The following is a 57671-nucleotide window of genomic DNA, read 5'->3' as shown; positions in this document are numbered from 1 at the left end:
GACTGTTTGAGCAGTCGGGCGGCCTGAGACTTACCGTTGTGAGTAAAAAACGCTATACTCGTGCCGCTTCGTCCCCTTAGTTAAATGGATATAACGAGCCCCTCCTAAGGGCTAGTTGCAGGTTCGATTCCTGCAGGGGACACCATGAATTCTTAGGCATCCAGTCAAAATTCTATCATTTACCAGTCAGTTCATCCCTTGGCCAGGCGGTAAAACGGCACATTCCTCACTGTTGCAGTAAGATTGTCGGACACCATTGTCTGCTTTGTCGCTATCCGCATCCCTGCTTTTCTCAGCCTCAACACATCAGCGGCAATACGCTGGCTGCCAAACCAGAAAAGCCCGTCCAGCGCAGTGACATCAAGGCCCAATTCCAGTGCCAGCTTCAGACGTTCACGCGGCGCTTTTACTGTTTTAGCAATCTGCTGATATGGCGCTTCGCTTGAACCTGCAGGACTAATGCGCCGGATACGATGTGACAGGCGGTACTGAAATTCATCCGGGATCCCGCCGAGACTCGCTTTCAGGCTGTAAACACATCCAAAGCGTTTGCCGTTAAAGATGACGTTTTTCTGACTAAGCTGCAGCTCTTCACGCACGCTGGCAATCAGTTGTGGAGTACGGAGTAATAACAGGCGGAAAGGCAGCTCAAAGCTGGTCACATAGTCCACATTCAATAAAGCAATACGAAGACGTTCTTGGGGCCCCGCCTTCATTTCCCGGCATTCAGCAATAACATCAGCCCACTGGCCGGTAAGACGGGAACACTCTGTCGCCTCAGTAAAACTGTATTTTTCAGCCTGATAATCAATACGCTCAGTCACACTGAATTCCCTTCTGGCCAGATCTCGGTATTGGTTGCTCACTTTACCAGCGACGACATCCCTGTGTCAGAAATCTTTTTCTAACCCACTGAAAGTACCTGACCAATGCTCCTTCCTATCCTCACCATGAGGATACGATAACTAACCGACCCGGTATGTTTTCCGGGTCGGTTAAACGGCGCCACGTCAGACAACAAAACGGTTAACCAGATCCTTCATGGTTGCCGACAGATTGTCCAGCCTCTGGCTGTCGCTCGCCGCCTGAGATACCAACGCCGCATTTTGCTGTGTAACCTGCTCCATCGGTCGCAATGCCAGGTTTATCTGGGTTACCCCTTGTGACTGCTCCGTCGCCACACGAGCGATATCCGCAATATATTGCTTCATACTGGTGGTATTATCCGCCGCGGCTTCCAGCGCGGTAGCAGATGCAGTAACCCGCTCAACACCCTCACTAATTTTGACCATATTCTGCGCGACCAACTCACGGATTTGGTTAGCCTCTTTGGCGCAACGCTGCGAAAGATTTCTCACTTCACTGGCTACGACAGCAAACCCCCTGCCCATCTCTCCTGCCCGAGCAGCTTCCACTGCCGCATTCAGCGCCAGTAAGTTAGTCTGAAACGAAATATCATCAATCGAGGTCACAATATTCGAGATTTTCTCACTGGAAGCGCGAATATCCCCCATGCTCTGGTTCGCCGCACTGGCAACGTTACTGGCCTGTCGGACCTCTTTTTCCAGTCTGATTGTCAGATGCTCCGCTTCGCGGGCATTATCCGCCGTTTGCGTAATCGCAGTTGATAGCTGCTCCATGCTGGCCACAGCTTCTACTATTGATGCAGCCTGTTCATCTGTACGTTGAGCCAGATCCTGATTTCCCGCCGTAATACTGCTACTGGCATCGGACAAAACCACGGAGCCTTGCTTAATCTCCTGTACGATATGCTGAATACTTTCCAGCATCGTGTTATAGGCACGATTAAGTGAGGAAAGCTCATCTTTGCCCGGGGTCGCCAGACGTTGAGTCAGATCGCCATTCATACCCGCAATCTTGCGTAGCGTGTCACTAAACTGACGGTGCATATTAATTGCGATGGCCCCAGCGAACGTCAATGATGCCAGGAGCGCTAACAGGCTAACAGCCATATATATTTGCCAGTTTTTTCGTGCATCCTGCGCGAGTTTTTCTGCATTCACCAACAGACGATTCGCCGTCACATTTTCTATCTGCCGCATCACTTCAATACGCTGGGTTTGTACTTTAAACCAGGTAGTAGGATCGACACCAAATCCACCGTTGGCGGCATGGCTAAACGCGGTTTCACGAAATGCGAGGGCTTTTGACGCTTCTGCTGACTGTAAGCGGCTTTTCAACATGGCTGCCTGTTCCGGTGAACTCAGGCGTAACGATTCTGCCAACCAAACGTTCTGTTTACTGACGACATCACTGAGCTGATGTAACTGTCCATCGGCGAAATGGCCGGAGGAAAAGATATTTGACAGCAGAGCTCGTTCAATACCCGCCTGTTCTTTTAAATTCAGCAGGTTGTAGTAGGCGGCGAATGCGTTTGCCATCTCGCCAGAATCCGTCAACTGCCCCAATCTACCCACAAAATTCAGCACATCAGCAATGACGTTGGTATAAAACTTAACAACATCTGAAGCCGGAAGCCCTAATTGCGTGACGTTCTCCCGTATAGTGGAGAGAGAAAGAATGTTTTTCTTAAACGTGGCGACAGAGGTGGCGACATCCCCTTCCGGTAATACAGTATCGGACAGTGACCGCACAAATACCTCGATCTCGCGATCGGTCAAAGCCCGCTGTGCATTTAACTCATCTTTGAACGTCTTCCCTGCAGCCCCCAGAAACCCGACACTCATACCGCGTTCTTTTTGCAATTCATGCACTACATTTCCGGCACTGTGTGCGAGCGCTGTCAGTTGGGCAATATTCTCCATCTGCCGTTCTGTCTCAATGCGCGTTAATATTCCTGAACCAGCAAACCAACATAACGCCAGTAATAATGGTTGTAGCGCAATTATTAACTTCATTTTCATCGGCATTCGATAAACCCACCACATGCCACTTCCCTCCATTATCCATATTTTCACTATGGTTATCGGCGTAAAGAAGCGGCTCTTTAAATTTGAACAATGGGCAACTGTTTGTTTTTTAGATTAAATTTTTGCCAGCATAACTCTATTTAATTACTTCAATTAGAATAAAACTCTAAATAATTAACACATGCGAATCTATACTCCATTTCATTAACTTATTTGGAATATTATTTTTTATTAAAGAATCAGGTAATCATCAACTGATTCAGAAAGGGAGAGAGATACAGGACAGTGACAGCAGCCCGAGATAACAGCCATGGCGCGGCCGTCATTCTGGCGTCCCGCCGAACGTTAAGGTTATAATCCTTGCAACGATTTTTTGGATTAGAAGCGACAATGACAAAACTTACCCTACAAGAACAGATGCTTAAAGCAGGTCTGGTCAGCAGCAAAAAAATGGCGAAAGTGCAGAGAACGGCGAAAAAATCGCGCGTTCAGGCTCGTGAAGCCAGAGAAGCGGTTGAAGAAAATAAAAAAGCACAGGTCGAGCGTGATAAGCTGCTCAGCGAACAGCAGAAGCAGGCCGCATTGTTTAAAGAATACAAAGCGCAGATCAAGCAACTGATTGAAATGAACAAAATCACCATTTCCCGTGGCGATATTGGTTACAACTTTACTGACAATAACCTGATCAAAAAAGTTTATGTTGATAAGGTAACCCAGTCTCAGTTGATCAAGGGCCGTCTGGCCATTGCCCGCCTGACGGCTGAAAGCAGCAGCGAGAGCGAATACGCCATTATCCCGGCTGTTGTCGCCGACAAGATTGCCCAGCGCGATGCAAGCTATATTGTTCTAAATTGCGAACTGAGCCAGGAAGCGAAGGACGAAGACGATCCGTATGCTGATTTTGTCATTCCTGACGATTTGATGTGGTAAGAAAAACACCCCGATAATCACCCAGAGTTTCGTCGCGTATTTCGGTGAACGCTAGTGCCACCACCGAAATACCGTCACCCGCTCTTCTTCCCCACATGCCATCTGCTAAAACTTATAGTGTTCCTTGCTCAGTCCGTATTTTCTCATGCGCAAATACAGTTTCTTACGCGGAATTTGTAAATACTCCGCCACTTCATTAATGCGTCCCTGATGAATATTGAGCGCTTCGGTAATGATCTGTCGCTCGTACTCGTCGACCCGACGATCGAGCGGTGTCGGTTCGGGCAAATACAGTTGCGGATTCGCGGTTTCAGCCAGTGGCAGTAGCCCAACAGCAAAAAGCTCGGCGGCATTGGCCAGTTCCCGGACATTGCTTAACCACACGCGACGCCGCATGCCTTTCAGTAAATCCACTTCAACTTCAGGCACCGGATGGTTCAGACGCAGACAGGCTTTGTGCAGATAATGACGAAACAGCGGCTCAATATCATCCGGGCGCTGAGACAACGGCTGGCAACCAATTTGCGTCATCGCGAAACAGTAATATAGTTCAGCCACAATCTGGTTGGTTGCCGCCAGTTCCACCAACGAAGTGGCGCCAATGCCAATTAAGCGAAACGGACGCCGCTCCTGACTTTGCAAATGCACCAGCTGGTGCTGCTGTTCGCGCGTCAGGCACTCAATATGGCTCAGGACCAGCGTTCCCCCTTGCGCTTGGGCAATAAGGTCATTGAGTTGCCCCGCATTCTCTAACGTCAACTCCCCACGAATAAACGGTCCTTCAGCGCTGCGCCCAAGCTGATGCAAATAACGGGCACCGGTCATACGTCCGGTTCCCGGCTCGCCATAAAACCAGACGGCAATATCCGTTTCAGCCAGTTGCCGTAAGCGCTGGCGGTACTGATTAACCCAGTCACTGTAGCCGACCAGTTCAACCTGGAGCTTTTGCTGGCAATAGTGACGACGTGCAATCACAGATTTTCTCTGCCGCAACGCGTCCTCTACCAACACCAGCAGTTTGCCAGGATCAACCGGTTTTTGCAGAAAATCCCACGCACCTTTCTTCACCGCGTCCACCGCCATAGGGACATCGCCATGTCCGGTGATCAACAGGATCGGAAGCTGATTGTCATCCTGATGAAACAACGTCATCAGGTCAATTCCATTACAGCCAGGCATACACACGTCGCTCAGGACAATCCCTGGCCAGTCGGCCTGCAACCAATTTCGGGCATCAAAAGGGTTACTGCATGCGAATACATGATATCCCTCCTGTTCAAGCAACAAGGTGTAAGCGTCAAGAACATCGGCATCATCATCAATAAGCAGAACAGAATATTCATCACTCAACATCGTTTACATCCGTCAGATTAAATTGCAGAACGACGCAGGCATTGCGCCCCGGGGTCGACGCCAGGCGCAGTTCGCCGTTCATTTGCATCATTAACGATACACAAATCGATAAGCCAATACCGAGGCCAACATCCTTACTGGTGGTAAACGGTTTTAACAGTGATGGTAATAATGCCCCAGGCCAGCCGGGACCGTTATCGCTGATAAATACGCACAACCGGCTGCCTTCGGTCTGCCAGTGAACCTCTATTTTCGCCGCAACCGGACAGGCATCCAGCGCATTTGCCAGGACGTTTACCAGCACCTGCTGAATACGCACTTCATCACCAGCCACCCACACGCCCCGGTCTGGCAGCGTCAGCGAACCCTGCTGTGGCTTGTGTCGCATGGCCAACAGTTCCCAGGCAGCGTTGAACGTTTGTCGTAGATCGACCGGATGCAGAGGCGTGCCAGGCTCGGCCCGGCGCGCAAACTGACGCAGTGAACGGATAATGGCATCGATGCGAGTAATCAGCCCCTCCGCTTTGGTTAATGTGCTTCTGGCCTGAGCGGGTTGTCCCTGTTCGATTACCCTCCCCGCCGTAAACAGGTACATCGACAGCGCATTCAGCGGTTGATTAATCTCGTGCGCCAGCGTGGTCATAGTCTGGCCGACCACAGCCAGTTTTGCCGTCTGGATCAGCTCATCCTGCGTTGCGCGAAGATCGGATTCAATCTCCTTGCGCTCGATCACTTCCTGTTCCAGCTGATTTTTTTGCGCGCTCAATTGCCCCAGAGTATGGCGCAGCAAGCCTGCGATACGCCCCAGTTCATCGCGTCCATACACCGGGATAGAGGCATCCGTTCTGCCAAGACCAATTTGCACCACGGCCTGGTTGAGCGCAGTAAAACGCTTCACCAGACGCGAGCGAATGAAGTAGTGGTTAAGCCCCCAGGCGAGAAGTAGCGCCAGCAACGTCGCCAGCAGGATAAGCCCACCGCTGACGCGAACAATTTGTTCCAGCCGCTGGTTAAACGTCTGCATTTGCTGATGGCTACTCCCCAGTTGCGCTTCCAGCAGTGTTCGAAAGCGCCCAAGCGTGGCCTCTCTGGCATGGCTGGCATCAACCAGCGCTTTTTGCGCTGCGACATAATCGCGCATCGTATCGGGCATTTTATTTTTCATCATCCCGATTTCCAGCAGCTCATCGATAGTTTGTCGCAGTGTGATAGTGCTGGGCCAGTCATCGAGGGTACGGATATTTTCATCCGCCGTTTTCTTCAGATTTTCCAGGTAGCGGATGTGATTCTCCACCAACATGCCATCGTCGCTACCCGATTTCAGTTCATTGAGCCTGTCGCGTAAATCATCAACGATCTGGTTTTCAATTCTTGCCAGGGTGTAGACCTGCTGCTGCTCGTTTTGCACCTCTCGGGCACGTTTGAGATACAGCGCCGCATCTCCATTTTTGGCCTCGATTTGATCCAGCAACGTCCCCTGCTGCCAGGTAAAATCCTGCACCAGTGAATTCAGCTCAGTAGTAAAATCATCATGTAGCCAATCAATGCGCGCGGAAAGTTCGCTCACTTTTTCGCGTACAAGGAACATGTTGTAGAGCACCCGGTCCAGTTCCGCCATCAGCGCCCGGCTGTCCTGCAAAATCACCGCCAGTTGCTGCTGCTCTGCTGATTGCAACCCCCTGCTCAGCACTTCGATTTTATCCAGATGCGAGATTATCTGATTGCGCAGTTGCAGCCTTACCGTCGTATTGGGAGCCAGCAGGAATTCATTTAGCTGGTCCACAACCAGGTTAAGATTTCCTTCAATCAAGAAAGCGGAATGCACGCGCGGGAAGTAATCATCAAGCGAATAGCGTATCTGCGAGCTCTGCTCATGCCAGGAGTACAAACTGACGCAGCTTACGCTCAACGTCAGTAATGCGCCCGTTAGAAAGGCTCCCCGCAGGCTGCTGCTGATGCTGAGTTGGCGAAGGCGTTGCAGTATCGATCCACCTTTCATTTTAATTCTTCCAGTTTTGATATCGCCTGACGCTGATTTTTAAGAAACCAGAGCTGCCACTCCATCATCTGCTGTTCGGCAACGCTTTTATTATCAAACTGCGCAAGCCAGGCTTCATCTTCACTACTTTTGGCATCTATCGGAACGCTGGTCAGTAAGGCTCTGATTTCGGGTAGCGGGCGTTTCAGGCGCGCTTCCGCACTGTATAGCGCCCGCCATGCATCCTTCAGTTGCGCAAGACGAAAACTGATGGCGGTATCAAACATCCGCTGCACTAACTGTTGCCGCTTAAGGATCAGTCGATAATTAAGCGGAGGCTGGTTCATTAAAATAGCCTGCTGAGCAGCGCGGGGATTATCAGATGCGAGCTGCGTTACCGGATATTTTCCCGTATTCGCATCAGCAAGGATCCGCTGTCCCTCAGGGCTTAACAAATAGCGGATAAAACGACGCGCTTCATTGGGGTGCTGGCTGTTCTTGAGAACAGCCACATAGGTTGGCGATACCGCCGAGCGTGGAAAATAGGTAAAAGCCAGGTGAGGATCGTTAAGCAACAGGTTGGCATAGTTATCAATGACCGGCCCCGCCACGCCCAGGCCACTCTTAATTTTGTCGGCTACGCCAAAACTGCGTGATGAAATCGTCACCAGATTTCCAGCACTCGCCAGCAGCGTCGCCCACCCCGCTTCCCACCCTTTTTGCTGTAGCAATGACTCAACCATCAGATGGTTGGTATCCGAACGCGATGGGCTACTCATCAACAGCGCGTTCTGATATTTGGGCAGCGTTAAGTCCCCCCAGTCGGCAGGAGGCGACAGATGTCGTGCCGCCAGCGCAGAACGATTAATCAACAGACCAAAACCAGATATCGCCACTGCCACGGAGGTCGAACGGATAGAGTCTGGCACCAGCCGCTGGCTTTCCGGCAACGCATTGTCGAAGGGCGCCAGCTTCTGATGTTCCTGCAGATGCTGCAACAGCATAGGGGATGAGGTCAAAATCAGATCAACATTTTCCGCATTCGCGGTATCCAGCAGTTGCTCCAACGAACTGCTGGTCCGGTTTAACGTGCGAATCATCACCGACCCCGGTTCAGTCTGCCAACGCTGAATAATCCAGGCCGTTGCCCCCGGTGAAAAGGTTGTCGCCATTACCAGCTCTTTACCCTGAGCCAGGCAACTCACCGACAATGACATAAAACAGAGCGAGATCGCCCAACAACGCCCCCGGCCCAAAAGTCTGTTTGTGATCCTGTTCATAAATACCAACATGTGCAAAAAATAATATTGAGACAAAACTTACCCGTTTATCACCGACTGGGGGAAGAATAAGGTTATTCGTAGAATAACCAAACGGAAAGTGACGACATCGGTGAAGAATACCCGAAAACGCAGTCTGAATTTGTTAATATCCGCACACGCTAATGATAAAAGCGGCCGTAAAAGAATAGAATTGAAAAGCCATTATTTAAAAAGAGTCAAAATCAGCCACGCAATCCACAAATTGTGTCAATAGTGACTCATTTCATCAACTTGAGTTTCTCTGCCGTCTATTTCACTCTTCACTACGAAAAATCCTGATATTCACATCAATATAAATTTAGGTGATGATATGTTATCCATATTTAAGGCAGGGCCTTCAGCAAATAAAGTCCCGGCGGAGAAAGTCCAGGAAACTTATGGCCGATACCGCATTCAGGCATTACTCAGTGTATTTCTTGGCTATCTCGCATACTATATTGTGCGCAATAACTTCACGCTCTCAACACCGTACCTGAAAGAACATCTGGATCTCAGTGCCACGCAAATTGGTCTACTCAGCAGTTGTATGCTTATTGCCTATGGGATCAGTAAAGGCATTATGAGTAGTCTGGCAGACAAGGCCAGCCCTAAGGTCTTTATGGCATGCGGCCTGGTTCTGTGCGCCATCGTAAACGTCGGTTTAGGATTCAGTACCGGATTCTGGATTTTTGCCGCTCTGGTCGTTTTCAATGGCTTGTTCCAGGGAATGGGCGTTGGTCCTTCATTTATTACCATTGCCAACTGGTTTCCGCGTAAAGAACGTGGACGCGTCGGCGCATTCTGGAATATTTCTCACAACGTTGGCGGTGGTATTGTCGCTCCGATTGTTGGTGCCGCCTTTGCCATTTTAGGGAGCGAGCACTGGCAAAGCGCCAGCTATATTGTCCCGGCCGGTGTTGCCGTACTGTTTGCTTTTATTGTGCTGATGCTGGGGAAAGGTTCACCGCGCCAGGAAGGCTTACCGGCTCTGGAACAAATGATGCCGGAAGAAAAAGTAGTATTAAATTCCCGACACGCTGTCCAGGCACCAGAAAATATGAGTGCCTTCCAGATTTTCTGCACCTATGTGCTGCGTAATAAGAATGCCTGGTATGTTTCACTGGTAGATGTCTTCGTCTATATGGTGCGTTTTGGCATGATTAGTTGGTTGCCTATTTATCTGTTAACCGAAAAACATTTCTCGAAAGAGCAAATGAGCATCGCTTTTCTGTTTTTTGAATGGGCGGCAATCCCTTCCACATTACTGGCGGGCTGGCTTACCGATAAACTGTTTAAAGGCCGTCGCATGCCGCTGGCCATGATTTGTATGGCGCTGATTTTCGTCTGTTTGATCGGCTACTGGAAAAGTGAATCCCTGCTGATGGTCACTATTTTTGCCGCCATTGTGGGTTGCCTGATCTATGTTCCACAGTTCCTCGCTTCTGTTCAGACGATGGAAATCGTTCCCAGCTTCGCAGTAGGTTCTGCAGTAGGACTGCGCGGATTTATGAGCTACATTTTTGGCGCATCGCTGGGCACCAGTCTGTTTGGCGTAATGGTCGACAAAATGGGGTGGCACGGCGGCTTCTATCTGCTGATGGGGGGTATTGTTTGCTGCATCCTGTTCTGCTACCTCTCTCATCGCGGTGCGCTGGAACTTGAACAACAGCGAAAAAATGCTCAACAAGAAGAAGCATCACTCCAGTTGGCGGATGCCCGGTAATTCATTTCGGTCTCACAAAAAAGTGCCAGCGATGCTGGCACTTCAATAAACTCAGACAAATAATAAATAACTTAAGGTGATAATTTATTGCTAAACGTAACATTCCAAATTATTGCTTACCGTCTGCGACCATAAAGCGAATGATCAAACCACATGCCGGGGCAAGAAACAGGAATAATCCAGTTACCATTTCGTCACCATTGGTCAGCCGCATAGTAAAAACGTAAATTAATGCCGTAAGGATGGCCATGCCGAGAAAAGCGCTAATTGACGCCGCAGCGCCTATAACCTGCCAGATATAGCAACTGACGCACAGAATGCTCAGTATGAGAAAGATCCAGAAATAGAGCATAGCGATACCTCCTGTCTGCCGTAAACTTAACGTAAGTCCTTACACTCCCTTAACTTTATATTCTAAGACAATTCCTATCCGCATGCAATTTGAGCAACATTTTATTCACAAAGATCATTCAACCGCTTACTATTACACTGTTTCTCCGTCGTTTATTTAATTATCATAAAAACAACGAATTATATATAGGCGAAATTTTGCCCTTAATCGCCCTAAAAACATTTACGAATCTTGAGTAATTATTTCTGGCTGACATTAATTTTCGGGTGTACATTGTGCGTCCGATCATTCATGCCCCCTCGTGGTTTTGTCCTGACTCAGTTTTACACTCTTTACAGGAACCAATGTCGTTCATGGCGGCCTAACGATCAGTGCAGAGTGTAAAGCGACAGGCAAAGAATCTTCGCGATACATCTATTTCGTATCAACAACAGGTGCTTATGTTCCCCCAATGTAAATTTTCACGCGCGTTTTTACATCCGCGCTACTGGCTCACATGGTTTGGTGTTGGTGTGCTCTGGTTGCTGGTACAGCTTCCCTATCCCGTATTGTGTTTTCTTGGTACCCGTACAGGAACGCTGGCTCGTCCATTTTTAAAACGCCGTGAATCTATTGCACGTAAAAATCTCGAACTCTGTTTCCCAAATCTGTCGCAGGAAGAAAGAGACAAACTGGTCGATGAGAATTTCCGTTCGCTCGGCATGGGGCTGCTTGAAACAGGTATGGCCTGGTTCTGGCCGGACCGTCGGGTGCGTAAATGGTTTGATGTAGAAGGGCTGGACAACCTGAAGCGCGCTCAGATGCAAAACCGTGGCGTGATGGTCGTTGGCGTACACTTTATGTCGCTCGAGTTGGGTGGTCGCGTAATGGGGCTTTGCCAGCCAATGATGGCAACCTATCGCCCGCACAATAATAAGTTGATGGAGTGGATCCAAACCCGCGGTCGTATGCGCTCCAACAAGGCGATGATCGGCAGAAATAATCTGCGTGGTATTGTCGGCGCCCTGAAAAAAGGCGAGGCAGTGTGGTTTGCCCCCGATCAGGACTATGGTCGTAAAGGGAGTTCATTCGCCCCCTTCTTCGCAGTCAAAGACGTGGCGACCACCAACGGTACCTACGTACTGTCACGATTATCGGGCGCAGCAATGCTGACCGTAACCATGGTGAGAAAAGCGGATAACACCGGTTACCGCCTGTTCATCACCCCGGAAATGGAAGGTTACCCGGCAGATGAAAGCCAGGCTGCGGCGTATATGAACAAAATTATCGAAAAAGAGATCATGCGTGCACCCGAGCAGTATCTCTGGATCCACCGTCGCTTCAAAACTCGCCCGATGGGTGAAGCTTCGTTGTATATCTAAAAAGAAAGGCCGTAAGGCCTTTCTTTTTTTCTACGGTTGAATTACTTAACGCCCCATTTGCTGTGCAGTTCAGCCATTCGCTCGCTGTAGTTGCGGGCGATGCAGGCTGATTTATCCTGTTCCTTCCAACACTCGTTACGCCCTTTCACCCAGCCGCGTTGTTCTGCTTTCAGCGTCGGGTTATTGCTCGATTTAACCAGCGCCTGCTTGTAGGCTCCGTTTAACGCTAAATCCATTTCTGAGAGCGAAGGACTCTGGCAGATAATCTCTTCGATACTGCCTTTTTCAACCGCAGCGCATGAAAAAGAGGGTCCCGTGCTGGTCGATTTTTTGGCCCCAGAAAAGTCAATATTATCTTCAGGCAGGCATACCCCGTGCTTTCGATTCGGCCCACTCCAGGAAACGTCCGGATTTCCGTCATCTTTACGAGAAATAGAAACCGTATTGTTCCCGCTTTTAGCCTCCCAGTAATTTTCATTGAAGGCCTTCACCGTCGCCTTCGAGCCATCAATCCAAACATTGCCTTTACCATCACTATTCACCCCACCAATACTTGCGCAGCTGAAATTAAACGCCAACGGTGAGGCCGCCATCGACGTCAATGGCGTAAAAACGAGTGCTAACATCATTAATCTGGTCATTTTTAACCTTTTCATTATCTCATTCCGCGAAAAATTAACCGCATTAACATCATGGCGATATGAGAATTCTCCGAGTAACCATTTCGTCGCTCAATAACAATTTATTACCGGCAGAAATTAAACTGTCGCCGAATCACGACAGTTGTAAGTTATTAAAATTAAATAAAAAAATGCCTCTTGTCTCTCCTCATTTTTAGGCGTACATTAGCGCCGTCTGGAGCATTAAAGCTCAGAATTCTGAGGTGATGCAGCCAAGCAAATGAGGGGTATTCTCCCTTTCGTTCGCGAGTGCATCAGCTCTCTGTCAGGTAAGCATATGTTCATTTAGACGTACCCCAGGTACGCGGAGAGATGAAAAGTGAAATATTTCTTTATGGGCATTTCTTTTATGGTCATCGTTTGGGCCGGTACTTTCGCCCTGATGATCTAAAATAAAAGACGCAGCAAAAAAACAGGAGCCATCAGGCTCCTGTTTTGCATTTTGGGGAATCATTCTGTCAGTCGGTACTTTCAGAAGCCGATTTTGCACTGGTCGGTAACAGGCCATCTGCGCGAAACATCGCCTTGATGCCGCGAATAGCCTGACGGGTACGGTCACGGTTTTCAATCAACGCAAATCGCACATGCGTATCACCATAATCACCAAACCCAATCCCTGGCGAAACGCATACCTTCGCTTCGTTCAGCAGCTTCTTGGCAAACTCAAGTGACCCCATCCCGGCGTATTGCTCTGGAATTTTCGCCCAAACGTACATTGAGGCCTTTGGCATCTCGACCATCCAGCCTGCTTCATGCAGTCCTTTGACCAGCACATCACGACGACGTTTATATTGCTCAGCGATATCCCGCACACATTGCTGATCGCCTTCCAGCGCGGCAATTGCCGCAACCTGCAGTGGCGTAAAGGTCCCGTAATCGTGATAGCTCTTGATTCGCGCCAGCGCGTTCACCAGCGTTTTGTTGCCCACCATAAACCCGATACGCCATCCCGCCATGTTGTAGCTTTTCGACAGGGTGAAAAATTCAACAGCGACTTCGCGAGCGCCGGGTACCTGCATAATCGATGGTGCCTTCCAGCCGTCATAAACAATATCAGCGTAGGCCAGGTCGTGAACCACCAGCACGTCATAGCGTTTAGCCAGGGCCACCACTTTCTCAAAGAATTCCAGCTCGACGCACTGCGCGGTCGGGTTGGATGGGAAACCTAAGATCATCATCTTCGGCTTCGGGTAACTTTCGCGTATTGCGCGTTCCAGCTCATTAAAGAAGTCGACACCCTCAACCAGCGGCACTGAACGCACCTGCGCGCCGGCAATCACCGCGCCATAGATATGGATGGGATAACTTGGGTTGGGCACGAGGACCGTATCACCGTGATCGAGCGTAGCCAGCATCAGGTGCGCCAGCCCCTCTTTGGAACCGATGGTCACAATGGCTTCGGATTCAGGATCGATCTCAACGTCATAGCGTTCCTGGTACCAGCGGGAAATCGCCCGACGCAAACGCGGAATGCCGCGTGAGGTGGAATAACCGTGAGTATCCGGGCGCTGCGCCACGGTACACAGTTTTTCAACAATGTGAGGAGGCGTGGCCCCATCCGGGTTCCCCATACTGAAATCGATAATATCTTCGCCGCGCCGACGCGCAGCCATCTTCAGTTCAGCGGTGATGTTAAAAACGTACGGGGGAAGGCGATCAATACGCGTAAAGCGACGTTCAGGGCGGGAGTCTGCCATAATATCCTCAGATTAACGTTAGCGCCCGGACCGTCCGAGCGACGCTGCCACGATGGTGGCACGTTTAGAAAATAGCCTGAATAATTTCCTTCTGTCGAGAGGCAAAACAAAATATTTTTTCCTGACGAAAAAGAGGAACAGCTGAGTAAAATGAGGAAATATTCATTTTCACAACTCGCTTAAAATTACCATCATTTAACATTTTGTTGTTAAATACATTACCTTGAACGCAGCACTCACAGGACAGGTATTGTAAATACAACAATCATGCAACAATCCCCTTTTAATATTATGGTTTTTCCCCATTAGCTCTGAACTGCGGGGGTGCTGGTCATCCTGCCTCAGGTTACCTATCATAGTGGTTTAACCCTTGCGCAAGAGTCACCCGTGCACGAAATATTCAATATGCTGCTGGCGGTATTTGACCGGGCAGCACTGATGCTGTTCTGTCTGTTTTTCCTGATTCGTATCCGCCTGTTTCGCGAACTGTTGCACAAGTCAGCCCACTCCCCAAAAGAGCTGCTCGCCGTTACCGCGATTTTCTCCATGTTTGCCCTGTTCAGTACCTGGTCAGGCGTACCGGTAGAAGGTTCTCTGGTCAATGTGCGTATTATCGCGGTCATGTCAGGAGGGATCCTGTTCGGTCCATGGGTCGGCATTATTACGGGGCTGATCGCAGGCACCCACCGTTACCTGATCGATATTGGCGGCGTAACTGCCCTACCCTGCTTTATTACCAGCATTCTGGCTGGCTGCATTGCCGGGTGGATCAACCGAAAGATCCCCAAAGCGCAGCACTGGCGCGCGGGTATTTTAGGCGGAATGCTGTGCGAATCACTGACCATGATCCTCGTCGTCGCCTGGGCACCCACCACTGAACTGGGGCTGGATATTGTCTCAAAAATCGGTATCCCGATGATCCTCGGCAGCGTCTGTATTGGTTTTATCGTGATGCTGGTACAAAGCGTTGAAGGTGAGAAAGAAGCCAGCGCTGCAAAACAGGCCAAGCTGGCGCTGGATATCGCCAACAAAACGCTGCCGCTCTTTCGTCAGGTCAACAGCGAGTCGTTACGTCAGGTGTGCGAAATTATTCGCCACGATATCCACGCTGACGCGGTTGCCATCACCAATACTCAGCACGTTCTGGCCTATGTTGGCGTTGGAGAGATCAACTACCGCGATAACGATGACTTCGTCAGCCCCACCACGCAGGAAGCCATAAATCACGGTAAAATTATCATAAAAAACAATGATGAAGCGCATCGCACCCCGGAAATTCACTCCATGCTGGTGATCCCGCTTTGGGAGAAAGGCGTTGTGACCGGCACGCTGAAGATCTACTACTGTCACGCTCATCAAATCACTTCCTCGTTACAGGAAATGGCGATCGGTCTGTCGCAAATCATCTCCACCCAGCTTGAAGTCTCCCGCGCAGAGCAACTACGAGAAATGGCAAATAAGGCAGAGCTACGCGCGCTGCAAAGCAAAATAAATCCCCATTTTCTGTTTAATGCCCTGAACGCGATTTCATCGTCGGTGCGGCTTAACCCGGACACCGCACGTCAGCTCATTTTTAATTTGTCGCGCTATCTTCGCTATAATATTGAATTAAAAGACGATGAGCAGATCGACATCAAGAAAGAGCTGTATCAAATCAAGGATTACATCACCATCGAACAGGCCCGCTTTGGCGACAAGCTGACCGTTATTTATGATATCGATGAAGAGGTAAGCTGTTTTATTCCCAGCCTGCTGATTCAGCCGTTGGTCGAGAACGCTATCGTCCATGGGATCCAGCCCTGCAAAGGGAAAGGTGTGGTCACCATCAGCGTTGCGGAGTGCGGCAACCGGGTACGGATTGCCGTACGAGATACGGGTCATGGTATCGACCCAAAAGTGATTGAACGGGTCGAGTCCAATGAAATGCCGGGCAATAAAATTGGTCTGTTGAATGTGCACCATCGCGTTAAGCTGCTCTACGGTGAGGGATTACATATCCGCCGTCTGGAGCCAGGCACAGAGATTGCCTTTTATGTACCTAATGTGCACTCGCCCGCAGCCGCGCCAACTACATTATTGCTTTAACCAGGAGTGAAGTCGTGAAAGTCATCATTGTTGAAGATGAATTCCTGGCCCAACAGGAACTGAGCTGGCTGATAAAAGAGCACAGCCAGATGGAGATTGTCGGCACGTTTGACGATGGTCTGGACGTGCTGAAATATCTCCAGCACAACCGCGTTGACGCCATTTTTCTGGATATTAATATTCCCTCGCTGGATGGCGTATTGCTGGCACAAAATATCAGCCAGTTCGCACATAAACCCTTTATTGTGTTTATTACCGCGTGGAAAGAGCATGCTGTTGAAGCCTTCGAACTGGAAGCTTTTGACTACATTCTGAAGCCGTACCAGGAATCACGCATTGTCAGCATGCTGCAAAAGCTGGAAGCCGCCTGGCAGCAACAGCAAACGGGAACGTCCCCTGTAAGTCCGGTGGCCCGCGAAAACGATACGATCAACCTGATCAAAGATGAGCGGATCATCGTGACCCCAATCAACGACATCTACTACGCTGAAGCGCATGAAAAGATGACGTTCGTCTATACGCGACGAGAATCATACGTCATGCCGATGAACATCAGCGAATTTTGCAGCAAGCTGCCGGCTTCGCATTTCTTCCGCTGCCACCGCTCGTTCTGCGTAAATCTGAATAAAATCCGCGAGATCGAACCCTGGTTTAACAACACTTATATTTTGCGTTTAAAGGATCTGGAATTTGAAATCCCGGTTAGTCGGAGTAAAGTGAAAGAGTTCAGACAGTTAATGCACTTATAGCGCAGAGAAAGAACGATGAAAGAGCCAGGCCTACCCGCAGACCAACAGTTTTTCGCCGATCTGTTCAGCGGCCTGGTGTTAAACCCGCAGCGCCTGGGGCGCGTGTGGTTCGCAACCCAGCCAACCACGCTACCGACCGGTAGTTTATGTATTGACCTCCCGCGCCTCGATATCGTGCTACGTGGGGAATACAGCAACCGGCTGGAAAAACAGCAGCATAGTCTGGCGGAAGGCGACATGCTGTTTATCCCGGCGAAAGCGGCGAATCTGCCCGGCAGCGATAAACCTGTGATGCTGCTTAGCCTGGTGTTTTCCCCGGCATGGCTGGGACTCTCTTTTTACGATAACCGAACCGCATCGCTGTTACGTCCAGTTCGCCGTATTGAGCTACCGCATCCGCAACGTGGCGAAGGCGAGGCGATGCTCACTGCATTAACCCATTTAAGCCGCTCTCCTCAGGCCCAGGATATTATTCAGCCGCTGGTGCTTAGCCTGCTGCATCTGTGTCGTAGTGTGGTCAATACCCGCCCTGACGCAGAGCGTCCGCGCGCTGAATTTCTCTATCACAGTATGTGTAATTGGGTACAGGATAACTATGCTCAACCGCTGACCCGGGAAAGCGTGGCGCTTTTTTTTAATATCACACCCAATCACCTGTCAAAAGTGTTTGCCCAGCACGGTACCATGGGGTTCGTCGAGTATCTGCGGTGGGTCAGAATGGCGAAGGCACGCATCATCTTACAGAAATACCATCTGTCGATTAGCGAAGTCGCACAACGGTGTGGATATCAGGACAGTGATTATTTCTGCCGCCTGTTCCGACGTCAGTTTGGCCTGACGCCCGGAGAGTACGGCGCACGCTTTCAGTCGGCGCGTTAAGTGAGACAACACCAACGCTGTTAGTAATATCCGTTTGCCTCGTTGTAAAATAGCGGCCTTTAGCCAAATCCTACTGGCTTACTCGATAAAGTGAATATGCGATGAAAAACAGACGTGCACTCTCCCTGATGTGTTTTCAAATGCTGGAATCAGGTGCGGATCGTCAGACCGTGAAAAGAGCCCTCACCTCCCGCCGAGTTAAAGGTCGTCAGGCGGTGGTTCTGCTCTGCAAGCAAGAGATGAAACTGTTAAGAGCCGGGAAACTGCCGGGGCACAACACGCCGCATTGATGATTTCACTTTCCGGTAGCGTTTACCCAGCCTGCAACCACAACGTAGCAGGCTGGATAGCGTTCTTTCAGTGAAGCTTAAAATGTCAGTTCCGCCTCCAGCAGCGCCAGAATGCTCTCGGCATCTTCAGCGGCAAACAACGACTGGCGGAACTGCTTGTTCACCAGCTTACGCGCCAGCTGCGAGAAGACCCTCACGTGGTTAATGCCTTCATCGGCACCCAGCGTCAGCATGATCACCAGTTCCACCTCGCCCATCTCAGACTGCCAGTCAACGGGCTGAGCAAGCCGGGCAATGCTGATGCTGGAATGGCGGATCCACTGGGATTTCGTGTGAGGGATCGCCACCCCAAAACCGACGGCGGTGGTAACTATCTCTTCGCGCTGCCAGACATCCTCTTCCAGCTCAAACGGATGTTCAGTGCGTCCGTTTACCCCAAGATTGCCGCACAGAAACTGGATCACCTGCTCTTTGTTGCTCAGAGATTCACCAACAAAGATATTCTCCAGCGCCAGCAGCGGACGCACATCTTTTTGCGGTGCAAACTGATTCAGCAGATCTTCAATCTCCTGAGCGCTACGGCACTCGCAGGCCTGCATAGCGAGTTCGCGGCATGCCTGGCTGTTCAGTTGACGAAGCTGACTTTTTACCGCCGGAATGCGTGGACTGCTCATACTCAGCTCATCGAGTCCTAAACCCAGCAGCAACGGTAAATAGCGTCCTTCGCCGCCCAGTTCTCCGCAAATACCCACCCATTTACCACGTTCGTGCGCCACGTGAACAATCTGCTGCAACATACGCAGGAACGACGGCGTAATCGGGTTGTACAGCGGCGAAACGCGTGGATTATTGCGATCGACGGCGTACAAGTACTGGGTCATGTCATTTGAACCAATACTGAAGAAATCCACCTCATCGCAGAAATGGTCGATGATGTAACACACCGAAGGGACTTCAACCATAATCCCCAATGAGATTGTCGGGGCATGACGTAAACCGTCTGCTTTCAGCGCCACCAGCGCTTTTTGCAGTTCGCTTTTTACCCACAAAATCTGGTCAAGGCTGTGCACCATCGGGATCATCAGCTGTGCGTTACCGAAGGTCGCCGCGCGTAGGATGGCACGCAGTTGGGTACGAAACAGTCCGGCAAACTCCGGATAAATACGCACCGCACGGTAGCCGAGAAACGGATTATCTTCCTGCGGAATATTGAGATAGCGGATATTCTTATCACCACCGATATCCATGGTGCGAAAGATAACCGGCTTGTCGCCTGCGGCCAATAAAACCTGCTGGTAGGCTTCAAACTGTTCCTGCTCGTCAGGAGCGCTGTCGCGGTCCATAAACAGCATTTCAGTACGAAACAGCCCGATCCCTTCCGCACCATTGGCAAATGCACCCGGCGCTTCGAGCGCGGTGCCGATATTCGCCGCAACGTCAATACGCTGATTATCTTTGGTCAACGCGGGCTGGGCGGCATCAAGCGCCTGCCGCCGCTGGCATTCATCGGCCAGCTTCTGCGCTATCGCGTAATAGCCGCGAACCGCATCGTCCGGATTGATGGCCAGTACCCCACAACGGGCATCCAGTACCGCAGGCTGCCCTGCATAGCGGCTAATAGCCTCCAGCGGCAAGCCGCTAAGCACCGGAATAGCGGATGCGCGAGCGAGAATCAGGGTATGCGAGGTACGCCCTGTTTTCTCCAGGATCATGCCAGACAGATGCTGCAAATCGAGGCTTAAAAACTGGCTGGGCGTCAAATCCTCAGCGACCAGAATCGTCGGCTTATTCAGCACCAGCGCATTGCGCGGACGTCTTTCAGGCCAGGTGATGTGCAGCAGCTGTTCGCTGATATCACGGATGTCGCTGACACGCTCGCGCAGATAATCGCTACCGGAGGCCGACAGCTTATCGCACACCTGTTCCATATTGGCGACGATTGCGGCCCCTAGCCCCAGATGCTGCTCCAGCATTAAGCGGCGAATATTCCCGGCAAACTCGTCGTCCTGAATCAGAGACAGATGCGCGCTGAGGATGGTTTTACTCTCACCGTCACGCTCGCGCAGCTGTTGATTGAGCTGTTCGGCAAGCGTCGCCAGACTGTGTTCCAGCCGGGTGTTGTCTTCCGCACTCGCTGCAATGGCGCGATAGCTTTCCAGATTATCGCTCTGCCAAAGCGTGAGCGTACCTGCCCCCACGCCCCCTGCCAGCATAGTGCCATAAAGAAGGTCTGGATTGAGGCGAATCAGCGAACGCGGCAACGGATGCGCCGCCAGTTCCTCCGGAGTCGGTTGAACGCTATCGCTGTCAATAAACCGGTGCTGGAGATACTCCTCCAGCACTCGCCGAGCCTGTTCTTCATCGCGACCGGTGATGGTTAAGCTACAGCTGTCGTTAAACAGCGTCCCGGTGCCAATCAGCGCCAACGAGCTTTTCGCATCCGCCCTCGCATTCTGGCGATGGTTAATAAATATCACCTCACTTTGCCACTGGCTGCACTGCTCTTTCAGCTCCCACGCCGGACGTGCATGCAGACCATTGGGTAACGGGCAAAGAAATTGAATCGTTAGCATAACAACTCCTGATTAGCGCGAAATCAGCACCTGAAATCCGTCAGATGAGCCACGGTTTCGCACGTAAGATGTGAAATAAGAGCCGACAACAACTGCTGGGTCTGAATGATGTCACGACAGTCAGCAATCGATGCCGCGCAGTGCCCATGCCGCGTAGCGGGCCCCATGACAACCGTTGGGATCCCCGTGCCGCTTACATGCACAGCCCCACCGTCGGTGCCGCCGTTACTGAACATGTCGAGCTGCAGGGTAATACCCGCATCAGCGGCCACGCTTTCCACCCACGCAGTCAGCTTTGGTGGTGCAATCAGCGATTTATCGCTTAACACCAGCATTGGGCCTTTACCAGTCTGCCGATGGTTGGCCGCACCATAATCAAAGTTTTTGGCCCAACAGGCGGTATCCAGCACGATTGCCACATCCGGTGCGACTGCGCGTGCTGCTGTTTGTCCTCCGCGCAGTCCTACTTCTTCACTGGAGCTGGCCACCAGCCAGACCTCACAAGGGAGAGTTGCGTCATGCCATTCGCGCAGTAGCGCCACCAGCAAATAACATCCAAGTCGGTCATCAAAGGCTTTGCCCATGACTCGCTGATGCGGCAAAACCTGAAAAGTTGTATCAAAGGTGACACGATCGCCAGGGCGTACTCCGGCCTGAAGTACTTCGTCACAAGATCGCGCACCAATGTCTACCCGCAGGACACTGACCTCATTACCGCTGCGCTCTCCATCAAGCAGACCGGGAATTTTGCTCTCTTCACGGGTGGTAATCCGCACCGGCTGCAATTGTCTGGCCGCCATACGCACATTTCCCACCGGCAATACATCGATAGCTCCTTCGCTGGAAATGCTACGTACAATAAATCCCACTTCATCCATATGCGCGCAGATCATCACCTTCGGACCGGTTGATTCATTCAGACGGATCAGCACCGACCCCAGGCCATCAAAGCGCACCTCTTTATGCAAACGATCCGCCTCTTCAAGCAGGATCTGACGCACTTCTTGTTCTGAAGAGGCGATCGCGTCCGCCTCGCTCAGCGCTTTCAGTAGCGATAAGTCCATTACGCCTCTCCCGTGTGTAACAATGTTTTCGCCATGGTGTAGAGCACCTCTCCGCCATCTGGCGTAACCAGCACCACATCCTCAATACGTACTCCTCCCTGCCCCGGTAGATAAATACCCGGCTCAACGGTGAGTAGCATGCCAGCTGCCAGAGTCGTTGTGTCATTAGGGGAAAAACGAGGATTTTCATGCACCTCAATACCAATAGCATGTCCGGTATTGTGGCCAAACGCGTCGCCATAGCCCGCCTGCGTAATAACCCGCCTGGCTGCGGCATCAACCTCATTGCAACGCGCGCCTGGTCGAATTGCTGCCACCGCAGCACGCTGCGCCGCCAGGACAATCTGATACACGGCAAACAGCGCGCTTTCTTCCGCTGGCAGGTTGACGTCGGGGATGCGAAAGGTTCGCGTCATATCCGAACAATAGCCCTGATACTGTGCGCCAAAATCCAGCGTAATGAACTCACCCGCCTCAACACGTTTATCGCTGGCTTTACCGTGCGGCAGCGCACCGCGCCAGCCGCTGGCGACAATGGTGTCAAAAGAGGCTTTGTCTGCGCCGAGCGTGCGCATAAACCACTCCAGTTCAGCGGCAATTTCGCGCTCACTGAGACCTGGTTGAATAAAGCGGCGTATATGTGCAGCGCTAAGGTCAGCTATCCGGCAGGCTTCGCGGATGCAAGCTATCTCCTGCGCCGTTTTCACCTGCCGGAGTACGTCCGGCACGGCGCTCACTAATCGGGCGCACAGTTTGCCCGACCACGCGTTCGCCGTTTCCCAGCTTACCTGCTCACCTTCGAATCCCACCGTCTGCAGCTTTTCGTTCGCAATGATGTGATTCACCTGCGAATACAGCGTCTGTGTTCCATCGAGTAGATGGATCTGATAGCCCTGAGTACGCGTGGCGACATCGGTGTAGTAACGGGCATCGACCAGGATATGCGCACTTTCGTGGCTGATAAACACAAACCCTGAACTGCTGGAGATCCCCATATGTGGCTGTTTGTTCTGCCGCGATGACAGCAGCATCGCATCAAGATGTTGCGCTGTTAACCAGTCGCGCAGCGAGGCAAGTAAGCTCATGGTCACAATCCTTTTAATCAGAGACTTTCAATCAGCAATTTGCCTTTGCGATACATCATGTTGCGCAGGAACACCACCATCAGCGCCGTAATCACCGCGCCTAACAGGATCCCCGCCATATAGACGCCGAGGTTAGTTACCAGCGGCCACGCCCAGATAGCCGATTCCGGGAACCACTGCACCGCCCCCAACCAGACGGCAGCCGTCGATCCAACAATGGCACCAACCATGTAGGAAGGAATTGCCGTGATGGGACTTTCCAGCGCAAATGGGATCGCCCCTTCACTGATGCCCATAAACGCGAGGAACATCGCCGTTTTTCCCTGCGGGTAGAGCTGTGCGCTGAACAGACGTTTGCCGGTTAAGCGACGATCAATAAGCGTGGCCAGCCCAAGACCAATCGGAGGAATGACAATCGCAATAGAACGCGCGGTTACCGGTAGAACATGATCGGTGGTAAAGCTGAAGGCGACAAAACCTGCTGCTTTATTTATTGGGCCACCAAGGTCAATCGCCGTTGCCGCGGAAATACCCATCGCATACATCAGCGTGCCTTTCTCGCCAGCCGCCGTCAGCAGAGTACGGATCCCGCCGTTGATCCAGCCGCCAAACGGTGTGATCACGTAGTACATCGCCAGCATGACGAAAATGGCGGAAAGAATGGGCAGTAGAAAAGTGGTTTTGAACGCCAGCAGGAAATCAGGCAGCTGGATTTTTTGGTTCATCCACTTCACCAGATACCCGGCGACAATCGAGATAATCAGCGCGCCAATAAAGGTTGACGGAACAGGAGCACTGGTTGCCCATTGCAGCGTCGCGGGGTCAAAATTCAGTATCTGCGTGGGCTGAGTGGACATCAGCCCACCGATAAACCCCGCCGGAAATGCCAGCTTGCCGCCGATAGAGTTAGCGACAAACGCGGCAAACATCGGGATAGCAAAGCCAAACAGCACGCCGCCGAAAGATTGCGACAGCCAGGCAAACTTCAGCAATGAGAGATTAAAACCAGTAAATTTTCCGCTGTTCAGCGCATCCATGATGCCTGTGTCAGCAGGAATATCGAGCCAGCTATAGGCGATCAGTTGCGAGAAGGCGAGAATGACCCCGCCCATAATTAACGTCGGCACCATGCGTGAAATACCCGACATCACATGCTGCGGAAGTTCGCCCCAGAAGCTATTGCGGGAGGCCGGTGGATTTTTTATTGCCGCTGCCGCACCAGATGCGCCAGGCACAACGGTTGCACTGCGTTTTTTAATGGCCATACGTAATTCCCTGTCGATGATTATTGTTGTTCAGCGGCAACCATCTCTTCGATCTCTTTAATGATGCCGGCCGCATTTTTTATCGCGTCCTGTAGCGTAATTTCATAGACGTCACGCGACTCAAAACGCTCGTTATCTTCTGGAGTAACAGCAACAGAGTGGATGATTAACGTCGCCTCAGCGATCTCCTGCGCCGTCAGACGATTTTGAATTCCGTCCGCGCCCTGAGTTTCAATTTTCACTTCATAACCCGCTTCAACCGCCGCTTCTTCCAGCGCCTGAGCCGCCATAAAGGTATGGGCCAGGCCCATTGGACACGCGCAGACGGCAATCAGTTTTTTGCTCATAATCATTTCCTCGTAATAGTTAACGAGTGAAATTATGGTCCGAGGAAAGTAACAACCGTTATCAGACAAATAATGCTTTTACTGGACAATTAATCCCGTCATTCGGAAATGTGACGAAGGTCGGAAAGGTAGGCGGCAGGCATAAAAAAACCGCGTAATTTACGCGGTGTTGCAGATTTCTGATTGATGAATTAAAGAATATGGCCCAACGTCTGGCGCAAATGCGCACCGGATCCAAGCAGGCCCGGGTTATCGTGCACGATCAGATACACCGGAATATCCTGCACATAGGCTTTAAAACGGCCTTTATCTTCAAAACCACCACGGAAGCCCGACGCTTTAAAAAAGTCGAGGAAGCGCGGCACAATACCGCCGGCGATGTACACGCCGCCAAATGTGCCCAGCGTTAACGCCAGATCGCCACCAAAACGTCCCATGATGACGCAGAACAGCGACAGCGCACGACGACAGTCAATGCAGGAATCTTCCAGCGCCCGTGCGGTGATATCCTTCGGCTGCAGATTTTCCGGCAGGCGTCCGTCAGATTTGACGATCGCGCGATACAGATTCACCAGTCCCGGACCAGACAGCACGCGTTCTGCGGACACGTGACCTATTTCCGCGCGCAGAACCTCAAGGATAATTCCCTCTTCCTCGCTGTTAGGCGCAAAATCCACGTGGCCGCCTTCACCAGGGAGACTTACCCAGCGTTTATCCACGTGGACCAGATGCGCCACGCCAAGCCCGGTTCCTGCGCCATAAACCGCAATAGGTTTGCCTTCCACAGGTTCCGCACCACCAAACTGAATTAAATGCTCTTTTTTCAGCATCGGGATCGCCATCGACACAGCGGTGAAATCATTGATGATTTCCAGATGGCTGAAGCCCAGTTTTTTTTTCATCTCAGCAATAGAGAACGCCCAGGTATGGTTGGTCATTGCCACCCAATCGCCGGTTATCGGACAGGCAATGGCAATGCAGCCATCTTCGACGCTGACGCTATGCTCATCCAGGTACACGCGCACCACCGCTTCCAGACTTGGATAATCCAACCCGGAATAGGTTTTTGCCTGCGAAATCTCACCGCTGGCAATATCGCACAGAGCAAGACGCGCGTTGGTGCCGCCAACATCCCCTACTAAAGCATATTTTGTCATTCTTCCACTGCTCCGCTAAAGTCAGAATAAATCTTTGCCACACTGTAAATTCATGGGGACATAACAACAACGGTCTGAAGGCTGACGCCCGTGGAAAATCGATCCAGATCACACAATTACTTTATCGTTTCAGCATCATTTGCAGCGATGCCGTCAGGCAGGCTGTGCAAACTATGTCTATGACTCTGTTTTAAGGAATAGAAAATGCTCCATCCGCGAGCCAGAACGATGCTCTTGTTATCAACCCCAGCGCTAATCATTGGCATAGCGTCCAGCCTGGTGTTGATCGTTGTGATGAAAGTGGCTTCCGTTTTACAGCAGTTTTTGTGGGAACGTCTGCCTGTTAGCATCGGTATAGCCCAGGACTCTCCGGTCTGGATTATCGGTATGCTGACGCTCACGGGGATCATGGTCGGGTTAGTTATCCGCTACAGTCATGGCCACGCAGGTCCGGATCCGGCCTGTGAACCGTTAATTGGCATGCCGGTGCCAACATCAGCAATACCGGGCCTGCTGGCAGCGCTAATCCTTGGCCTCGCGGGTGGCGTCAGTCTGGGTCCGGAACACCCCATCATGACCGTAAATATCGCTCTGGCAGTAGCACTTGGTAGCCGCATGTTTCCCCGTATAGCGAAACTGGACTGGACCATTCTCGCCTCTGCCGGCACCATCGGCGCACTATTTGGTACCCCCGTTGCCGCCGCGTTGATATTTTCGCAAACGCTGAATAGCTCAAACGATGTGCCCTTGTGGGATCGCCTGTTTGCGCCGTTAATGGCCGCCGCCGCGGGTTCGCTAACCACCAGCCTGTTTTTTCACCCCCATTTTTCACTGCCCATCGCGCACTACACGCAGATGCACTTGACGGATATCCTCAGCGGCGCGGTTGTTGCTGCCATCGCCATTGCCGCTGGAATGGTGGCCGTCTGGTGTCTGCCGCGTTTGCACCATTTAATGCATCGATTAAAACACCCGGTGCTGATCCTCGGGACAGGCGGTTTTATCCTTGGCATTTTGGGTGTTATCGGCGGGCCGCTTACCTTGTTTAAGGGACTAGACGAAATGCAGCAAATGGCGTTTAGCCAAACGCTGGGGACATCAGATTATTTCATGCTCGCCGTCATTAAGCTGGCGGCATTAGTGGTTGCAGCGGCGAGTGGTTTTCGCGGCGGACGAATCTTCCCGGCGGTATTCGTTGGCGTCGCGCTTGGCCTGATGCTGCACGCCCATGTTGAAGCGGTGCCGGCTGCCATCACGGTTTCTTGCTCTATTCTCGGGCTGGTGCTGGTCGTCACCCGCGACGCCTGGCTGAGCCTGTTTATGGCAGCAGTGGTGGTGCCAGATTCCACCCTGCTGCCGCTGCTGTGCATCGTCATGCTGCCCGCCTGGCTGCTGCTGGCGGGCAAACCGATGATGGTCGCTGAGCGCCCCGATAAATAGCTATCCGCCGTTGCGAGATTCCAGCGCACGGGTCACCGTGCGCAATAATTCAGGAAGATCGGCTTTCGGTAGCACCACCTCAATTAACGACAGTCGTTGCGGTTGGGACAGCCGGGCCAGCACTTCTTCCAGCTGTACCGCCTGCTTCACCCGCCAGCATTCGGCCTGACATTCACGACTAAACGCCTGCGGCATCAACGTCCAGCTCCAGGCGGCAATGTCGTTATAGCGCTGATTTTCCCCGTGTATGGCCCGCTCAACGGTATAACCATCATTGTTGAGCAGTAAAATAACCGGCGATTGCCCATCTCTGAGCATGGAGCCCAGCTCCTGAATGGTGAGCTGCGCCGCGCCATCACCAATAATCAGGATCACCCGACGGTCCGGACAGGCCGTTTGCGCACCGAATGCCGCCGGGAGCGCGTAGCCGATAGATCCCCACAACGGTTGAACCAGGACTTCCGCCCCGCAAGGTAATGAGAGCGCAGCCGCGCCAAAGGCGGCGGTTCCCTGATCGACGAGGATAATGTCATCAGGCTTCAGAAACTGCTGCACCGTGTGCCAGAAGTTTTCCTGCGTCAGTGGGCCCTTTTCAACCTGAACACGCCTAGTTGGCGGACGTTCTGGCGGCAGAGAAAACGACATTTCCAGGCACAGCTCACGTAATGTGGTGACCGCCTGCTCCATCGGGATGTTAAACCAGTGGGATCCAATTCGTGACGCATGGGGCTGAACGTCAATGGTGCGATCCTGCGGTAGCTGTTGTGTAAACCCAGCTGTCAGGGTGTCGACAAATTGTGTGCCGACACACATTATCGTATCGGCATCTTCTATCGCCTGACGTACATAATCGCTGCTGGCTCCAGCGCTGTATGTGCCAACAAACGCCGGGTGACGCTCATCAAACAGTCCTTTGCCCATCAACAACGTGGCATGAGCCATCGGCGTTTCCGCCATCCAGCGCTGTAAAACCGGCTGCAGGCCAAAACGCAGCGCGAGGAAGTCGGCCAGCAACGCTACGCGTGGGCTGTCCAGCAATCGTTCACGGGCATGGTAGCGAAACGCCTCTATCACGCTGCTTTCCGGCTCGCTCAGAGGAACACTCATAATATCATTCGGTGGCATAGCAGGCTGTTTAGCCACATCAGCAGGTAGCATCAGATAGCCCGGCCTGCGTTCGGTAAGCATCATTCGCAACACACGGTCAATTTCATAGCAGGCATTTTGTTCATCCAGTATCGCGCTGGCCGTCGTTACTGCCTGCTGCATGCGATAAAAATGCTGAAAGTCACCGTCACCCAAAGTGTGATGCATCAACTCTCCACGACGCTGCGCGCCGCGACAGGGTGCGCCAACAATATGTAAAACAGGAACATATTCCGCATAGCTTCCCGCGATACCGTTAATCGCGCTTAACTCCCCCACACCAAACGTGGTGAGCAGCGCCCCTACCCCGGATACCCGGGCATAGCCATCTGCCGCATAAGCCGCATTCAATTCATTCGCACACCCGACCCAACGTACGTTGGGATGTTCAATCACGTGGTCCAAAAACTGCAAATTATAATCGCCTGGCACACCAAAGAGATGGCCGACACCACAGCCTGCCAGCCTGTCCAGCAGATAATCAGCAACGGAATACGGGGTTTGCATGACAGCTATCCTTCTGACGGTAACCTCATGTTGAGTATCGAAGAACTGTGATGACTGTCCAGGAAAGTCGCTGTGAAGGGGTGGAAAGCAAGATGTACAGTTTTGGCGGTAAAAATTCATTGAAGAATCGACGGTGTAACCGTATACACTGAAAGACACACGCATTGTGGAAGGGGGTGACATGGTTTATCACGCAGATGAAAATCGTTATCAGACAATGGAGTACCGCCGCTGCGGTCAGAGCGGCCTTAAGCTCCCGATTGTCTCTCTGGGTTTATGGCACAATTTTGGTGATACCACGCAGGTCGAGAACAGTCGCGCATTGTTACAGCGCGCATTCGATCTGGGGATTAACCATTTTGATCTGGCAAATAACTATGGTCCACCGCCGGGTTCGGCAGAACGGAATTTTGGTCGGATCCTGCAGGAAGATTTTTTACCGTGGCGAGATGAGCTTATTATCTCCACTAAAGCGGGCTACACCATGTGGGAAGGTCCCTACGGTGACTGGGGTTCACGCAAATATCTGATTGCCAGTCTCGATCAAAGCCTGAAGCGTCTGGGGCTGGAGTATGTCGATATCTTCTACCACCATCGCCCCGACCCTGAAACGCCGCTCAAAGAAACCATGCGCGCGCTGGATCACATCGTCCGTCAGGGCAAAGCGCTGTACGTCGGACTGTCTAACTATCCCGCGGATCTTGCCAGGCAGGCGATTGAAATACTCGACGATTTAGGCACGCCATGCCTTATTCACCAGCCCAAATATTCCATGTTTGAACGTTGGGTCGAAGGTGGCTTGCTGTCGCTATTACAGGAAAAAGGTGTCGGTAGTATCGCCTTCTCACCGCTGGCTGGCGGACAGTTAACCGACCGCTATCTGAACGGCATTCCTGCGGATTCTCGTGCGGCAAGCACCAGTCGCTTTCTGAATCCGGACCAGATCACTCCACAAAAACTGGAAAAAGTGCGGGCGCTGAATGTGCTGGCAGAACGACGCGGGCAAAAGCTTTCCCAGATGGCGCTGGCATGGGTGTTACGGGATGACAAAGTCACGTCAGTGCTGATTGGCGCGAGTAAAACGGCGCAGATTGAAGACGCTGTCGGCATGCTGGCAAACCGTCACTTTACGTCTGAAGAGTGCGCGGAGATTGATGCTATCCTGAGTTGATTGAAATAAAGACACATTTATTAACAAAAAGTGCTCTCACTTGCGATTTAAGAGTTAAGGCGATGAAACGGGGCTTTACTGCCCCGTAATATTACGTTAACAGGCCGGCTACGGCTCGATCGTGAAGGAGAGAAAACATGTTCAGGTCACTGATTCTGGCGGCAGTCTTATTGGCTTTTACACCGCTGGCCGCGAACGCTGGCGAAATCACCCTGCTGCCATCAATAAAATTACAAATTGGCGATCGCGATAACTACGGTAACTACTGGGATGGCGGCCGCTGGCGCGACCGGGATTACTGGCACCATAACTATGAGTGGCGAAAAAATCGCTGGTGGCGTCATGACAACGGCTACCATCGTGGCTGGGACAAACGCAAAGCTTATGAGCGCGGTTATCGTGAAGGCTGGAACGATCGTGACGACCATCGCGGTCGCGGGCGTGGCCACAAACATCATCATTAATGTAACAAAAGGGCCAACAGGCCCTTTTGTTTTTACAAACCGAGTGCGGTTCCTACCAACAGCCAGATATTGAGCGCCACCACCAGCACAACAATCACCCAGCCTACCTGTTTTACCCATCGGGTATTCACCAAATCGCCCATCAGCTGACTGTTGCTGGTGAAGATCAACAGCGGCACCAGCGCCAGTGCAATACCAAAACTGAGCAACACCTGGCTCATCACCAGAATACGCGTCGGATCCAGTCCCATCAAAATCACAATAAATGATGGCATCATGGTGACGGTACGGCGTACCCATAGCGGAATGTGAAAGCGGATAAACCCTTGCATCACCACCTGCCCGGCCAACGTACCGACCACGGTAGAAGAAAGTCCCGCAGCCACCAGGCTTAAACCGAATACCGTCGCCGCAGCGTGACTCAACAGCGGTTCAAGTGTCAGATATGCTTGATCGAGATCGGCAATACCGGTATGCCCGCTAAAATGAAATGCAGCGGCAGCCGTCGCCATCATCGCCAGATTGACAAATCCAGCAATCGTCATGGCGATTGCCACATCCCATTTCGTGGCCGCATAGCGCTGTTGACGTGTTCCGCCGTGCAGATGCTGAGTTAAGGAAGAGTGCAGATAAATGACGTGTGGCATGATAGTCGCGCCGAGCACGCCAGCCGCCAGTAACACCGCTTCGGAATTAGGCAGGCTCGGGATAACCATTCCCTTGCTAAGTTGCGCGAAGTTCGGCTGGGAAAAGATCAGTTCCACAATGTAAGCCGCAGCCACAAACAGCAGCAAGCCGCCAATCACTTTTTCCAGCGGTTTTTGCCCACGGCGCTGCAACATCAGAATCAAAAAAGTCGCGATACCGGTGAGCACGGCCCCCTGCAATAACGATACGCCGAGGATCAATTTGAAACCAATCGCGGCGCCAATGAATTCAGCAAGGTCTGTCGCCATGGCGATAATTTCGGCCTGCACCCAGTAGAACCACACCACCGGACGAGGATAGTGATCGCGAATTTGCTCCGCCAGGTTTTTACCCGTGGCAATACCCAGCTTTGCCGACAGCACCTGGATCAGCATCGCCATCAGGTTTGCCCAGACCACCACCCACAACAGTTTATAGCCAAAGCTGGCCCCTGCCTGGATGTTGGTGGCGAAGTTTCCCGGATCGATGTAGCCGATCGCCGCGATGAACGCAGGTCCCATTAATGCGAGCTTCAACTTGCGCGCTGCCCGTCCACTGCTACTCTCAACGCGATCGTTAGTCATTTTAGTGCCTCAGAAACATAGCCTTTGCTATGTTTCAAGCTACGCCTATTGAGAATGATTATCAAATTCATTTTGATGGATGAAGTTGATTTCTCTGATAGCGTTTGTCTATGGATCGATAAGGATTCTGGAAATACTGGTGAGATGTTTAATTATTGTTATGAGATTAGCACAATGACATAACTTTTCACTTCCATACTAAACATAACAGAAGTGTATCACCGATCACTAATTTTGAATCTCGTCACAGGTCCTTATTATAGTGTGTGTTTGATCTCGTTTTCTTTATGGTTGTTACATAGAATGTGCACGAAAACTAAACCTGCCTCATATTTGGAGCAAATATGGACCGCGTTCTTCATTTCGTCCTGGCCCTTGCCGTGGTTGCGGTACTCGCACTGCTGGTAAGCAGTGACCGTAAAAAAATCCGCATTCGTTATGTTATTCAATTGCTTGTTATTGAAGTGTTACTGGCATGGTTCTTCCTGAACTCTGATGTCGGTCTGGGCTTCGTGAGAGGCTTCTCCGAGATGTTTGAAAAACTCCTCGGATTCGCTAATGAAGGGACAAACTTTGTCTTCGGCAGCATGAACGACAAAGGACTGGCATTCTTCTTCCTGAAAGTGCTGTGCCCAATCGTCTTCATTTCCGCTCTTATCGGTATTTTGCAGCATATCCGCGTTCTGCCGGTTATCATCCGCGCGATTGGTTTCCTGTTATCCAAAGTGAACGGTATGGGCAAGCTGGAATCCTTCAACGCCGTCAGCTCCCTGATCCTGGGTCAGTCCGAGAACTTTATCGCCTATAAAGATATTCTCGGCAAAATGTCTCGCAACCGTATGTACACCATGGCTGCAACGGCGATGTCGACCGTTTCCATGTCTATCGTCGGCGCGTACATGACCATGCTGGAGCCGAAGTACGTGGTTGCGGCGCTGGTTCTGAACATGTTCAGCACCTTTATCGTGCTGTCGCTGATCAACCCGTACACCGTTGATGCCAGCGAAGAAAACATCCAGATGTCTAACCTGCACGAAGGCCAGAGCTTCTTCGAAATGCTGGGTGAATACATCCTGGCAGGTTTCAAAGTGGCAATTATCGTTGCAGCTATGCTGATTGGTTTCATCGCGCTGATCGCAGCCCTGAACGCCCTGTTCGCCACCGTGACCGGCTGGTTTGGCTACAGCATCTCCTTCCAGGGCATCCTGGGCTACATCTTCTACCCTGTTGCATGGGTAATGGGTGTGCCGTCCAGCGAAGCGCTGCAGGTGGGCAGTATCATGGCAACCAAACTGGTTTCCAACGAATTCGTTGCGATGATGGATCTGCAGAAAATTGCCGCCACGCTCTCTCCGCGTGCAGAAGGTATCCTGTCCGTGTTCCTGGTCTCCTTCGCTAACTTCTCTTCCATCGGTATTATCGCCGGTGCGATTAAAGGTCTGAACGAAGAGCAAGGTAACGTGGTTTCCCGCTTCGGTCTGAAGCTGGTGTACGGCTCTACGCTGGTGAGCGTACTGTCTGCATCTATCGCCGCACTGGTGCTGTAAGCGTAAGACAACGTCGTATTGATAAGACCGGGGAGATTCTTCTCCCCGGTTTTTTTATGCCTGCTATTCAGCAAACCGAAGAGATACAGGATAAGAACAGGTAGGAAACAGAAACAAAAAACCCCCGCTTTTCAGCGAGGGTTTAAATTTTGGTGGAGCTAAGCGGGATCGAACCGCTGACCTCTTGCATGCCATGCAAGCGCTCTCCCAGCTGAGCTATAGCCCCACGATGCTATTACGTACGTACCAAATTTATTGGGATTAAATTTGGTGGAGCTAAGCGGGATCGAACCGCTGACCTCTTGCATGCCATGCAAGCGCTCTCCCAGCTGAGCTATAGCCCCATTACGTAAAGCTTGTCGAGTTGACGGGCGGCATCATATGAATTCCCTTCGCGTGTGTCAACGGCAAAATTAACTCATAGAATTCAATCGCTGAAAAAGCAGTCAAATGAAGAACATTGCGTAACAACTCGCATTCAGTAGTTAAACGCGTCACGGTTTCTACTAAAATGGTGCTATAAAATGAGCCACTAATTAACCCCACGACTATTCAGGGAATCGTTATGTTCAAGGAACGGATGACGCCAGAAGAACTTGCTAATCTGACCGGATACAGCCGACAGACCATCAATAAATGGGTGCGCAAGGAGGGTTGGGCTACATCACCAAAACCAGGCGTACAGGGCGGTAAAGCGCGTCTGGTTCACGTCACCGAACAAGTTCGTGAATACATTCGCAGTGCTGAGCGTTCAGCCGAAGGTTTATCAGATAATTTATCGTTATCCGGCGATACCTCTATCGAAGCTCTACTGATTAGGCTCGCCAAAGAGATGACTCCGTCAGAACAAAAAATGTTTACGTCACTGATCCTGCGTGAAGGCATTACGGGTTTGTTACAACGCTTAGGGATCCGCGACAACAAATAATATGAAAAAATTACGCAGCAAAATGACGACCGAAGAACTGGCGGAATGTCTCGGGGTTGCCAAACAAACCGTCAATCGTTGGATCAGAGAACAAAACTGGACCACCGAAAAGTTTCCCGGCGTTAAAGGGGGTCGTGCAAGGCTGATCCATATCGACTCCAGCGTCCGTACGTTTCTGCTCAATATTCCGGCTTTTCGCAAAGTCCCTGAAATTTATCAGGCTGAGGAACCGCTGGCAGAATATACCCACGTGGTGCGTAGCCACGCCTGTCGCCAGATAATCAGCGCACTGGACAACATGTCCCCAACGGAACAAGAAAAGCTGGCTATGTATATTTCGCGCGAAGGTATTCGCACTTTCCTTACCCGTCTGGGTATTGATGAGTCTGAATAACAGGCAAAAAAAACGGCAGGATGCGCTCCTGCCGTTGTTTCATCGCTCAACCGATCTTACTGCTGGCTTTCACGCTCAGCAATAAACGCCAGCGCTTTATTAATACGCTCAATGCTGCGTGATTTACCAATCGCATGCACCGTGACGTCTAACGCCGGAGACTGACCCGCGCCGGTTACGGCTACGCGCAGCGGCATCCCAACTTTACCCATACCCACTTCCAGCTCATCAGCGGTTGCCTGAATCGCGTGGTGCACGTTTTCTGCCGTCCACTCGCTGATAGCAGCCAGCTTATCGCGAACCACTTCCAGCGGCTGACGCGCTACCGGACGCAGGTGTTTCTTAGCTGCATCCGCGTCGAACTCAGCAAAGTCTTCGTAGAAGTAGCGGCAGCTCTGCGCCATCTCTTTCAACGTTTTGCAGCGCTCACCCAGCAGTTTAACCAGCTCAGACAGCTGCGGACCGACGCGAGTATCGATATTTTCCTGCTCAATGTGCCATTGCAGATGCGTTGCCACATATTCTGGTGCCAGCGAATTAATGTAGTGATGGTTCAGCCACTGCAGTTTTTCGGTGTTGAACGCACTGGCAGACTTGCTCACCGCACTAAGGGAGAACAGTTTGATCATCTCTTCACGGGTGAAGATTTCCTGATCGCCGCTGGACCAGCCCAGACGCACCAGATAGTTCAGCAGCGCTTCCGGCAGGTAACCGTCGTCGCGATACTGCATAACGCTGACCGCACCGTGACGTTTAGAGAGTTTTTTACCGTCGTCGCCGTTGATCATCGACACGTGTGCATAAACCGGCACCGGCGCATTCAGCGCTTTCAGGATGTTGATCTGACGCGGAGTGTTGTTGATATGGTCTTCACCACGAATAACGTGAGTGATTTCCATATCCCAGTCGTCGACAACAACACAGAAGTTGTAGGTCGGGGAACCGTCAGTACGGCGGATGATCAGATCGTCCAGCTCCTGGTTGCTGAATTCGATCGGCCCACGGATCTGGTCGTCAAAAATAACGGATCCATCCTGCGGGTTGGCAAAACGCACCACGCATGGTTCATCAGCAGCATGATGCTCATGGCCGTGGCGGCAGCGACCGTCGTAACGTGGCTTCTCACCGTTTGCCATCTGCTCTTCGCGCAGTGCGTCCAGACGCTCTTTGGAGCAATAGCATTTATACGCGGTTCCGGCTTCCAGCATCTCATCAATCACGGCGTTGTAGCGATCAAAACGTTTGGTCTGGAAGTACGGACCTTCATCCCATTCCAGATTCAGCCAATTCATGCCATCCATAATGGCTTCAATAGCTTCCGGAGTGGAGCGTTCGAGATCGGTGTCTTCAATACGCAGCACAAACTCACCGTCATGGTTACGTGCAAAAAGCCAGGAATATAGAGCAGTACGCGCACCACCGACGTGCAGGTAACCTGTCGGGCTTGGCGCGAAGCGAGTTTTGATTTTCATGAAATGGCCTTACGTTTATAAAGATGCCGACAACCGGCAAATCCTGGGAAGATTATCAGGCTCGTATTCTATCACTGTGGTCTGATTCCTCAATGTTGTTCAGGTTGGAACATCACGCTTTGCCATTTTCGTATACAAATCATGCTGCATGGATTGATTTGCGATCGTTTTGTTTAAATTTACGACGAACGAACAAATTCTTTAGAAAATGCGTTGACTCATTTTCAACTCTCCCTATAATGCGACTCCACACAGCGGGGGTGATTAGCTCAGCTGGGAGAGCACCTCCCTTACAAGGAGGGGGTCGGCGGTTCGAACCCGTCATCACCCACCAACTACTTTATGTAGTCTCCGCCGTGTAGAGTAAGAAATTGAGAAGTGGGTGATTAGCTCAGCTGGGAGAGCACCTCCCTTACAAGGAGGGGGTCGGCGGTTCGATCCCGTCATCACCCACCACTTTCTCGCCAGCTGGATTTCTTACAATAAAATTGAAGTACCGAAGTGGGTGATTAGCTCAGCTGGGAGAGCACCTCCCTTACAAGGAGGGGGTCGGCGGTTCGATCCCGTCATCACCCACCACTTCGGGTCGTTAGCTCAGTTGGTAGAGCAGTTGACTTTTAATCAATTGGTCGCAGGTTCGAATCCTGCACGACCCACCAATGTAAAAAGGCGCCCTAAAGGCGCCTTTTTGCTATCTGCGATTTATAAGATCCCAACCTGCTTGCCTGATGCGCTGCGCTTATCAGGCCTACAGACGCCCCTGACACACGCAGGCCGGATAAGACGTTAGTCGCCATCCGGCACAGACATCACATCGTCAATGCCGCTACCAGTTTCTCCAGCGCGGGTGTCGCCTGCTGTTGGTCATACACAATATACAAATCCGCCGGAATACGTTCCTCTAACGGTCGAAATACCACGCCAGGCCAATTCATCTGCGCATAGCTGTCAGCAATTAACGTAATACCAATCCCCATGCTGATCATCGCCAGCACCGTTTGCGGCTCCCTCACCTCACGAATAATCATCGGGGAAAATCCAGCACTCAGGCAAACTCGCTGCAAAAATGCCCAGTCAGTATGAATGGAAGGCATTGTGACAAAATATTCATTTCTCAACGCCTCCAGCGGTATGGACTCACATGCAGTAAGAGGATGTTCTTCCGGCATGGCAACCAGAAAAGAGGACTCATGCAAACGCAAACTGGTAAAACCGGGAGAAAGCTCCATAGCCATCCGCCAAATTCCCGCATCCAGTTCACGCCGTTCCAGCATCGTCATCTGCATCGCGGGCATGTTCTCGCGAAACAGCACCTCAACATTGGGATTATCCTTCATAAAACGCCGCATCACCGGACGCATTTTTCCCCACATCGCTGTACCGATAACGCCAAGCTCAATTCGCCCTGCCTCACCACGACCAATTTGCTCCACTCTCGCCAGCGCCTGATTGGCACTGGATAACAGTCGGCGCGACTCTTCCATCAATATCTTTCCCGCGTGAGTTAACGCCACGCTGCGGGAATGACGGATAAATAGCAAAGTGCCGAGCTGTTGCTCCAGCTCTTTAATATGGGTACTGAGCGGCGGTTGCGACATATTCAGGCGAGCAGCAGCACGTCCAAAATGCAGTTCTTCTGCGACAGCAAGAAAATAACGCAGTAACTTCAGATCGATGCGGTGCGTGCGTTCCATGGATAATGCGCTCCTGAAATAAGGATAATGCGCAAAGTTACCACATTGCCTCGCAGAAAATGAAACGGCGGGTATCAGATCCCGCCGCCAATGGAGTGTTAATGTGCCGGTGATTTCTGTGCCAGTCGTTCAGGCTCATGCTTGTACTTGAAGAACAATGCAAAGATAACCGCCAGAGCCAGCGCATACGCGGCAAACACCAGCCAGATAGTTTGCCAATCCTTGACGCCATCGACAGAAAAATAGTCTACCGCCATACCACTCAGGATTGATCCCACCCACGCGCCAACGCCGTTTACCATCGTCATAAACAGCCCTTGCGCGCTGGCGCGAATGTTAGAGCTAACCTCCTGCTCGACAAATACCGATCCCGAGATATTGAAGAAATCAAACGCGCAGCCGTAGACGATCATCGACATCAGCAGCAGCACAAAACCAAACGGCGACGGATCGCCAAAGGCAAAGAAGCCAAAGCGCAGCGTCCATGCCAGCATGCTCATCAGCATCACCGTTTTTATGCCAAAGCGTTTAAGGAAGTACGGAATAGTGAGAATAAAGCCCACCTCCGCCATCTGTGAAACGGAAAGCAATATGGAGGGATACTTCACCACAAAGCTGTCGGCAAATTCCGGGTTACGGGCAAAATCATGCAGGAACGGATTGCCAAAGACGTTGGTGATTTGCAACACCGCCCCCAGCATCATCGCAAACAAAAAGAAGATTGCCATCTGCGGTTTTTTAAATAGGACAAAGGCGTCCAGACCGAGCTTGCTGGCAAGCGTGGTGTTTGCTTTCTTCTCAGCAACCGGGATTTTCGGCAACGTAAGCGCATAGAGAGCCAGCAGCAACGATGCCCCTGAAGCGATATACAACTGCGCGCTGCTCAGTTCCAGTCCCATCAAACTGACTGTCCACATCGCCACAATAAACCCTATGGTGCCAAACACACGAATTGGCGGGAACGCGGTGACCGGATCCTGACCCGATTGTGCCAGACACGAGTATGAGACGCTATTCGATAACGCAATCGTCGGCATATACGCCATTGCGTTAACCAGCATCACCCAAAACATGGTCTGCGGATCGGTAACGGTTGTGGCATATAGCAACACGCCCGCACATACAAGATGACAAAGCATATAGGCGCGCTCGGCGCGTAGCCATTTATCGGCAATGATGCCCATAATGCCCGGCATGATAATCGCCGCTAGCCCTTTCGAACTGTAAATCATACCGACGTTCGCACCGGTAAAATCCAGGGTATTAATCATGTAGGAACCCAGGGTTACCAACCAGCTTCCCCAGATGAAATATTGCAAAAACGACATGAGCTTTAAGCGAGATGCGATACCCATTTTTCCGTTCCTTGCCATAAAGTAAGACCCCGCAAGCGGGGTCATTTTTTAGTTATTCAGGCCAGTTTGCGCAAGAATCCGCAGATCAAATTGATGAAATTCTGCCGGGAGAGTGCCGCCGCAGCCAGCGTCTGCGCGTGAGATAATTTAACATCACCCAGACCTTCCGCCAGGTTGGTGATGGCCGCCACCGCAACCACTTTCAAACCGCAGTGGCGCGCAGAGATAACTTCAGGCACCACCGACATCCCCACCACGTCGCCACCGATAATTTGCATCATGCGGATTTCTGCCGCGGTTTCAAAGTTCGGCCCCGGATAAGAGACAAAAACCCCTTCACTCAGCGAGAATCCTTCCTCAGCGGCAACAGTTTGCAGGACCGCACGGTAGTCAGCATCATAGGCATTCGCCAATGAAAAGAATCGCTCACCAAAATGCTCATCGTTTGGCCCTACCATCGGCGTACCCGGCATCGTATTGATGTGATCGCTAAGCGCCACGAGGCTACCCGGTCCGACTTCGGGACGCAAAGAGCCTGCGGCATTGGTGCAAAACAGCAGCTCACATCCCAGCAGCTTCAGCGTACGAATGGCATCCGTCATCACCGTCATACCGCGACCTTCATAGAAATGTCCACGTCCTTTCATACAGGCCACCGGAATTCCCGCCAGATTTCCCAATACCAGTTCACCAGCATGACCGTGTACGGTACTCACCGGGAACCCTGGTAGTTTCTCGTAAGAGATGGCAACCGCATCCTCAATTTGATCCGCCAGCGCCCCCAGGCCGGAGCCGAGGATAAAGGCTACACGCGGCGTAAAATCCGGTTTGTAACCACGAATGATATCAGCGCTATACCAGGGATTTTGCGAGAAAAGAGAGTGGCTCATGAGATGTCCTTAATACTGAGTAATCGAAATAACGTAGCGTACCGCATTGTTATAGCGAGACTACGCAATCGATTACCAATACCGTTTATCCCGATTACCGATAGTAAATCGGTATAGATGGTATGTGCTAAATCAGCCTGAACTCACATTTTTTTTCTGCCAGAAATGGCAAGGAGTACCAACATATCTGGAATTCGTCAGACGAGTGGGCTGACAAAGCCCGCCCTGAGAATGACTGACAAACATTTGTTGATTATTAATAAGCGAAAGCAGGTATAACAACGCACTTTCGCTAATCAATAATCAAAACGGGGGAAACTTCTGTTTACTTTTTATAGAGTTCGCTGGTCACTACAGCCTGAGAACCATTGCCTATAGAAGAGAAGTTCTTAATGACAAAGAAATCAGCACCTTCTTTATCTGCCATTTTCGAAATTTTGTGCATACATTGATTCACCGTATTTTCCGTTACGGTGATTGACTTGACATGCTTTAAACTATTGGCTTCTTGTTGCGAGATTTCTGTAGCAGCAAAGGCAGACAGACTGAGAAAACACAAAGAAGCGGCCAATGATGTGACTAATGTCTTTTTCATAACTATCCTCATAACTTACATATTAATATTTGAGCGTCAAGATATACTTTCCACATAATATTGCAAACAAAAACCCTTCAATTTATAAAATAGACGAATCGACAAACATTGAAGAGTAATGAACATCATATGTATTGTTCAATAGGTTTATTATAGCGGGTTAAATACTTTCATAATAAACGCAGAAAAATAACACTAAATATCCGCGAGGAATTTAGTGCCATTTGCAATTAATTACCGGCCACTTCGTTAAGAAGAGTTGCCAAAATGCTAACTGGAGCAACAATATTATGTGCAACACCATAATCAAACTCCAGAACAGTACTTGCATCCTGATAATCTATATGGGTATCACCATTGTCATCCTGCCAAATAACCACCCGTAGGGGTAACTCTATTGCCGCATGAGGATTTGCTTGCATGGCAGGAGTACCACCCTTTGGGTTACCAAACAGAAATAACATAGTCGGTCGCAGAGCAAGACCTACATCCGTTGCCGCTTGCTGTTGATCAACCTGCACAAAAATACGAATATTTTTAGCATTCAATACGCTGACGAGTCTGTTTACAGTATCATCAAAATTGAACTTACTAGGCAGCGTTTTTGTCCGCTCCGGCTTTCTCATCTGTCGTTCCTTTATTTATAGAATATTCATGAAAATACCCGCCAGCGAATGACGGGTATTGATAAATGCTAGCACAGTTATTTAGGCGTCACTTCGACAGAGCCCCAGCTGATACCATTTGGGTTGTTGTCTACCGGAAGCGTGTTCACTACCTTACGCTCATTAATGTCAATCATCGAGACAGAGTTTGCAAATGAGTTAGTTACGTAAGCATATTTGCCATTTTTATCGACAACCACGCCATGGGCCCCATCGCCAGTGGTGATGGTTTTCGCTACCGCAAGGCTTGCGATATAAATCATGTTTATTGTGTTACCCGGCTTGCTCTTCGAGCCCTGATTGGTTACCAGCATGCTTTTACCATCCGGAGTGCCAAACAGCTGGATTGGTACGGTACCGACATTAATTTTCTTCACAACTTTACGCGTTGCTGTATCAATCACCGCTACAGCATCTTCACCAGACAGGGAAACAAACACCAGTTTTCCGTCCGGTGAGAAACCTACCTGGGCTGGCATTTTACCTAATGGGATCTGCGCGACTTCTTTATTACTGGCTGTATCAACAACGGATACCGAGCCCCCTTTCATATTCGCGATATAAACTTCTTTACCGTCAGGACTCACTCTGAGGCCATGAGGGAATTTACCTACATTAATTGTCGTTAAATTTTTCAAATGTTCTGCATCAATCACGCTGATGGTGTTATCTGCACTATTTGAGATATACGCCATTTTCCCATCAGGGGTGACGACAACATGCGCAGGGTGTGCGCCAACCGGAAGTTTTGCAATAACCGTATCATTTTCGGCATTAATAACCCAAACTTCTCCATGTTCCTTTTTGCCAGCATGAGAATCTTTGCCCATGTCCATTTTCTCAGAATGAGCATCTTTACTCATATCCATATGTTCAGAGCCTGATGAATGTGTCCCGTTAGCACCAAGGTTGGTTACCCAAACTGTTTTATTGTCTGGTGACACCTGAACGTTATGCGGCATTTTACCAACATGTACTTTATCTACAGTCTTTAAAGACGCAGCATCAAGTACATTAACTGAATCTGCACCTTCATTTGCTACATACACTCTGTCTGCTGCAAACGTATAACCAGACCATGCCAGCATACTAATTTGCATTGCAATTAAAATTTTATTTTTGCTTATCATCGCCGCCAATACCCCATTAGTTAAATATATTTACCGGATTAGTTTCAGCAACCAGCTATTGTAGGATTATTTAACATGTCACTAATATTACTCCATCGGGATCGTGTTAATTCTACCTATAACGAGCTACTGTATAAATTGCTTAGTCATTTCATTAATCAATCGCTATACATCATTGTATTAGATACTGCTATCCGTACTTGCGTATAAAGAGTATCAACCTTCCAGCAAGTGGAAGGTCAAGAAAAAAAAGTAATAATTTAAAATAGCCTTAAAAATCCGCAAGCTGAGCAATTGTCTAAGAATATCGCAGGAGAATTTATAAATATAAAGAGGTAGTCCGGTGCCGGGTAAAATATCAAAGTTAACGATCAGTTCATCGATACTGAAAGCCAAACCTAACGACATGACAAACACCAGCCATATCGTTAAAGCTGGTACAAAGGATCCCGTGCCCGACCGGCGGTCAATTCACTGGCCTGCATCCGCACCACGTCCCACAGCGCCTGGGCCGCAGTCGATAAAGAACGATTTTTACGTCGTGCCAGCATCAATTGTCGTTCCACAACCGGCGTCAGGCGTTTAACCTGCAAATGGCTGCCTTGTGGCAGAGGAAGCGCCAGCGCAGGCAGCACGCTGATACCAATCCCCGCCTCAACCATCGGGAACAGTGTGGCAGGGTGACCTATCTCCTGAACGATATTGGCCTCAATGGAAAAGTGGGCCAGTGCCGCATCGATCAACGGTCGACTGCCGGAAGCGTAATCCTGTAATACCAAGCGCTCATGATATAAATCCTGCCAATTTACCCATTCGCGTTGGGCTAGCGGATGATCCTCTCGACACAACAGCAGGAACGGTTCGGATAACACCGCTTCACACTGTAGATCGGTCACAGCACCTGGATCTATCACAATGCCAAAATCCACCTCGCCCTGACGAATACTCTCCAGCACCCACTGTTGCGGACGATCGTGCAGCACAAAATCGATTGCTGGATAAAGCTGATTACTCTGGGCAATACACTGTGGAATAAGGTGAGCTGATATTGTCTGGCTGGCGGCAACGCGCACCGTTCCGGTTAACTGCGTTCCCACCTGGCCTGCTTCACGCAGCGTGCTGTGCAGTTCATCCAGAATACGTTCCAGCCGAGCCGCCAACTGGTGCCCTGCTTCCGTCAGCACCACTTCCCGCGTTGTTCTATCTAACAACCGCACACCCGTCTGCCCTTCCAGCTCTTTAACGCTGTGGCTGACCGCAGACTGGCTTAAGCCAATGATATCCCCCGCCCGGCTAAAGCTTTTGGCCTGGGCGACGGTAACAAAGATACGGAGCTGACGCAGAGAGTAATTCATTTATTCGATTCATATATGGATGCAATAAATCAATTTTATTTCTCAAACAGAAAAACGCAAAATGTTCCTACCGAATTTCAGGAGCTTTTATGAAACTTTTTCGTATCCTTGATCCGTTCACGATAACGTTGATTACGGTCGTATTACTGGCGTCCTTTTTCCCGGCCAAGGGTGGCTTTGTGCCTTTCTTTGAAGGCTTAACCACCGCTGCCATTGCCCTGTTGTTTTTTATGCACGGGGCGAAGCTTTCGCGTGAAGCCATTATTGCTGGCGGTAGTCACTGGCGTTTGCATCTATGGGTGATGTGCAGCACGTTTGTTGTTTTCCCGGTACTGGGTGTTCTGTTCGCCTGGTGGGCGCCGGTTAATGTTGACCCGATGCTGTACACCGGTTTCCTGTACCTGTGTATTTTGCCGGCCACGGTGCAGTCGGCAATCGCTTTTACGTCGCTGGCAGGGGGTAACGTTGCCGCTGCCGTGTGTTCCGCTTCGGCCTCCAGCCTGCTGGGTATTTTTCTCTCGCCGTTGCTGGTTGGCCTGGTAATGAATATGCACGGCGCAGAAGGCAGTCTGGAGCAGGTGGGGAAAATCATGCTGCAACTGCTGCTGCCGTTCGTACTGGGACATCTTTCACGTCCGTGGATTGGTAATTGGGTGTCCCGACATAAAAAATGGATCGCCAAAACGGACCAATCCTCCATCTTGCTGGTGGTGTACTCCGCCTTCAGTGAAGCCGTGGTTAACGGGATCTGGCACAAAGTGGGGATTGGCTCGCTGCTGTTTATCGTGGCGGTCAGCATCGTATTGCTGGCAATCGTGATTGGCATCAACGTCTTTGTTGCGCGTAAATGCGGCTTCAACAAAGCCGATGAGATCACCATTGTCTTTTGCGGATCGAAAAAGAGCCTGGCAAATGGGATCCCAATGGCAAATATTCTGTTCCCGACGTCAGTGATAGGAATGATGGTGCTGCCGTTGATGATCTTCCATCAAATTCAGCTGATGGTGTGTGCCGTGCTGGCACGTCGCTACAAGCAACAAACGGACGCATTGCAGGCGCAGCAGAAAAGCCGCGCCGCAAAGGCTTAGAGCGGGCGTTTCAGGGGCTGCACCAGTTGCGTCAGCCCTTCAGTTTTAATCAGCAGCGTGATTTGCATCAGCTCGCCGAGCTTGCCCGGCGGGAATTCATCCTTACGGGCAAACCACAGCAGATACTCTTCCGGTACATCAATCAGCCGACGCCCTTTATATTTGCCAAAGGGCATCACGGTATTGGCGATTTCAACCAGCTGCTCTTTTTCCATCTCAGGCACCCAGTAAGCGGATCATTTCAGCTTCATCGATCACGGCAATACCCAGTTCCTGCGCTTTTGCCAGTTTCGACCCCGCCGCTTCACCGGCAATCACCAGGTCGGTTTTCTTCGATACGCTACCGGCCACTTTTGCACCCAACTCAGTCAGTCGCGCTTTGGCGTCATCGCGTGACATCAGGCTCAGACTCCCGGTCAGCACCACCGTTTTACCCGCGAAGGGGCTGTCGATTTCTTCAGCGTTGATGACCACCGGCGCTGGCCAATGGATACCCTGCGCCAGCAGTTGGACGATCACCTCGCGGTTACTCTCTTCGGCAAAGAAATTAAACACGTGGGTCGCTACCACAATGCCGACATCCGGCACTTTTTGTAGCTCTTCAATAGAGGCCGCTTCCAGCGCCTCAAGGGTGCCAAAATGTGCCGCCAGACCAGCCGCCGTAGCTTCGCCGACTTCGCGAATACCCAGCGCGTAGAGGAAACGGGCAAACGTTGTTTCTTTCGCTTTTTCCAGCGCATTCACCACGTTTTGTGCCGATTTCGGCCCCATACGATCAAGACCGGTCAGCTTGCCTGCGGTCAGTGTGAAGAGATCCGCTGGCGTGTGGACATACTCTTTCTCGACCAGTTGATCGATAATTTTGTCGCCCATGCCGTCAACGTCCAGCGCGCGGCGGGAAACGAAGTGTTTCAGCGATTCCTTACGCTGCGCTCCGCAGATTAAACCACCGGTACAGCGTGTGACCGCTTCGCCTTCCACACGCTCAACGTCAGAGTTGCATACCGGACAGTGGGTGGGAAACTCAATTTCACGCGTATCGTCCGGGCGTTCGGAAAGCACGACGTTCACTACCTGCGGGATGACATCGCCCGCACGGCGAATGACGACTTTATCGCCAATACGCAAACCAAGACGCTCAATTTCATCCGCATTGTGCAAGGTGGCGTTACTGACCAACACCCCGGCAACCTGAACTGGCTCAAGGCGAGCGACAGGCGTAATCGCCCCGGTGCGTCCAACCTGAAACTCAACATCACGTACGAAGGTCATCTGCTCTTGCGCCGGGAACTTAAAGGCCACCGCCCAGCGCGGCGCGCGGGCAACAAAACCCAGTTGCTCTTGCAATACCATGGAGTTGACTTTGATCACCACACCGTCGATATCGAATCCCAGCGTCGGTCGGTCTTCTTCAACCTTGTGATAGTAAGCAAGTACTTCCTCCGGAGAGTCGCAAAGCGTAACTCTGTCGCTCACCGGCAATCCCCACTCTTTAAATTGCAGCAGACGGCCCAGGTGGGTATCAGGCAGCACACCACCTTCCAGCACACCGACGCCATAGCAGAAGAAAGTAAGCGGTCGCTTCGCTGTGATACGCGGATCGAGCTGGCGCAATGACCCGGCCGCCGCGTTACGCGGGTTAGCAAACACTTTGTTGCCAGTACGGCGGGCCTCTTCGTTAATTTTTTCAAACCCGGCCTGCGGCAGGAACACTTCACCGCGCACTTCCAGACGCGTCGGAATGTTATCGCCACGCAGTTTTAACGGGATCGCACGAATGGTGCGCACGTTCGAGGTAATATCCTCACCCGTAGTACCATCACCACGCGTTGCGGCACTGACCAGCACACCGTTTTCATACAGGATACTGACCGCCAGCCCGTCCAGCTTCAGTTCGCAGCACCAGGTTAGTTTGTCCGTACTCTTCAGTCTGTCCTGCACGCGCTTGTTGAAGGCGAGAAAACTCTCTTCATCAAACACGTTATCCAGCGACAGCATTGGCACTTCATGGCGAATCTGGCTGAACGCTGCTAACGGGGCGGCGCCTACGCGCTGGGTTGGCGAGTCGGGGGTGATAAGTTCCGGATGCTGCGCTTCCAGCTCGCACAGTTCACGCATCAGGCGATCGTATTCCGCATCGGGAATTTCCGGCGCATCCATCACATGGTAGAGATACTCATGATGGCGAAGCGTGGTTCGCAGTTCTGTCAGTTGTTGTTCGATTGATTCCATATCGCACCATCAATGATAAAAAACCCCCGACAGGCGGGGGTTTAGCAAGGATATGTCACGCCAGAGGAGAATCAGGCGTGAGATTCTTTAACTTCGCGGATGCGGTCCTGATACTCGCGCAGTTTCTGCGGCGTCATCATACGACGTTGATCGTCGAGCACCACACCACCCACTTCATCGGCAATGTGCTGTGCGGACTGCAGCATCAGCTTAAAGTTTTGCAGCTCGTCACCGTAGGACGGAACCTGCATAAAAATAGTCACGCCAGGGGTGCTGAAATCACCCGTCATTTCGGGGTCAAACGTTCCTGGGTTAACCATATTGGCAAGGCTGAACAGCGAAGGACCGCTGCCATCCGGACTCAAATGACGATGGAAAATATTCATGTCGCCAAATTTAAAACCGGCTTGCTGAATGCTGTTGAGCAGCACTTCACCGTTGAGCTCACTACCGTGATGCGCCGCAACGTTCATAATAATGACCGCTTCTTTACGCTGCGGTTTTTCAGCAACAGGCGCTTCTTCAACTACCGGCTCAGGCTGAGGTTGATGTTCAACGGCAGGCTCTGCGGGCTGGAAAGCCTGCGGCGCAGGTTGCGGTGCTTGCTGCACGGGCTGCTGAACCTGCGGAACAACGGGCTGATGCTGCATCGGCTGCTGCGCAGGTTGTTGCTGAACAGGCTGATGCTGCAACGGCTGCTGCGGTTGTACAGTCTGCGGCTGCTGCTGAGCATGCGGCGGCGGTACCGGCGCTTGTGCAGGCTGCGGCGCGGGTTGACGCGGCTGAGCAGACGCATAAGGCGGCTGGTACTGGTGTTGCGGCGACTGAGGAGGAACACCATGTTCCTGCGCGTTACCGGGAGCATGATTCACACGATGAACGCGAACTTCGCCCACGCCTTCGTCTTCCTCGACGTTGTCGTCGAACGAATCCTCGTCTTCACGTTTAGACTTCATGCGTTTCAGTGGGCGATCGCGGAATATAGAAGACCGCTCTTTACGGCTAGTCCAAAAACCATGTACCAGTAAAGCGATTATGGCGATCGCGCCAACAATGATTAATATCAGACGCAAATCCTGCATCATTATATTCTCTGTTGTTCTAACACCTTGCCACCACGGCAAACATTTACTCACTAAGAGTATTTGTCGATTACGCCAAGTGCAAGTGCACTCTTGGCTTTCACGGCATAAAGATGAACAAAATTGTGCTTTTTGCTGTTTTTTCGAACATTTCTGAACAGCTTAACGCTCAACAACCCGGTAAGATACGCAAAGTTTACCAGAGCTTATATAACAAGGAGTATGTCCTGACCATGGTTTCATCATCTGCAGTCGTACCTCGCAGCGGCCTTTATTACTTTTCACAGGGATGGAAGCTCATCACCCTACCGGGCATTCGTCGCTTTGTCATCCTGCCTTTGCTGGTGAATATCCTGCTGATGGGCGGCGCATTCTGGTGGCTATTCACACAACTCGATAGCTGGATCCCCGCGCTGATGAGTCACGTCCCTGACTGGCTTCAGTGGCTCAGCTACTTGCTGTGGCCGATTGTCACTATCTCCGTACTACTGGTGTTCGGCTACCTGTTTTCCACCATAGCCAACTGGATTGCAGCGCCGTTTAACGGTCTGCTGGCTGAACAACTGGAAGCGCGCTTAACGGGCGCAACACCGCCTGACACCGGCGTTCTCGGCATCATGAAAGATGTTCCCCGTATTATGAAACGTGAATGGCAAAAGCTGGCGTGGTATCTCCCGCGCGCCGTCGTGTTGCTGATCCTCTATTTCATTCCGGGTATTGGTCAGACCGTAGCCCCGGTGCTGTGGTTCCTGTTCAGCGCGTGGATGCTGGCCATTCAGTACTGCGATTATCCGTTTGATAACCATAAGGTGCCTTTTAAGGAGATGCGCGTCGCGCTGCGCACACGCAAGGTCACCAATATGCAATTTGGCGCATTGACCAGCCTGTTCACCATGATTCCGGTGCTCAATCTGTTCATCATGCCGGTCGCGGTTTGTGGTGCCACAGCGATGTGGGTAGACTGCTATCGTGCTAAGCACGCGTTATGGAAGTAATGAAAAAATGTGTAAAAGCGGGCTGGCTTATGCCCGCTCTTATTCCATACTGCAACGCATTATTTCCTGGTGGCATATAGATATACGAATTCCTTACTTCCCCATACTTTCTCAACAGGTATGCTGAAGCGGTATCCCAATTTCATACAGTTAAGGACAGGCCATGAGTAAGATTTTTGAAGACAACTCGCTGACTATCGGTCATACGCCGCTGGTTCGACTGAACCGTATCGGTAACGGACGCATTCTGGCGAAGGTGGAATCACGCAACCCAAGCTTTAGCGTCAAATGCCGTATCGGTGCCAACATGATTTGGGATGCCGAAAAACGAGGTGTACTTAAACCGGGTGTAGAGCTGGTCGAACCAACCAGCGGCAACACAGGGATTGCGCTGGCCTACGTTGCCGCAGCTCGCGGTTACAAACTGACTCTGACCATGCCTGAAACCATGAGCATTGAGCGCCGCAAGCTCTTAAAAGCGCTGGGCGCGAACCTGGTGCTGACCGAAGGCGCAAAAGGTATGAAGGGCGCGATTCAGAAAGCGGAAGAAATTGTGGCCAGCGATCCGGAAAAATTCCTGCTGCTGCAGCAGTTCAGCAACCCGGCAAACCCGGAAATCCACGAAAAAACTACCGGCCCGGAAATCTGGGAAGATACCGATGGCCAGGTTGATGTCTTTATTTCCGGCGTTGGTACCGGCGGTACGTTGACTGGTGTGACCCGTTACATTAAAGGCACTAAAGGCAAAACCGATCTGATCACCGTCGCGGTTGAACCTACCGACTCCCCTGTTATCGCCCAGGCGCTGGCAGGTGAAGAACTCAAACCAGGCCCGCATAAAATTCAGGGCATCGGCGCTGGCTTCATTCCGGGTAACCTTGATCTGAAGCTTATCGATAAAGTCGTTGCCATCACTAATGATGAAGCTATTTCTACTGCGCGTCGTCTGATGGAAGAAGAAGGTATTCTGGCTGGGATCTCTTCCGGTGCTGCGGTTGCTGCCGCGCTTAAGCTCCAGGAAGATGAAACCTTTACCAATAAGAATATAGTGGTTATTCTACCGTCATCGGGTGAGCGTTATCTGAGCACTGCACTGTTTGCCGATCTCTTTACAGAGAAAGAACTGCAACAGTAGTGCCAGCATGTTAAAAACGCGTAAAAAAGCACCCTTTTGGGTGCTTTTTTGTGGCCTGCTTCAAAGTTTCAACTCGCCTGGCATTGATTCAGCCCGCCGGAACTGGTATTTAACCAAACTAATTATTTTGATGCGCGAAATTAATCGTTACAGGAAAAGCGCTAGCTGAATCGATTTTATGATTTGGTTCAACTCTTCCTTTCGCGGCATAATGTTTAATGACGAACGAAACGTCAGCGGCAAGAAGTTGCCAGCAACGGATTGCACCGAACTCCTTTTGTGTCGCGTCCAGTTTACGCCGATGCTAACAATACAGGCTAAAGTTGAGCCGCCAGGCTAGACTTTAGTTCCACAACACTAAACCTATAAGTTGGGGAAATATAATGTTCCAGCAAGAAGTTACCATTACCGCTCCGAACGGTCTGCATACTCGCCCTGCTGCTCAGTTTGTTAAAGAAGCAAAAGGCTTTACTTCTGAAATTACTGTGACTTCCAACGGCAAAAGCGCTAGCGCCAAAAGCCTGTTTAAACTGCAGACTCTGGGCCTGACTCAGGGTACCGTTGTCACCCTGTCCGCAGAAGGTGAAGACGAGCAGAAAGCAGTTGAGCATCTGGTTAAACTGATGGCTGAACTCGAGTAAGTTCAACGAGTTCTTTTAAATATCAGTCACAAGTAAGGTAGGGTTATGATTTCAGGCATTTTAGCATCCCCGGGTATCGCTTTCGGTAAAGCATTGCTGCTGAAAGAAGACGAGATCGTCATTGACCGGAAAAAAATTTCTGCCGACAAGGTTGATCAGGAAGTTGAACGTTTTCTGAGCGGTCGTGCCAAGGCATCTGCGCAACTGGAAGCGATCAAAACCAAAGCTGGTGAAACGTTCGGTGAAGAAAAAGAAGCCATCTTTGAAGGGCATATCATGCTGCTCGAAGATGAGGAGCTGGAGCAGGAAATCATAGCCCTGATTAAAGATAAGCACATGACGGCTGATGCAGCTGCGCATGAAGTTATCGAAGGTCAGGCCACAGCCCTGGAAGAGCTGGATGATGAATACCTGAAAGAACGTGCGGCTGACGTACGTGACATCGGTAAACGCCTGCTGCGTAACATTCTGGGTCTGGCAATTATTGACCTAAGCGCTATCCAGGACGAAGTTATCCTGGTTGCCGCAGACCTGACCCCGTCAGAAACCGCACAGCTGAACCTGAACAAGGTGCTGGGTTTTATCACTGACGCGGGCGGACGTACCTCTCATACCTCTATCATGGCGCGTTCTCTGGAACTGCCTGCCATCGTAGGTACGGGTAGCGTCACCTCTCAGGTGAAAAACGACGACTATCTGATTCTGGATGCCGTAAACAATCAGGTTTACGTCAATCCGACCAACGACGTTATTGAGCAACTGCGTGCCGTTCAGGAGCAGGTTGCAACCGAGAAAGCGGAACTCGCTAAGCTGAAAGATCTGCCGGCTATCACGCTGGACGGTCACCAGGTTGAAGTTTGCGCCAACATCGGTACCGTTCGTGACGTTGAAGGCGCCGAGCGTAACGGCGCTGAAGGTGTGGGTCTGTACCGCACCGAATTCCTGTTCATGGACCGTGAATCGCTGCCAACTGAAGAAGAACAGTTTGCTGCGTATAAAGCCGTTGCTGAAGCCTGTGGCTCTCAGGCGGTCATCGTCCGTACCATGGACATCGGCGGCGATAAAGAACTGCCGTACATGAACTTCCCGAAAGAAGAGAACCCGTTCCTGGGCTGGCGTGCCGTGCGTATCGCCATGGATCGTAAAGAGATCCTGCGTGACCAGGTTCGCGCTATCCTGCGCGCCTCTGCTTTCGGCAAACTGCGTATCATGTTCCCAATGATCATCTCTGTTGAAGAAGTGCGTGCACTGCGCAAAGAGATCGAAATCTACAAACAGGAACTGCGCGACGAAGGTAAAGCATTTGACGAGAGCATTGAGATTGGCGTGATGGTGGAAACACCAGCTGCGGCAACAATTGCGCGTCATTTAGCCAAAGAAGTTGATTTCTTTAGTATCGGCACCAATGATTTAACGCAGTACACCCTGGCAGTTGACCGTGGTAATGATATGATTTCACACCTTTACCAACCGATGTCGCCATCTGTGCTGACGCTGATCAAGCAAGTTATTGATGCTTCTCATGCTGAAGGCAAATGGACTGGCATGTGTGGTGAGCTTGCAGGCGACGAACGTGCTACACTTCTGTTGCTGGGGATGGGTCTGGACGAATTCTCTATGAGCGCCATTTCTATCCCGCGCATTAAGAAGATTATCCGTAACACGAACTTCGAAGATGCGAAGGTGTTAGCAGAGCAAGCTCTTGCTCAACCGACAACGGACGAGTTAATGACGCTGGTTAACAAGTTCATTGAAGAAAAAACAATCTGCTAATCCACGAGATGCGGCCCAATTTACTGCTTAGGAGAAGATCATGGGTTTGTTCGATAAACTGAAATCTCTGGTTTCTGATGATAAGAAAGACACCGGAACTATTGAGATCGTTGCTCCGCTCTCTGGCGAGATCGTCAACATCGAAGACGTGCCGGATGTAGTTTTTGCTGAAAAAATCGTTGGTGATGGCATTGCTATCAAACCAACCGGTAACAAAATGGTTGCTCCTGTTGATGGCACCATCGGCAAAATCTTTGAAACCAACCACGCTTTCTCTATCGAATCCGACAGCGGCATTGAGCTGTTTGTTCACTTCGGTATTGATACCGTTGAACTGAAAGGCGAAGGCTTCAAACGCATCGCTGAAGAAGGTCAGCGCGTGAAAGTGGGCGACCCGGTTATTGAATTCGATCTGCCGCTGCTGGAAGAAAAAGCCAAGTCTACCCTGACTCCGGTTGTTATCTCCAACATGGACGAAATCAAAGAGCTGATCAAACTGTCCGGTAGCGTGACAGTGGGTGAGACTCCGGTTATCCGCATCAAGAAGTAATTCTTTTTGCAGAGAAAAATGGCGCCAGCAGGCGCCATTTTTTTTATCTGATGGTTATCAAAACCCTGCCGGATGGCGCTACGCTTATCCGGCCTACAACAAACTCCGTAACGTAGGCCGGATAAGACGTTCTCGCCGCCATCCGGCATTAAATCTGTAAGGTGACCGGTCGATAACACGCCTCGCGCATCAAAATCTTCATCCCTTCCGGCCCGCTTTCCAGCATCCGTCGCTCCGAGTCTGCCACTAACAGTTCACAATCGTAGCCACCCGTAATACCAAACATCGCCCGCGCTACACAGATATCTTCCAGCGCTGCTGCCCCGTTGGTGTCAAAATGTCCAACCATACGCCCATTCTGGCGAACTACCAGCCGGTAACTCTTCATCGCGCCTCCCCTGCCGGTGGCAGAATTAATTCATCACAACCGCACAGGTGCGTCCACGTCATCACGTCCAGCACCCGCTGCGCGGCGTCGTGAGTCGCGGTCGTCAGCGCTTTCCCCAGTACAAGGCCGCTCACCAGCTCTGCACAAAACAGATCGCCAGTCCCCTTCAGATCCGTTTTCACTCGCGGATGGGCTAACACCTCAACCGTTTCAGCCGTCACCACCGCAACGTTAATAATCTCTTCGCTATCCCCCGGTGCGCTGGTAATTACCACCCATTTCAGGGTGTCAGTGAGCAGTGATTGTGCCGCCGTAATGGCTTCATCAAGCGTACGACACGGCTTTCCGCTCAGCATTTGCAGCTCGAACACGTTCGGCGTCAGCCCCTGCGCCAGCGGCAGCAGGTGCTGACGATAAGCCTCCGGGATTTCGGCTTTGACATACATACCGCTATCCGTATCGCCAATCACGGGGTCGACCAAAATGCACAGGTCCGGATGCGTTGCCCGAACGGTTTCCAGCCACTGTGCCAGCAAGGCGATTTGCTCTGCGCTGCCCATGTATCCTGTAGTCACCGCCTTCAGCTCACGCAAGGCATCACGCTCGCTTAAGGCGCGGAGATAGCCGCTAAACCAGTCAGACGGAATAACGCCGCCGTAAAAGGTTTCATAATGCGGGGTATTACTGAACAGCACCGTGGGTACTGCCGTCACGCGTAACCCCTGCGCTTTAATGGCCGGGACGGCGATGCTGTTGCCTACGCTGCCATACACCACCTGTGACTGGACGGCGACGATATCGGTCTGTAACGCCCGATTCGTGTCGTCAAAGAGCACTGACTGGATATCACTCTCCTGCTCCATAAATTTCTCCTCTCTCTGGACAGCGGGCCTACGCCTCACTATTATCGTCATATGCTAAAATTCATTTTGTCATAGGTCAATAATGATCGACGGAAAAACCGCTAACGAAATTTTTGACAGTATCCGTCAACATGTCACTACAGGCACGCTGGCAGCAGGCGAAACGTTGCCGCCAGTGCGGGAACTGGCAACGGAATTAAACGTGAACCGCAATACTGTCGCGGCGGCTTACAAACGCCTGGTCACCTCCGGGTTGGCGCAGAGCCTGGGACGCAACGGCACGGTGATTAAGGGGATTACTGCCCCCGTTGCGTTGGAAGGTGGTAATCCGAATACCCCGCTTATCGATCTTTCCGGCGGTAACCCAGCGCCCTCGCGTCTTCCTGACCTGAGTAGTTATTTCGCAAAGATAAATAAGAGTCCGCGGTTGTATGGCGATGCCGCTGTATCACCTGGACTTAAGGCGTGGGCATCACAATGGATGCAAAATGCAATGCCCGGCAAAGGGGAAATTGATATCACCAGCGGCGCCATTGATGCTATCGAACGGCTACTGTGCGCCCATTTACTGCCTGGTGATAGCGTTGTCGTAGAAGATCCGTGCTTTTTGAGCAGCATCAACATGCTGCGTTATGCTGGTTTCTCCGCCAGTCCGGCCAATGTTGACCACGAAGGTATGCTGCCGGACCAACTGGAACTCGCGCTACAGAAAGGTGCGCGGGCGGTGATTCTGACACCGCGCGCGCATAACCCCACAGGATGCAGCCTGAACGCATCCCGCGCGGCGCAATTGCAGGAAATCCTGGCCCGCTATCCGCAGACGCTGGTGATCGTCGACGACCACTTTGCGCTGCTATCTGCTTGCCACTGGTATCCGGTGATTGCGAAGGAAACCACGCACTGGGCGATTGTCCGTTCGATGTCCAAAACGTTAGGTCCGGATTTACGCCTGGCCATTGTGGCCAGCGATCCGCTCACTTCAGGGAAGCTACGTTTACGGCTCAACTCCGGCAGTCAGTGGGTCAGCCATCTGCTGCAGGATTTGGCCTGCGCCTGCCTGAGTGACGAGACTTATCAACACACACTGGTGCAAACTCAGCAGTTTTACGCCGCCCAGCAGCAAACGTTGGCGGTAGCACTGCGGCGACATGGCATTGAGTTACCCGTTGGTGACGGTCTGAATATGTGGCTACCGCTGGAAAATAACAGCCAGGCAATCGCTTTTGCGCTGGCGAAGTCCGGCTGGCTGGTGCGGGAAGGCGAAGTGTTTGGCGTCAATACGCCTGCCCACGGCCTGCGTATTACGCTGTCAACCTTAACTGACAGCGACATTGATAAGCTGGCGGCTGATATTCATCAGGCGCTAAAACGCTAACAGGAGAGAAAAAGTGCGAGTTCATTTTGTTATTCATGAGTCTTTCGAATCTGCTGGCGCGTATCTGCCATGGGCCGAATCACGCGGTTATAGCGTCACCTGGTCGCGCGTTTATGCCGGAGAAGCGGTCCCTGCGAACGCCGATGATTTTGATATGTTGGTGGTGTTTGGCGGTCCGCAGTCACCACGAACCACGCTGGCAGAGTGCCCGTACTTTGATTCTCAGGCCGAGCAGCATCTGATCAACCAGGCGATTGCAGCACGTAAAATTGTGGTGGGGATCTGCCTGGGTTCACAGTTAATCGGCGAAGCGCTGGGTGCGAAGGTGTGCCAGAGTCCGGAAAAAGAGATTGGTCACTACCCTATCGTTCTGACCGAAGCCGGTCAACAGCACCCGCTGTTCAGCCATTTCGGCTCACCGCTTACCGTCGGTCACTGGCACAACGACATGCCAGGATTAACCGACCAGGCGACCATTCTTGCTGCCAGCGAGGGCTGCCCACGACAAATCGTGCAATACGGTAATTTTGTTTATGGTTTTCAGTGCCATATGGAGTTTACGGCTGATGCTATAGAAGGGCTTATTCAACACTCCGAACAAGAACTGGCGGAAGCTAAAGGCAAGCGCTTCATCCGTTCCGTTGAAGAGATGCGAGCATGGGATTATCAGCAGATGAATGAGAAGCTGTGGCAATTCCTAGATAAGCTTGTGGAAAAACGTAACGATTGATTATGGCAGGCCGGATAAGACGCTTTACGTCGTCATCCGGCGCTCGTGCCGTACGTTTGCCTGATAGCGCTATGGTTATCAGGCCTGAAAACTAAATCCCTAATCCCTGGTTAAAGTGCTCTTCGCCAAACACGCCGGTTGAAAGGTAGCGATCGCCGCGATCGCAGATGATCGCCACCACCACCGCTCCCGGTGTCGCGCGCGCCACACGTAACGCCCCCGCTACCGCGCCACCAGAACTGACACCACAGAAAATCCCTTCGCGCACGGCCAGTTCACGCATGGTGTTTTCCGCATCGTTCTGGTGAATATCCAGCACCTCATCCACCAGCGAGGCGTTAAAAATGCCCGGCATATATTCCGCAGGCCAGCGGCGAATTCCCGGAATACTACTGCCCTCTTCCGGCTGCAGGCCAACGATAGTGACCGCTTTTTCTTGCTCACGCAGAAAACGCGACACACCGGTAATGGTGCCTGTCGTTCCCATACTGGAGACAAAGTGGGTAATACGACCTGACGTCTGCTGCCAGATTTCCGGTCCGGTGGTGGTGTAATGCGCGTACGGGTTATCCTGATTGTTAAACTGATCCAGCAGCTTGCCTTCTCCACGCTGCGCCATTTCAAGGGCTAAATCGCGCGCGCCTTCCATCCCCTGCTCTTTGGTGACCAGAATCAGCTCGGCACCATAGGCGCGCATCGCAGCACGGCGCTCCTGACTCATGTTGTCTGGCATCAGCAGCTTCATACGGTAGCCCTTCAGCGCGGCGATCATTGCCAGCGCGATTCCGGTATTACCGCTGGTAGCCTCAATCAGCACGTCGCCTGGCTTAATTTCTCCGCGCTTTTCCGCTTCGACGATCATCGACAACGCGGCGCGGTCTTTCACCGAACCTGCGGGATTATTGCCTTCCAGCTTGACCCAAATTTCACTGCCGTTATCCGGCGCCAGACGTTGTAATTTCACCAGAGGCGTATTGCCAATTGTTTGTTCTAATGTGTTCACGTTTTCAGCTCAATAAAAATGCCGGGTGGCGC

At 51.3% G+C, this 57671-nt stretch carries 53 protein-coding genes and 7 tRNA genes; 27 read left to right on the top strand and 33 right to left on the bottom strand.

Annotation, left to right across the window (positions count from 1 at the left end; genetic code table 11):
* Positions 1-70 precede the first annotated feature (70 nt).
* A tRNA-Arg gene (locus tag OGX89_RS09820) sits at positions 71-145 on the top strand.
* 46 nt (positions 146-191) lie between these two features.
* Here the strand turns inward: OGX89_RS09820 and OGX89_RS09815 are convergent.
* Together OGX89_RS09815 and OGX89_RS09810 are read right to left on the bottom strand one after the other, a co-directional pair.
* Entirely contained in the window at positions 192-824 is a 633-nt protein-coding gene (locus OGX89_RS09815; protein ID WP_125112646.1) for an ECs1377 family protein, read from the bottom strand.
* A 186-nt stretch (positions 825-1010) separates the two neighbouring features.
* On the bottom strand, positions 1011-2909 hold the full coding sequence (locus OGX89_RS09810) for a methyl-accepting chemotaxis protein (RefSeq protein WP_125112647.1): 1899 nt from the start codon (positions 2907-2909) through the stop codon (positions 1011-1013).
* A 372-nt stretch (positions 2910-3281) separates the two neighbouring features.
* Here OGX89_RS09810 and OGX89_RS09805 point away from each other — a divergent pair, with 372 nt between their 5' ends.
* The gene (locus OGX89_RS09805) at positions 3282-3821 is read left to right on the top strand and encodes a DUF2058 domain-containing protein (protein ID WP_125112764.1); all 540 of its coding nucleotides are present in this window, start codon (positions 3282-3284) and stop codon (positions 3819-3821) included.
* A 105-nt stretch (positions 3822-3926) separates the two neighbouring features.
* Here the strand turns inward: OGX89_RS09805 and pgtA are convergent, their stop codons facing one another.
* Genes pgtA through pgtC form a run of 3 tightly spaced genes read right to left on the bottom strand, consistent with a single transcriptional unit; the run spans position 3927 to position 8369 of the window.
* Positions 3927-5174, bottom strand: coding sequence for a two-component system response regulator PgtA (gene pgtA, locus OGX89_RS09800; protein WP_125112648.1), 1248 nt, complete (start codon positions 5172-5174; stop codon positions 3927-3929).
* Positions 5164-7158 carry a two-component system sensor histidine kinase PgtB gene (gene pgtB, locus OGX89_RS09795; protein WP_286560565.1) on the bottom strand — a complete coding sequence of 665 codons (1995 nt, stop codon included), beginning with the start codon at positions 7156-7158 and terminating at the stop codon, positions 5164-5166. Before pgtB ends, pgtA begins: the two co-directional genes overlap by 11 nt.
* Positions 7159-7169: 11 nt before the next feature.
* A complete protein-coding gene (gene pgtC / locus OGX89_RS09790) occupies positions 7170-8369 on the bottom strand; it encodes a phosphoglycerate transport regulator PgtC (protein WP_125112650.1) in 1200 nt (399 codons plus the stop codon).
* A gap of 415 nt (positions 8370-8784) precedes the next feature.
* On the opposite strand from pgtC, the gene pgtP reads away from it, so the two are divergent.
* A complete protein-coding gene (gene pgtP, locus OGX89_RS09785; protein ID WP_003834854.1) occupies positions 8785-10176 on the top strand; it encodes a phosphoglycerate transporter PgtP in 1392 nt (463 codons plus the stop codon).
* 109 nt (positions 10177-10285) lie between these two features.
* On the opposite strand, the gene OGX89_RS09780 is transcribed toward pgtP, so the two are convergent.
* Positions 10286-10528: a DUF2545 family protein gene (locus OGX89_RS09780; protein WP_003834857.1), complete on the bottom strand. Its 243-nt coding sequence runs from the start codon at positions 10526-10528 to the stop codon at positions 10286-10288.
* A gap of 440 nt (positions 10529-10968) precedes the next feature.
* Here OGX89_RS09780 and lpxP point away from each other — a divergent pair, with 440 nt between their 5' ends.
* Positions 10969-11889: a kdo(2)-lipid IV(A) palmitoleoyltransferase gene (gene lpxP / locus OGX89_RS09775; protein WP_020996694.1), complete on the top strand. Its 921-nt coding sequence runs from the start codon at positions 10969-10971 to the stop codon at positions 11887-11889.
* A 41-nt stretch (positions 11890-11930) separates the two neighbouring features.
* Here lpxP and OGX89_RS09770 read toward each other — a convergent pair whose 3' ends face one another.
* Positions 11931-12545, bottom strand: coding sequence for a lysozyme inhibitor LprI family protein (locus OGX89_RS09770; protein WP_125112651.1), 615 nt, complete (start codon positions 12543-12545; stop codon positions 11931-11933).
* A 343-nt stretch (positions 12546-12888) separates the two neighbouring features.
* On the opposite strand from OGX89_RS09770, the gene ypdK reads away from it, so the two are divergent.
* The gene (ypdK, locus tag OGX89_RS09765) at positions 12889-12960 is read left to right on the top strand and encodes a membrane protein YpdK (RefSeq protein WP_010723117.1); all 72 of its coding nucleotides are present in this window, start codon (positions 12889-12891) and stop codon (positions 12958-12960) included.
* 67 nt (positions 12961-13027) lie between these two features.
* Here ypdK and alaC read toward each other — a convergent pair whose 3' ends face one another.
* Positions 13028-14266: an alanine transaminase gene (alaC, locus tag OGX89_RS09760; protein ID WP_125112652.1), complete on the bottom strand. Its 1239-nt coding sequence runs from the start codon at positions 14264-14266 to the stop codon at positions 13028-13030.
* 387 nt (positions 14267-14653) lie between these two features.
* Here alaC and OGX89_RS09755 point away from each other — a divergent pair, with 387 nt between their 5' ends.
* The 4 genes from OGX89_RS09755 to OGX89_RS09740 all read left to right on the top strand — a co-directional run bounded on the left by OGX89_RS09755 (position 14654) and on the right by OGX89_RS09740 (position 18269).
* Positions 14654-16351: a sensor histidine kinase gene (locus OGX89_RS09755; protein WP_008785387.1), complete on the top strand. Its 1698-nt coding sequence runs from the start codon at positions 14654-14656 to the stop codon at positions 16349-16351.
* Between the two features lie 14 nt (positions 16352-16365).
* A complete protein-coding gene (locus tag OGX89_RS09750; RefSeq protein ID WP_003834866.1) occupies positions 16366-17100 on the top strand; it encodes a LytR/AlgR family response regulator transcription factor in 735 nt (244 codons plus the stop codon).
* Between the two features lie 15 nt (positions 17101-17115).
* Positions 17116-17979, top strand: a complete 864-nt coding sequence (locus OGX89_RS09745) for an AraC family transcriptional regulator (RefSeq protein WP_003834867.1) — start codon at positions 17116-17118, stop codon at positions 17977-17979.
* Positions 17980-18080: 101 nt separating this feature from the next.
* Positions 18081-18269, top strand: a complete 189-nt coding sequence (locus tag OGX89_RS09740) for a hypothetical protein (RefSeq protein WP_032934510.1) — start codon at positions 18081-18083, stop codon at positions 18267-18269.
* A 77-nt stretch (positions 18270-18346) separates the two neighbouring features.
* Here OGX89_RS09740 and ptsP read toward each other — a convergent pair whose 3' ends face one another.
* From ptsP to glk, 6 genes are all read right to left on the bottom strand, one after another.
* Positions 18347-20842, bottom strand: coding sequence for a phosphoenolpyruvate--protein phosphotransferase (ptsP, locus tag OGX89_RS09735; protein ID WP_003834869.1), 2496 nt, complete (start codon positions 20840-20842; stop codon positions 18347-18349).
* A 23-nt stretch (positions 20843-20865) separates the two neighbouring features.
* The gene (ypdE, locus tag OGX89_RS09730) at positions 20866-21906 is read right to left on the bottom strand and encodes an aminopeptidase (RefSeq protein ID WP_125112653.1); all 1041 of its coding nucleotides are present in this window, start codon (positions 21904-21906) and stop codon (positions 20866-20868) included.
* A complete protein-coding gene (ypdF, locus tag OGX89_RS09725) occupies positions 21906-22991 on the bottom strand; it encodes an aminopeptidase (RefSeq protein ID WP_125112654.1) in 1086 nt (361 codons plus the stop codon). The genes ypdE and ypdF overlap by 1 nt, the downstream gene beginning before the upstream one ends.
* A 17-nt stretch (positions 22992-23008) precedes the next feature.
* A complete protein-coding gene (locus OGX89_RS09720) occupies positions 23009-24256 on the bottom strand; it encodes a PTS fructose transporter subunit IIC (RefSeq protein ID WP_003834874.1) in 1248 nt (415 codons plus the stop codon).
* 20 nt (positions 24257-24276) lie between these two features.
* The gene (locus OGX89_RS09715; RefSeq protein WP_125112655.1) at positions 24277-24603 is read right to left on the bottom strand and encodes a PTS fructose transporter subunit IIB; all 327 of its coding nucleotides are present in this window, start codon (positions 24601-24603) and stop codon (positions 24277-24279) included.
* A 191-nt stretch (positions 24604-24794) separates the two neighbouring features.
* Positions 24795-25760 (bottom strand): glucokinase, encoded by a 966-nt coding sequence (gene glk, locus OGX89_RS09710; RefSeq protein WP_125112656.1) that lies wholly within the window; start codon positions 25758-25760, stop codon positions 24795-24797.
* Positions 25761-25964: 204 nt separating this feature from the next.
* Here glk and OGX89_RS09705 point away from each other — a divergent pair, with 204 nt between their 5' ends.
* On the top strand, positions 25965-27200 hold the full coding sequence (locus OGX89_RS09705) for an ion channel protein (protein WP_003834884.1): 1236 nt from the start codon (positions 25965-25967) through the stop codon (positions 27198-27200).
* Here OGX89_RS09705 and OGX89_RS09700 read toward each other — a convergent pair whose 3' ends face one another.
* Entirely contained in the window at positions 27201-28853 is a 1653-nt protein-coding gene (locus OGX89_RS09700; RefSeq protein WP_125112657.1) for an alpha-keto acid decarboxylase family protein, read from the bottom strand.
* A 181-nt stretch (positions 28854-29034) separates the two neighbouring features.
* On the opposite strand from OGX89_RS09700, the gene mgrA reads away from it, so the two are divergent.
* Both mgrA and ypeC read left to right on the top strand, forming a co-directional pair.
* On the top strand, positions 29035-30024 hold the full coding sequence (mgrA, locus tag OGX89_RS09695) for an L-glyceraldehyde 3-phosphate reductase (protein WP_003834887.1): 990 nt from the start codon (positions 29035-29037) through the stop codon (positions 30022-30024).
* Positions 30025-30161: 137 nt separating this feature from the next.
* Positions 30162-30488, top strand: a complete 327-nt coding sequence (gene ypeC / locus OGX89_RS09690; RefSeq protein WP_003834889.1) for a DUF2502 domain-containing protein YpeC — start codon at positions 30162-30164, stop codon at positions 30486-30488.
* A gap of 32 nt (positions 30489-30520) precedes the next feature.
* Here the strand turns inward: ypeC and OGX89_RS09685 are convergent, their stop codons facing one another.
* Both OGX89_RS09685 and OGX89_RS23870 read right to left on the bottom strand, forming a co-directional pair.
* On the bottom strand, positions 30521-31759 hold the full coding sequence (locus OGX89_RS09685; RefSeq protein ID WP_125112658.1) for an Nramp family divalent metal transporter: 1239 nt from the start codon (positions 31757-31759) through the stop codon (positions 30521-30523).
* Entirely contained in the window at positions 31756-31830 is a 75-nt protein-coding gene (locus tag OGX89_RS23870; protein ID WP_418219455.1) for a hypothetical protein, read from the bottom strand. The genes OGX89_RS09685 and OGX89_RS23870 overlap by 4 nt, the downstream gene beginning before the upstream one ends.
* Positions 31831-32103: 273 nt before the next feature.
* Between OGX89_RS23870 and nupC the strand changes: the two genes are divergently transcribed.
* On the top strand, positions 32104-33306 hold the full coding sequence (gene nupC, locus OGX89_RS09680; RefSeq protein ID WP_003834893.1) for a nucleoside permease NupC: 1203 nt from the start codon (positions 32104-32106) through the stop codon (positions 33304-33306).
* A 150-nt stretch (positions 33307-33456) separates the two neighbouring features.
* Here the strand turns inward: nupC and OGX89_RS09675 are convergent.
* Both OGX89_RS09675 and OGX89_RS09670 read right to left on the bottom strand, forming a co-directional pair.
* Positions 33457-33532: transfer RNA gene (locus OGX89_RS09675), tRNA-Ala, on the bottom strand.
* Positions 33533-33574: 42 nt separating this feature from the next.
* A tRNA-Ala gene (locus tag OGX89_RS09670) sits at positions 33575-33650 on the bottom strand.
* 221 nt (positions 33651-33871) lie between these two features.
* On the opposite strand from OGX89_RS09670, the gene OGX89_RS09665 reads away from it, so the two are divergent.
* Together OGX89_RS09665 and OGX89_RS09660 are read left to right on the top strand one after the other, a co-directional pair.
* Positions 33872-34234, top strand: coding sequence for a YfeC-like transcriptional regulator (locus OGX89_RS09665; RefSeq protein ID WP_003028277.1), 363 nt, complete (start codon positions 33872-33874; stop codon positions 34232-34234).
* A 1-nt stretch (position 34235) separates the two neighbouring features.
* On the top strand, positions 34236-34628 hold the full coding sequence (locus tag OGX89_RS09660; protein ID WP_003834896.1) for a MerR family transcriptional regulator: 393 nt from the start codon (positions 34236-34238) through the stop codon (positions 34626-34628).
* A gap of 56 nt (positions 34629-34684) precedes the next feature.
* Here the strand turns inward: OGX89_RS09660 and gltX are convergent, their stop codons facing one another.
* Positions 34685-36100, bottom strand: coding sequence for a glutamate--tRNA ligase (gltX, locus tag OGX89_RS09655; RefSeq protein ID WP_003834898.1), 1416 nt, complete (start codon positions 36098-36100; stop codon positions 34685-34687).
* 258 nt (positions 36101-36358) lie between these two features.
* On the opposite strand from gltX, the gene OGX89_RS09650 reads away from it, so the two are divergent.
* The 4 genes from OGX89_RS09650 (at position 36359) to OGX89_RS09635 (ending at position 36759) form a co-directional block, all read left to right on the top strand.
* A tRNA-Val gene (locus OGX89_RS09650) sits at positions 36359-36434 on the top strand.
* A 46-nt stretch (positions 36435-36480) separates the two neighbouring features.
* Positions 36481-36556: transfer RNA gene (locus OGX89_RS09645), tRNA-Val, on the top strand.
* Positions 36557-36603: 47 nt separating this feature from the next.
* A tRNA-Val gene (locus OGX89_RS09640) sits at positions 36604-36679 on the top strand.
* A gap of 4 nt (positions 36680-36683) precedes the next feature.
* A tRNA-Lys gene (locus OGX89_RS09635) sits at positions 36684-36759 on the top strand.
* 150 nt (positions 36760-36909) lie between these two features.
* On the opposite strand, the gene OGX89_RS09630 is transcribed toward OGX89_RS09635, so the two are convergent.
* From OGX89_RS09630 to OGX89_RS09600, 7 genes are all read right to left on the bottom strand, one after another.
* Positions 36910-37794: a LysR family transcriptional regulator gene (locus OGX89_RS09630; RefSeq protein WP_063942024.1), complete on the bottom strand. Its 885-nt coding sequence runs from the start codon at positions 37792-37794 to the stop codon at positions 36910-36912.
* Positions 37795-37892: 98 nt separating this feature from the next.
* A complete protein-coding gene (locus tag OGX89_RS09625; protein WP_003834901.1) occupies positions 37893-39149 on the bottom strand; it encodes a nucleoside permease in 1257 nt (418 codons plus the stop codon).
* A gap of 56 nt (positions 39150-39205) precedes the next feature.
* Positions 39206-40039 (bottom strand): xanthosine phosphorylase, encoded by an 834-nt coding sequence (gene xapA / locus OGX89_RS09620; RefSeq protein ID WP_125112659.1) that lies wholly within the window; start codon positions 40037-40039, stop codon positions 39206-39208.
* Positions 40040-40364: 325 nt separating this feature from the next.
* Positions 40365-40634, bottom strand: a complete 270-nt coding sequence (locus OGX89_RS09615; RefSeq protein WP_008785396.1) for a YdgH/BhsA/McbA-like domain containing protein — start codon at positions 40632-40634, stop codon at positions 40365-40367.
* Between the two features lie 230 nt (positions 40635-40864).
* Positions 40865-41260, bottom strand: a complete 396-nt coding sequence (locus OGX89_RS09610; RefSeq protein ID WP_003834908.1) for a DUF302 domain-containing protein — start codon at positions 41258-41260, stop codon at positions 40865-40867.
* 77 nt (positions 41261-41337) lie between these two features.
* Complete coding sequence (locus tag OGX89_RS09605; RefSeq protein ID WP_125112660.1) at positions 41338-42429, bottom strand: YVTN family beta-propeller repeat protein; 1092 nt, start codon at positions 42427-42429, stop codon at positions 41338-41340.
* 428 nt (positions 42430-42857) lie between these two features.
* On the bottom strand, positions 42858-43784 hold the full coding sequence (locus OGX89_RS09600) for a LysR family transcriptional regulator (RefSeq protein WP_003834913.1): 927 nt from the start codon (positions 43782-43784) through the stop codon (positions 42858-42860).
* Between the two features lie 89 nt (positions 43785-43873).
* Here OGX89_RS09600 and OGX89_RS09595 point away from each other — a divergent pair, with 89 nt between their 5' ends.
* Positions 43874-44872 carry a bile acid:sodium symporter family protein gene (locus OGX89_RS09595; RefSeq protein WP_125112661.1) on the top strand — a complete coding sequence of 333 codons (999 nt, stop codon included), beginning with the start codon at positions 43874-43876 and terminating at the stop codon, positions 44870-44872.
* On the opposite strand, the gene OGX89_RS09590 is transcribed toward OGX89_RS09595, so the two are convergent.
* From OGX89_RS09590 to zipA, 3 genes are all read right to left on the bottom strand, one after another.
* Positions 44869-45087, bottom strand: a complete 219-nt coding sequence (locus tag OGX89_RS09590; RefSeq protein ID WP_003038102.1) for a DUF3820 family protein — start codon at positions 45085-45087, stop codon at positions 44869-44871. The two genes, OGX89_RS09595 and OGX89_RS09590, sit on opposite strands and share 4 nt — an antisense overlap.
* Position 45088: 1 nt before the next feature.
* Positions 45089-47104, bottom strand: coding sequence for an NAD-dependent DNA ligase LigA (ligA, locus tag OGX89_RS09585; protein WP_125112662.1), 2016 nt, complete (start codon positions 47102-47104; stop codon positions 45089-45091).
* Between the two features lie 71 nt (positions 47105-47175).
* Positions 47176-48189, bottom strand: a complete 1014-nt coding sequence (gene zipA, locus OGX89_RS09580) for a cell division protein ZipA (RefSeq protein WP_125112765.1) — start codon at positions 48187-48189, stop codon at positions 47176-47178.
* Between the two features lie 230 nt (positions 48190-48419).
* On the opposite strand from zipA, the gene cysZ reads away from it, so the two are divergent.
* From cysZ to crr, 5 genes are all read left to right on the top strand, one after another.
* Positions 48420-49181 carry a sulfate transporter CysZ gene (gene cysZ, locus OGX89_RS09575; RefSeq protein WP_003834927.1) on the top strand — a complete coding sequence of 254 codons (762 nt, stop codon included), beginning with the start codon at positions 48420-48422 and terminating at the stop codon, positions 49179-49181.
* A 163-nt stretch (positions 49182-49344) separates the two neighbouring features.
* Positions 49345-50316, top strand: coding sequence for a cysteine synthase A (gene cysK, locus OGX89_RS09570; protein WP_003038091.1), 972 nt, complete (start codon positions 49345-49347; stop codon positions 50314-50316).
* Positions 50317-50699: 383 nt separating this feature from the next.
* Positions 50700-50957, top strand: coding sequence for a phosphocarrier protein Hpr (gene ptsH, locus OGX89_RS09565; RefSeq protein ID WP_002913505.1), 258 nt, complete (start codon positions 50700-50702; stop codon positions 50955-50957).
* Positions 50958-51002: 45 nt separating this feature from the next.
* Positions 51003-52730 (top strand): phosphoenolpyruvate-protein phosphotransferase PtsI, encoded by a 1728-nt coding sequence (ptsI, locus tag OGX89_RS09560; RefSeq protein ID WP_008785405.1) that lies wholly within the window; start codon positions 51003-51005, stop codon positions 52728-52730.
* A 40-nt stretch (positions 52731-52770) separates the two neighbouring features.
* Positions 52771-53280 (top strand): PTS glucose transporter subunit IIA, encoded by a 510-nt coding sequence (gene crr, locus OGX89_RS09555; RefSeq protein WP_000522253.1) that lies wholly within the window; start codon positions 52771-52773, stop codon positions 53278-53280.
* 148 nt (positions 53281-53428) lie between these two features.
* Here the strand turns inward: crr and OGX89_RS09550 are convergent, their stop codons facing one another.
* A complete protein-coding gene (locus OGX89_RS09550) occupies positions 53429-53668 on the bottom strand; it encodes a cytoplasmic protein (protein WP_125112663.1) in 240 nt (79 codons plus the stop codon).
* The gene (gene pdxK, locus OGX89_RS09545; RefSeq protein WP_125112664.1) at positions 53665-54531 is read right to left on the bottom strand and encodes a pyridoxine/pyridoxal/pyridoxamine kinase; all 867 of its coding nucleotides are present in this window, start codon (positions 54529-54531) and stop codon (positions 53665-53667) included. Before pdxK ends, OGX89_RS09550 begins: the two co-directional genes overlap by 4 nt.
* A gap of 82 nt (positions 54532-54613) precedes the next feature.
* Here pdxK and ptsJ point away from each other — a divergent pair, with 82 nt between their 5' ends.
* Together ptsJ and OGX89_RS09535 are read left to right on the top strand one after the other, a co-directional pair.
* Positions 54614-55906, top strand: a complete 1293-nt coding sequence (ptsJ, locus tag OGX89_RS09540) for a MocR-like B6 salvage transcription factor PtsJ (protein WP_125112665.1) — start codon at positions 54614-54616, stop codon at positions 55904-55906.
* 13 nt (positions 55907-55919) lie between these two features.
* Positions 55920-56636, top strand: coding sequence for a type 1 glutamine amidotransferase (locus tag OGX89_RS09535; protein WP_003835011.1), 717 nt, complete (start codon positions 55920-55922; stop codon positions 56634-56636).
* A gap of 91 nt (positions 56637-56727) precedes the next feature.
* On the opposite strand, the gene cysM is transcribed toward OGX89_RS09535, so the two are convergent.
* Positions 56728-57639 carry a cysteine synthase CysM gene (gene cysM, locus OGX89_RS09530; protein ID WP_125112666.1) on the bottom strand — a complete coding sequence of 304 codons (912 nt, stop codon included), beginning with the start codon at positions 57637-57639 and terminating at the stop codon, positions 56728-56730.
* Positions 57640-57671: the final 32 nt, after the last annotated feature.

This window comes from Citrobacter sp. Cpo103 (assembly GCF_030332605.1).
GTDB classification, from domain to species: domain Bacteria; phylum Pseudomonadota; class Gammaproteobacteria; order Enterobacterales; family Enterobacteriaceae; genus Citrobacter; species Citrobacter portucalensis.
The sequence above is the reverse complement of the archived record's forward strand: the minus strand, read 5'-3'. Positions and strand labels throughout refer to the sequence as shown.

Excerpts from the sequence above, each read along its gene's own strand:
- pgtA (WP_125112648.1), bottom strand. The coding sequence starts at position 5,174 with ATGTTGAGTGATGAATATTCTGTTCTGCTTATTGATGATGATGCCGAT.
- OGX89_RS09605 (WP_125112660.1), bottom strand. The coding sequence starts at position 42,429 with ATGATAAGCAAAAATAAAATTTTAATTGCAATGCAAATTAGTATGCTG.
- nupC (WP_003834893.1), top strand. The coding sequence starts at position 32,104 with ATGGACCGCGTTCTTCATTTCGTCCTGGCCCTTGCCGTGGTTGCGGTA.
- OGX89_RS09700 (WP_125112657.1), bottom strand. The coding sequence starts at position 28,853 with ATGCAAACCCCGTATTCCGTTGCTGATTATCTGCTGGACAGGCTGGCA.
- ligA (WP_125112662.1), bottom strand. The coding sequence starts at position 47,104 with ATGGAATCAATCGAACAACAACTGACAGAACTGCGAACCACGCTTCGC.
- cysK (WP_003038091.1), top strand. The coding sequence starts at position 49,345 with ATGAGTAAGATTTTTGAAGACAACTCGCTGACTATCGGTCATACGCCG.
- crr (WP_000522253.1), top strand. The coding sequence starts at position 52,771 with ATGGGTTTGTTCGATAAACTGAAATCTCTGGTTTCTGATGATAAGAAA.
- ptsJ (WP_125112665.1), top strand. The coding sequence starts at position 54,614 with ATGATCGACGGAAAAACCGCTAACGAAATTTTTGACAGTATCCGTCAA.
- OGX89_RS09780 (WP_003834857.1), bottom strand. The coding sequence starts at position 10,528 with ATGCTCTATTTCTGGATCTTTCTCATACTGAGCATTCTGTGCGTCAGT.
- xapA (WP_125112659.1), bottom strand. The coding sequence starts at position 40,039 with ATGAGCCACTCTCTTTTCTCGCAAAATCCCTGGTATAGCGCTGATATC.
- pgtC (WP_125112650.1), bottom strand. The coding sequence starts at position 8,369 with ATGTCATTGTCGGTGAGTTGCCTGGCTCAGGGTAAAGAGCTGGTAATG.
- OGX89_RS09745 (WP_003834867.1), top strand. The coding sequence starts at position 17,116 with ATGAAAGAGCCAGGCCTACCCGCAGACCAACAGTTTTTCGCCGATCTG.
- OGX89_RS09595 (WP_125112661.1), top strand. The coding sequence starts at position 43,874 with ATGAAACTTTTTCGTATCCTTGATCCGTTCACGATAACGTTGATTACG.
- mgrA (WP_003834887.1), top strand. The coding sequence starts at position 29,035 with ATGGTTTATCACGCAGATGAAAATCGTTATCAGACAATGGAGTACCGC.
- OGX89_RS09615 (WP_008785396.1), bottom strand. The coding sequence starts at position 40,634 with ATGAAAAAGACATTAGTCACATCATTGGCCGCTTCTTTGTGTTTTCTC.
- lpxP (WP_020996694.1), top strand. The coding sequence starts at position 10,969 with ATGTTCCCCCAATGTAAATTTTCACGCGCGTTTTTACATCCGCGCTAC.
- OGX89_RS09630 (WP_063942024.1), bottom strand. The coding sequence starts at position 37,794 with ATGGAACGCACGCACCGCATCGATCTGAAGTTACTGCGTTATTTTCTT.
- ypdE (WP_125112653.1), bottom strand. The coding sequence starts at position 21,906 with ATGGACTTATCGCTACTGAAAGCGCTGAGCGAGGCGGACGCGATCGCC.
- OGX89_RS09770 (WP_125112651.1), bottom strand. The coding sequence starts at position 12,545 with ATGAAAAGGTTAAAAATGACCAGATTAATGATGTTAGCACTCGTTTTT.
- ptsI (WP_008785405.1), top strand. The coding sequence starts at position 51,003 with ATGATTTCAGGCATTTTAGCATCCCCGGGTATCGCTTTCGGTAAAGCA.
- OGX89_RS09550 (WP_125112663.1), bottom strand. The coding sequence starts at position 53,668 with ATGAAGAGTTACCGGCTGGTAGTTCGCCAGAATGGGCGTATGGTTGGA.
- cysZ (WP_003834927.1), top strand. The coding sequence starts at position 48,420 with ATGGTTTCATCATCTGCAGTCGTACCTCGCAGCGGCCTTTATTACTTT.
- OGX89_RS09590 (WP_003038102.1), bottom strand. The coding sequence starts at position 45,087 with ATGGAAAAAGAGCAGCTGGTTGAAATCGCCAATACCGTGATGCCCTTT.
- alaC (WP_125112652.1), bottom strand. The coding sequence starts at position 14,266 with ATGGCAGACTCCCGCCCTGAACGTCGCTTTACGCGTATTGATCGCCTT.
- pgtP (WP_003834854.1), top strand. The coding sequence starts at position 8,785 with ATGTTATCCATATTTAAGGCAGGGCCTTCAGCAAATAAAGTCCCGGCG.
- zipA (WP_125112765.1), bottom strand. The coding sequence starts at position 48,189 with ATGATGCAGGATTTGCGTCTGATATTAATCATTGTTGGCGCGATCGCC.
- glk (WP_125112656.1), bottom strand. The coding sequence starts at position 25,760 with ATGACAAAATATGCTTTAGTAGGGGATGTTGGCGGCACCAACGCGCGT.
- OGX89_RS09810 (WP_125112647.1), bottom strand. The coding sequence starts at position 2,909 with ATGTGGTGGGTTTATCGAATGCCGATGAAAATGAAGTTAATAATTGCG.
- OGX89_RS09715 (WP_125112655.1), bottom strand. The coding sequence starts at position 24,603 with ATGAGCAAAAAACTGATTGCCGTCTGCGCGTGTCCAATGGGCCTGGCC.
- OGX89_RS09720 (WP_003834874.1), bottom strand. The coding sequence starts at position 24,256 with ATGGCCATTAAAAAACGCAGTGCAACCGTTGTGCCTGGCGCATCTGGT.
- OGX89_RS09660 (WP_003834896.1), top strand. The coding sequence starts at position 34,236 with ATGAAAAAATTACGCAGCAAAATGACGACCGAAGAACTGGCGGAATGT.
- ypeC (WP_003834889.1), top strand. The coding sequence starts at position 30,162 with ATGTTCAGGTCACTGATTCTGGCGGCAGTCTTATTGGCTTTTACACCG.
- OGX89_RS09705 (WP_003834884.1), top strand. The coding sequence starts at position 25,965 with ATGCTCCATCCGCGAGCCAGAACGATGCTCTTGTTATCAACCCCAGCG.
- ptsH (WP_002913505.1), top strand. The coding sequence starts at position 50,700 with ATGTTCCAGCAAGAAGTTACCATTACCGCTCCGAACGGTCTGCATACT.
- OGX89_RS09740 (WP_032934510.1), top strand. The coding sequence starts at position 18,081 with ATGAAAAACAGACGTGCACTCTCCCTGATGTGTTTTCAAATGCTGGAA.
- OGX89_RS09685 (WP_125112658.1), bottom strand. The coding sequence starts at position 31,759 with ATGACTAACGATCGCGTTGAGAGTAGCAGTGGACGGGCAGCGCGCAAG.
- OGX89_RS09665 (WP_003028277.1), top strand. The coding sequence starts at position 33,872 with ATGTTCAAGGAACGGATGACGCCAGAAGAACTTGCTAATCTGACCGGA.
- OGX89_RS09600 (WP_003834913.1), bottom strand. The coding sequence starts at position 43,784 with ATGAATTACTCTCTGCGTCAGCTCCGTATCTTTGTTACCGTCGCCCAG.
- gltX (WP_003834898.1), bottom strand. The coding sequence starts at position 36,100 with ATGAAAATCAAAACTCGCTTCGCGCCAAGCCCGACAGGTTACCTGCAC.
- pdxK (WP_125112664.1), bottom strand. The coding sequence starts at position 54,531 with ATGGAGCAGGAGAGTGATATCCAGTCAGTGCTCTTTGACGACACGAAT.
- OGX89_RS09625 (WP_003834901.1), bottom strand. The coding sequence starts at position 39,149 with ATGGGTATCGCATCTCGCTTAAAGCTCATGTCGTTTTTGCAATATTTC.
- OGX89_RS09805 (WP_125112764.1), top strand. The coding sequence starts at position 3,282 with ATGACAAAACTTACCCTACAAGAACAGATGCTTAAAGCAGGTCTGGTC.
- ptsP (WP_003834869.1), bottom strand. The coding sequence starts at position 20,842 with ATGCTAACGATTCAATTTCTTTGCCCGTTACCCAATGGTCTGCATGCA.
- OGX89_RS09610 (WP_003834908.1), bottom strand. The coding sequence starts at position 41,260 with ATGAGAAAGCCGGAGCGGACAAAAACGCTGCCTAGTAAGTTCAATTTT.
- ypdF (WP_125112654.1), bottom strand. The coding sequence starts at position 22,991 with ATGAGCTTACTTGCCTCGCTGCGCGACTGGTTAACAGCGCAACATCTT.